Annotated in this window: 52 protein-coding genes and 1 pseudogene (1 of these 53 running past the window's edge); 20 read left to right on the forward strand and 33 right to left on the reverse strand. The window is 45.5% G+C overall.

Going from position 1 to position 57671, the window contains the following annotated elements:
- Positions 1–115 precede the first annotated feature (115 nt).
- Positions 116–1650 (forward strand): IS3 family transposase gene (locus BLQ53_RS19400; RefSeq protein ID WP_425288279.1). Its coding sequence is split into 2 segments (ribosomal slippage): positions 116–755 and positions 755–1650, totalling 1536 coding nucleotides; the frame shifts between segments, so codons are not numbered across the junction.
- A gap of 193 nt (positions 1651–1843) precedes the next feature.
- Here the strand turns inward: BLQ53_RS19400 and BLQ53_RS03295 are convergent.
- On the reverse strand, positions 1844–4051 hold the full coding sequence (locus tag BLQ53_RS03295; RefSeq protein ID WP_093725877.1) for a processed acidic surface protein: 2208 nt from the start codon (positions 4049–4051) through the stop codon (positions 1844–1846).
- Positions 4052–4317: 266 nt separating this feature from the next.
- Between BLQ53_RS03295 and BLQ53_RS03300 the strand changes: the two genes are divergently transcribed.
- Positions 4318–5433 carry a hypothetical protein gene (locus BLQ53_RS03300; protein ID WP_093725878.1) on the forward strand — a complete coding sequence of 372 codons (1116 nt, stop codon included), beginning with the start codon at positions 4318–4320 and terminating at the stop codon, positions 5431–5433.
- A gap of 93 nt (positions 5434–5526) precedes the next feature.
- On the opposite strand, the gene BLQ53_RS03305 is transcribed toward BLQ53_RS03300, so the two are convergent.
- The gene (locus tag BLQ53_RS03305) at positions 5527–7116 is read right to left on the reverse strand and encodes a SulP family inorganic anion transporter (protein ID WP_093725879.1); all 1590 of its coding nucleotides are present in this window, start codon (positions 7114–7116) and stop codon (positions 5527–5529) included.
- Positions 7117–7596: 480 nt separating this feature from the next.
- Here BLQ53_RS03305 and BLQ53_RS03310 point away from each other — a divergent pair, with 480 nt between their 5' ends.
- Both BLQ53_RS03310 and BLQ53_RS03315 read left to right on the forward strand, forming a co-directional pair.
- Complete coding sequence (locus tag BLQ53_RS03310) at positions 7597–7905, forward strand: ArsR/SmtB family transcription factor (protein ID WP_093725880.1); 309 nt, start codon at positions 7597–7599, stop codon at positions 7903–7905.
- 18 nt (positions 7906–7923) lie between these two features.
- Complete coding sequence (locus tag BLQ53_RS03315; RefSeq protein WP_093725881.1) at positions 7924–8889, forward strand: cation diffusion facilitator family transporter; 966 nt, start codon at positions 7924–7926, stop codon at positions 8887–8889.
- A gap of 72 nt (positions 8890–8961) precedes the next feature.
- Here the strand turns inward: BLQ53_RS03315 and BLQ53_RS03320 are convergent, their stop codons facing one another.
- The 4 genes from BLQ53_RS03320 to BLQ53_RS03335 form a co-directional block, all read right to left on the reverse strand.
- Complete coding sequence (locus tag BLQ53_RS03320; protein ID WP_139180838.1) at positions 8962–9318, reverse strand: hypothetical protein; 357 nt, start codon at positions 9316–9318, stop codon at positions 8962–8964.
- A gap of 142 nt (positions 9319–9460) precedes the next feature.
- Complete coding sequence (locus BLQ53_RS03325) at positions 9461–10711, reverse strand: MDR family MFS transporter (RefSeq protein WP_093725883.1); 1251 nt, start codon at positions 10709–10711, stop codon at positions 9461–9463.
- A 100-nt stretch (positions 10712–10811) separates the two neighbouring features.
- Positions 10812–11777 (reverse strand): alpha/beta hydrolase, encoded by a 966-nt coding sequence (locus BLQ53_RS03330; protein ID WP_093725884.1) that lies wholly within the window; start codon positions 11775–11777, stop codon positions 10812–10814.
- A 49-nt stretch (positions 11778–11826) separates the two neighbouring features.
- Positions 11827–12927, reverse strand: a complete 1101-nt coding sequence (locus tag BLQ53_RS03335) for an NAD(P)/FAD-dependent oxidoreductase (protein ID WP_093725885.1) — start codon at positions 12925–12927, stop codon at positions 11827–11829.
- 110 nt (positions 12928–13037) lie between these two features.
- Here BLQ53_RS03335 and pepT point away from each other — a divergent pair, with 110 nt between their 5' ends.
- The 3 genes from pepT to BLQ53_RS03350 all read left to right on the forward strand — a co-directional run bounded on the left by pepT (position 13038) and on the right by BLQ53_RS03350 (position 15444).
- A complete protein-coding gene (pepT, locus tag BLQ53_RS03340; RefSeq protein WP_093725886.1) occupies positions 13038–14273 on the forward strand; it encodes a peptidase T in 1236 nt (411 codons plus the stop codon).
- A gap of 98 nt (positions 14274–14371) precedes the next feature.
- Positions 14372–14824, forward strand: a complete 453-nt coding sequence (locus BLQ53_RS03345) for a MarR family winged helix-turn-helix transcriptional regulator (RefSeq protein WP_093725887.1) — start codon at positions 14372–14374, stop codon at positions 14822–14824.
- Positions 14825–14838: 14 nt separating this feature from the next.
- On the forward strand, positions 14839–15444 hold the full coding sequence (locus tag BLQ53_RS03350; protein WP_093725888.1) for an alpha/beta hydrolase: 606 nt from the start codon (positions 14839–14841) through the stop codon (positions 15442–15444).
- A 584-nt stretch (positions 15445–16028) separates the two neighbouring features.
- On the opposite strand, the gene BLQ53_RS03355 is transcribed toward BLQ53_RS03350, so the two are convergent.
- Together BLQ53_RS03355 and BLQ53_RS03360 are read right to left on the reverse strand one after the other, a co-directional pair.
- Entirely contained in the window at positions 16029–17513 is a 1485-nt protein-coding gene (locus BLQ53_RS03355) for an aldehyde dehydrogenase family protein (RefSeq protein ID WP_093725889.1), read from the reverse strand.
- Between the two features lie 162 nt (positions 17514–17675).
- Positions 17676–18611 (reverse strand): alpha/beta hydrolase, encoded by a 936-nt coding sequence (locus tag BLQ53_RS03360; RefSeq protein ID WP_093725890.1) that lies wholly within the window; start codon positions 18609–18611, stop codon positions 17676–17678.
- 111 nt (positions 18612–18722) lie between these two features.
- On the opposite strand from BLQ53_RS03360, the gene BLQ53_RS03365 reads away from it, so the two are divergent.
- Positions 18723–19331 (forward strand): TetR/AcrR family transcriptional regulator, encoded by a 609-nt coding sequence (locus tag BLQ53_RS03365; protein ID WP_093725891.1) that lies wholly within the window; start codon positions 18723–18725, stop codon positions 19329–19331.
- Between the two features lie 74 nt (positions 19332–19405).
- Positions 19406–21604, forward strand: a complete 2199-nt coding sequence (locus tag BLQ53_RS03370; RefSeq protein ID WP_093725892.1) for an MMPL family transporter — start codon at positions 19406–19408, stop codon at positions 21602–21604.
- 115 nt (positions 21605–21719) lie between these two features.
- Here BLQ53_RS03370 and BLQ53_RS03375 read toward each other — a convergent pair whose 3' ends face one another.
- On the reverse strand, positions 21720–21980 hold the full coding sequence (locus BLQ53_RS03375; protein WP_244499232.1) for a DUF3784 domain-containing protein: 261 nt from the start codon (positions 21978–21980) through the stop codon (positions 21720–21722).
- Positions 21981–22178: 198 nt separating this feature from the next.
- Between BLQ53_RS03375 and BLQ53_RS03380 the strand changes: the two genes are divergently transcribed.
- Entirely contained in the window at positions 22179–23111 is a 933-nt protein-coding gene (locus BLQ53_RS03380; protein WP_093725893.1) for an aldo/keto reductase, read from the forward strand.
- Between the two features lie 31 nt (positions 23112–23142).
- Here BLQ53_RS03380 and BLQ53_RS03385 read toward each other — a convergent pair whose 3' ends face one another.
- The gene (locus BLQ53_RS03385) at positions 23143–24189 is read right to left on the reverse strand and encodes a 2,3-butanediol dehydrogenase (RefSeq protein ID WP_093725894.1); all 1047 of its coding nucleotides are present in this window, start codon (positions 24187–24189) and stop codon (positions 23143–23145) included.
- Positions 24190–24312: 123 nt separating this feature from the next.
- On the opposite strand from BLQ53_RS03385, the gene BLQ53_RS03390 reads away from it, so the two are divergent.
- Complete coding sequence (locus BLQ53_RS03390; RefSeq protein ID WP_170829565.1) at positions 24313–25275, forward strand: LysR family transcriptional regulator; 963 nt, start codon at positions 24313–24315, stop codon at positions 25273–25275.
- 14 nt (positions 25276–25289) lie between these two features.
- Here BLQ53_RS03390 and BLQ53_RS03395 read toward each other — a convergent pair whose 3' ends face one another.
- The 4 genes from BLQ53_RS03395 to BLQ53_RS03410 form a co-directional block, all read right to left on the reverse strand.
- Positions 25290–26057, reverse strand: a complete 768-nt coding sequence (locus BLQ53_RS03395) for an SDR family NAD(P)-dependent oxidoreductase (protein ID WP_093725896.1) — start codon at positions 26055–26057, stop codon at positions 25290–25292.
- A gap of 222 nt (positions 26058–26279) precedes the next feature.
- Entirely contained in the window at positions 26280–27026 is a 747-nt protein-coding gene (locus BLQ53_RS03400; RefSeq protein ID WP_093725897.1) for an amino acid ABC transporter ATP-binding protein, read from the reverse strand.
- 12 nt (positions 27027–27038) lie between these two features.
- On the reverse strand, positions 27039–27737 hold the full coding sequence (locus tag BLQ53_RS03405; RefSeq protein ID WP_093725898.1) for an amino acid ABC transporter permease: 699 nt from the start codon (positions 27735–27737) through the stop codon (positions 27039–27041).
- Complete coding sequence (locus tag BLQ53_RS03410; protein ID WP_093725899.1) at positions 27724–28536, reverse strand: amino acid ABC transporter substrate-binding protein; 813 nt, start codon at positions 28534–28536, stop codon at positions 27724–27726. The genes BLQ53_RS03405 and BLQ53_RS03410 overlap by 14 nt, the downstream gene beginning before the upstream one ends.
- A 334-nt stretch (positions 28537–28870) precedes the next feature.
- Between BLQ53_RS03410 and BLQ53_RS18835 the strand changes: the two genes are divergently transcribed.
- The 3 genes from BLQ53_RS18835 (at position 28871) to garD (ending at position 32041) form a co-directional block, all read left to right on the forward strand.
- Positions 28871–29041: a hypothetical protein gene (locus BLQ53_RS18835; protein ID WP_170829566.1), complete on the forward strand. Its 171-nt coding sequence runs from the start codon at positions 28871–28873 to the stop codon at positions 29039–29041.
- The gene (locus BLQ53_RS03415; RefSeq protein ID WP_093725900.1) at positions 29038–30396 is read left to right on the forward strand and encodes an MFS transporter; all 1359 of its coding nucleotides are present in this window, start codon (positions 29038–29040) and stop codon (positions 30394–30396) included. The genes BLQ53_RS18835 and BLQ53_RS03415 overlap by 4 nt, the downstream gene beginning before the upstream one ends.
- 121 nt (positions 30397–30517) lie before the next feature.
- Positions 30518–32041 carry a galactarate dehydratase gene (gene garD, locus BLQ53_RS03420; protein ID WP_093725901.1) on the forward strand — a complete coding sequence of 508 codons (1524 nt, stop codon included), beginning with the start codon at positions 30518–30520 and terminating at the stop codon, positions 32039–32041.
- 40 nt (positions 32042–32081) lie between these two features.
- On the opposite strand, the gene BLQ53_RS03425 is transcribed toward garD, so the two are convergent.
- Both BLQ53_RS03425 and BLQ53_RS03430 read right to left on the reverse strand, forming a co-directional pair.
- Entirely contained in the window at positions 32082–32405 is a 324-nt protein-coding gene (locus BLQ53_RS03425; protein WP_093725902.1) for an AzlD domain-containing protein, read from the reverse strand.
- Positions 32402–33130 carry an AzlC family ABC transporter permease gene (locus tag BLQ53_RS03430; protein ID WP_093725903.1) on the reverse strand — a complete coding sequence of 243 codons (729 nt, stop codon included), beginning with the start codon at positions 33128–33130 and terminating at the stop codon, positions 32402–32404. Before BLQ53_RS03430 ends, BLQ53_RS03425 begins: the two co-directional genes overlap by 4 nt.
- A 629-nt stretch (positions 33131–33759) precedes the next feature.
- On the opposite strand from BLQ53_RS03430, the gene BLQ53_RS03435 reads away from it, so the two are divergent.
- Complete coding sequence (locus tag BLQ53_RS03435; RefSeq protein WP_093725904.1) at positions 33760–34113, forward strand: hypothetical protein; 354 nt, start codon at positions 33760–33762, stop codon at positions 34111–34113.
- Here BLQ53_RS03435 and BLQ53_RS03440 read toward each other — a convergent pair.
- The 4 genes from BLQ53_RS03440 to purT all read right to left on the reverse strand — a co-directional run bounded on the left by BLQ53_RS03440 (position 34110) and on the right by purT (position 38817).
- Entirely contained in the window at positions 34110–35435 is a 1326-nt protein-coding gene (locus tag BLQ53_RS03440; RefSeq protein ID WP_093725905.1) for an MFS transporter, read from the reverse strand. The two genes, BLQ53_RS03435 and BLQ53_RS03440, sit on opposite strands and share 4 nt — an antisense overlap.
- 419 nt (positions 35436–35854) lie before the next feature.
- Positions 35855–37243, reverse strand: coding sequence for a vWA domain-containing protein (locus BLQ53_RS03445; protein WP_093725906.1), 1389 nt, complete (start codon positions 37241–37243; stop codon positions 35855–35857).
- 66 nt (positions 37244–37309) lie between these two features.
- On the reverse strand, positions 37310–37657 hold the full coding sequence (locus BLQ53_RS03450; protein WP_093725907.1) for an avidin-fold protein: 348 nt from the start codon (positions 37655–37657) through the stop codon (positions 37310–37312).
- On the reverse strand, positions 37654–38817 hold the full coding sequence (purT, locus tag BLQ53_RS03455) for a phosphoribosylglycinamide formyltransferase 2 (protein ID WP_093725908.1): 1164 nt from the start codon (positions 38815–38817) through the stop codon (positions 37654–37656). The genes BLQ53_RS03450 and purT overlap by 4 nt, the downstream gene beginning before the upstream one ends.
- A gap of 256 nt (positions 38818–39073) precedes the next feature.
- Here purT and BLQ53_RS19105 point away from each other — a divergent pair.
- The 3 genes and pseudogenes from BLQ53_RS19105 (at position 39074) to BLQ53_RS03475 (ending at position 42468) form a co-directional block, all read left to right on the forward strand.
- A pseudogene (locus BLQ53_RS19105) lies at positions 39074–39697 on the forward strand (EAL domain-containing protein).
- 69 nt (positions 39698–39766) lie between these two features.
- Positions 39767–41461: a DUF6044 family protein gene (locus BLQ53_RS03470; protein WP_425288280.1), complete on the forward strand. Its 1695-nt coding sequence runs from the start codon at positions 39767–39769 to the stop codon at positions 41459–41461.
- A 14-nt stretch (positions 41462–41475) separates the two neighbouring features.
- The gene (locus tag BLQ53_RS03475; RefSeq protein ID WP_093725912.1) at positions 41476–42468 is read left to right on the forward strand and encodes a glycosyltransferase family 2 protein; all 993 of its coding nucleotides are present in this window, start codon (positions 41476–41478) and stop codon (positions 42466–42468) included.
- 139 nt (positions 42469–42607) lie between these two features.
- On the opposite strand, the gene BLQ53_RS03480 is transcribed toward BLQ53_RS03475, so the two are convergent.
- The 10 genes from BLQ53_RS03480 to msrA all read right to left on the reverse strand — a co-directional run bounded on the left by BLQ53_RS03480 (position 42608) and on the right by msrA (position 53447).
- Entirely contained in the window at positions 42608–44398 is a 1791-nt protein-coding gene (locus BLQ53_RS03480) for a solute:sodium symporter family transporter (RefSeq protein ID WP_093725913.1), read from the reverse strand.
- 93 nt (positions 44399–44491) lie between these two features.
- A complete protein-coding gene (locus BLQ53_RS03485) occupies positions 44492–45670 on the reverse strand; it encodes a hypothetical protein (RefSeq protein ID WP_093725914.1) in 1179 nt (392 codons plus the stop codon).
- A gap of 85 nt (positions 45671–45755) precedes the next feature.
- The gene (locus BLQ53_RS03490) at positions 45756–46610 is read right to left on the reverse strand and encodes a VOC family protein (protein ID WP_093725915.1); all 855 of its coding nucleotides are present in this window, start codon (positions 46608–46610) and stop codon (positions 45756–45758) included.
- Between the two features lie 110 nt (positions 46611–46720).
- On the reverse strand, positions 46721–47905 hold the full coding sequence (locus tag BLQ53_RS03495) for a NupC/NupG family nucleoside CNT transporter (protein WP_093725916.1): 1185 nt from the start codon (positions 47903–47905) through the stop codon (positions 46721–46723).
- Between the two features lie 198 nt (positions 47906–48103).
- Positions 48104–50191: a Na+/H+ antiporter gene (locus BLQ53_RS03500; protein WP_093725917.1), complete on the reverse strand. Its 2088-nt coding sequence runs from the start codon at positions 50189–50191 to the stop codon at positions 48104–48106.
- Positions 50192–50283: 92 nt separating this feature from the next.
- Complete coding sequence (locus BLQ53_RS03505; RefSeq protein WP_093725918.1) at positions 50284–51162, reverse strand: aldose 1-epimerase family protein; 879 nt, start codon at positions 51160–51162, stop codon at positions 50284–50286.
- Positions 51159–51980 (reverse strand): sugar-phosphatase, encoded by an 822-nt coding sequence (yidA, locus tag BLQ53_RS03510; protein ID WP_093725919.1) that lies wholly within the window; start codon positions 51978–51980, stop codon positions 51159–51161. Before yidA ends, BLQ53_RS03505 begins: the two co-directional genes overlap by 4 nt.
- Positions 51981–52054: 74 nt before the next feature.
- Positions 52055–52483, reverse strand: a complete 429-nt coding sequence (locus tag BLQ53_RS03515) for a GNAT family N-acetyltransferase (RefSeq protein WP_093725920.1) — start codon at positions 52481–52483, stop codon at positions 52055–52057.
- 80 nt (positions 52484–52563) lie between these two features.
- Positions 52564–52785 (reverse strand): hypothetical protein, encoded by a 222-nt coding sequence (locus BLQ53_RS03520; protein ID WP_093725921.1) that lies wholly within the window; start codon positions 52783–52785, stop codon positions 52564–52566.
- Entirely contained in the window at positions 52779–53447 is a 669-nt protein-coding gene (msrA, locus tag BLQ53_RS03525; protein WP_093725922.1) for a peptide-methionine (S)-S-oxide reductase MsrA, read from the reverse strand. The genes BLQ53_RS03520 and msrA overlap by 7 nt, the downstream gene beginning before the upstream one ends.
- A gap of 264 nt (positions 53448–53711) precedes the next feature.
- On the opposite strand from msrA, the gene BLQ53_RS03530 reads away from it, so the two are divergent.
- Positions 53712–55229 carry a glycosyltransferase family 2 protein gene (locus tag BLQ53_RS03530; protein ID WP_244499233.1) on the forward strand — a complete coding sequence of 506 codons (1518 nt, stop codon included), beginning with the start codon at positions 53712–53714 and terminating at the stop codon, positions 55227–55229.
- 75 nt (positions 55230–55304) lie between these two features.
- Positions 55305–56060: a phosphoribosylformimino-5-aminoimidazole carboxamide ribotide isomerase gene (gene hisA, locus BLQ53_RS03535; RefSeq protein ID WP_093725923.1), complete on the forward strand. Its 756-nt coding sequence runs from the start codon at positions 55305–55307 to the stop codon at positions 56058–56060.
- Positions 56061–56090: 30 nt separating this feature from the next.
- On the opposite strand, the gene BLQ53_RS03540 is transcribed toward hisA, so the two are convergent.
- From BLQ53_RS03540 to BLQ53_RS03550, 3 genes are all read right to left on the reverse strand, one after another.
- The gene (locus BLQ53_RS03540) at positions 56091–56429 is read right to left on the reverse strand and encodes a hypothetical protein (RefSeq protein ID WP_093725924.1); all 339 of its coding nucleotides are present in this window, start codon (positions 56427–56429) and stop codon (positions 56091–56093) included.
- Positions 56430–56520: 91 nt separating this feature from the next.
- Positions 56521–57414, reverse strand: coding sequence for an NAD-dependent epimerase/dehydratase family protein (locus BLQ53_RS03545; RefSeq protein WP_093725925.1), 894 nt, complete (start codon positions 57412–57414; stop codon positions 56521–56523).
- Between the two features lie 12 nt (positions 57415–57426).
- Positions 57427–57671: the final stretch of a DUF1796 family putative cysteine peptidase gene (locus BLQ53_RS03550; RefSeq protein ID WP_093725926.1), read on the reverse strand. It continues 379 nt past the right edge of the window; 245 of the gene's 624 nt are visible here — the last part of the coding sequence; its start codon lies off the right edge, out of view; the stop codon is at positions 57427–57429.

A 57671-nucleotide genomic window follows, 5' to 3' on the forward strand; every position in this document is an offset into this window, starting at 1 on the left:
TTTTCTGCATAAAAAATACCCTCCAAATTGACACTTAGTTTAAGTGTACCACTTGAAGGGTGTTTTTTTATGTCCCATTTGACTAGGTTAGTCTAACTTGAAGGGGAGTTTTTATTTGCCTAATTATCGTTTCACAAAAGAATTAAAACTAGAAATCATCCATGCTTGCGAATCAGCCAGTATTAAGCAGGTGGCCACAGCTTATAACGTCAATCCATCCACAATAAAGAGGTGGAATCAGCGATATCGCTTGCTTGGTGAAGATGCTTTAGAAAATAAAATTATTTGGAAAACCTACACGAAAGAGATCAAACTGGCTGCCGTAAAAGATTATCTATCCGGTCAATACTCCAAGAACGAGCTACTAATAAAGTATGGAATTTCCACTGATAGCCTTCTGACAAAGTGGATAAACCTTTATACTAGTCATAGAGAATTGAAAGACAGCGGGAAAGGAAGTTTAATCTCTATGACCAAAGGGAGAAGGACGACATTTGAAGAAAGGCTGGCTATCGTAAAGGAATGTCTTGATGCCGGGAAAGATTATCGGAAGACAGCTGAAAAACATCAAGTATCTTATCAACAGGTATATTCCTGGGTGAAGAAGTTTTTGGCCGAGGGTGCAGAGGCTCTTCAGGATAAACGAGGATCAAATAGGGACGAGAAGCTTCTTTCTCCGGAGGAGAAAAAAGCTAAGGAACTGGAACTGGAGAATGAAAGGTTGCGTGCGGAACTTGCCTTTCTAAAAAAGCTGAAGGAATACGAAGGGAGGCGTTTCTAAAGCTGCCGCCAATAGAGAAATATACCCTGCTTCAAGAAGTGATAGCCGAGGGGTTTTCCACTCAACTCGTTTGTGAGATAGCTGGAATCGCAAGGTCGAGTTATTATAAGTGGCTAAAACGGGTTGACACCCCCCTAGATATCGAAAACATGGTCATTGAAGAGGAAATGCGTCGATTGCACACGGAACATAATGGTATCTATGGATACCGTCGCATGAGACTGTACATCCAAAAATTCATGAAGAAACCTATTAATCATAAGCGCATCTATCGCCTGATGAATAAGGCAAAGCTAGTCTGTGTCATACGAAAGAAAAGACCTGCCTTTATTAAATCTACTCCTCTCTATACTGCGGAGAATATCTTAAATCGTGAATTCCAGGCAAGCGCACCAAACAAGAAGTGGGCAACGGATGTAACCGAGATGAAATACGGAAACAAGAAGCTGTACCTCAGTGCCATCTTGGATCTATGTGACGGGTCTATCGTCAACTATGTTTATTCTAAATTGAATAATAATGGTTTAGTCATGAACACCATAGATGGTGCACTGGAGAAAGAACCACAAGCCACTCCCCTTCTACATAGTGATCGTGGCTTCCAATACACTTCGCATGCATTCAAAAGAAGGATAGATACACAAGGTATGACACACAGTATGTCAAGAGTGGGGCGCTGCATTGATAACGGACCAATGGAGTCATTTTGGGGTGCGCTAAAAACTGAAATGTATTATTTAAAGAAGTTTTCTACATATGAAGAACTGGCTTCAGCTATCGATAATTATATTCATTTCTACAATACAAAAAGATTACAAGAAAAAAGAGAAGGCCTTAGCCCCCTCGAATACAGGGCTAAAGCCTTCTAACTATCTTTATTATTTCCACTGTCTACTTGACAGGGGGCAGTTCACGAGGAAGGCCTTTCATCATTTTTTCTTCTTTAGATTTGATTCATTACTGTAGCGGCTGGTAATCTGCTTATCCGAGTTATCTTTAATCCCAAAAAGATTTTTCGGGATCAGCTGTGATGACGGCAGCCGGAAAATTGTCAGCCTTGTCTTACTTGGTTCTATATTTCATGCGTCGGTTCCTTGCATACAGAATGACACCAGCAGCGGTCAAAGCTAGCCCTGCCGCCACTATATTCCCTATTGGAGAAGCAGTATCCGGCAGACGCTGACCTTCTTTATCTGGATGATCTTGATTTTTATCTTTATCTGACTCTTGCCCTACACTTTCTGCAGTCTTATAAGTAAGTGTGATTTCTTCTGCCTCCTTTTCGGGTTCTTCAAGCTTTGGATTCTGTACTCCATCAGTCTTCTTTTCCTCCGGAGAGACTTCCGGCGCATGGAGTAGGTTTTGATCAAATTGCTCGCCATTAACAGAAAGGTCTAACAGAAATTCATCTTTCGTGTCATACAATTCAACTAGAAGTGTCTGTTTGCCAATATCGGTGATCTGGGAAAGCTCCTCGATTGTCACTTCCCTTTCTTCATCACCATCCATTAGATAGAACTTTGCTTTGAGCTGGAATAATTCAATGAAGTCATACCACAAAGACACCAATTCTTCTCTCTGTCCTTCATCCAGATCATTTAGACTCTCAAAATCACCTATAGCCTTTGCACGTTCATTCAGTGACGCAATCTCATCAATAGTGTCATCTGAAATACTGCCCAGCACAGACTCCAGATGATCGTATAGCTTCCTGCCTTCCTCTTTGCTGATACCCATTTCTTGTAAAGCAGAGGATGTTTGATCCCAATATGTGTCAAAATCATTACTGCCCTTTCTGTAGACATAGTCCGTCAGTTCTTCCACGTTTTCAAAGTCGGCCAGTGTCATATCATCAGCTGCCAGCAGCTGGTCAAATTCATCACGGCTTAAGCCCATGTTCTCCAACAGGACATATACAGAAACTTCATTAACATCTTGATACATTATGTCATCGATTTTGCCCATGTTTGTATAGCTGTATAAGTCAAAGCCGCTTGCTGCAAACAAATCAGCTAACTCTTCCAATGCCATATCAAGTTCATCAGCTAGTGCCTGTAATTCCTCTGCCGGCACACTTTCTTCCGCCTCATCCTGTGGGCTATTGCCTTCCGCCGGATCTGATACAAGCTCATCAGTACTTTCCGGAGCAGGGTATTGAATCATTCCATAACCATACAGCCCATCACGGCCCTCCTGGCCAAGATCCGTGCTATATTGCTGCAGACGCTGCCGCAATTGTGCATTTGTATCAGCCGGAAACTGCTGCTTCAAAATAGCAAGCATGGCAGAGACATGGGATGTTGCCTGGGATGTCCCGCTCATCACTCCATAATCAGCGCCAGGTAATGTACTTTGGATATCTGCTCCTGGAGCTGCAAACTCCACTTCATCCCCAACCGAGGAAAACGAGGTGATATTATTGTTCGAGTCGGTGGCGGATACCGCAATGACAGGCTCATAAGCAGCAGGATAATCCACTGGATGGCCAGCTCCTTCATTACCACTTGCAGCCACTAACAAAATACCAGCTTGATAAGCCTTTCCCACTGCATCCTCCAATGTATCGCTTTTATCTGCTGTTCCCATGCTTAGATTAATAATGTCCATGTTTTGCGTAATGGCCCAGTCTATTCCTTTTAACAAATCGGAAAGATATCCTTCACCGGTCTCATCCAGCACTTTGACGGCATAAAGATCAGCATCCGGCGCTATACCATCTATCCCTTTTCCATCGTGCTTTGCTCCGATGATACCAGCTACATGTGTGCCATGGCCCTCATCATCTTCATAAGAAGTAGTATAATCGACGGCCGAAAACCCTCCGGTTATTTCTAAATCCGCATGCGGGTATATGCCGCTGTCCATGATAGCTATCTTCACGCCATTGCCAGTCAGCCCATCTTCCCAAGCCATAGGAGCATGGATGGATGCAAGATTCCACTGTTCCAGGGCTGTGGCTTGCGAAGTTTGACTTTCACCATTATCCGCAATACGGATTTTACTATCAGGTTCCACATATTTAATATCAGGGTCTTGCTTCAATTCATCGATCGTTTCTGTATCTGCAGATATGGCAGCAGCTGATAAGTGGTCATACTGCTCCTCCACTGCAGCACTGCTGTCCTGAATTGCTTTTTCACCCTTTTCGTTTTCATAAACGACGACCATCTGTTTTTCTTCTTCCGCATATACATTCTCCGTCGGTAACTGGAAGATAAAACCAGCCAACAACAAAACAATGATACGCTGCATTACTAAAAGCTTATTCATTTGCCAATATTCCTCTCCACCATAGAATCCTGCTATTTATATCGGTATAAATCAAGCAACATAAAATGCAATGCACCAATTTCTCAGATTACTAGTAAGAGATTAGTATTTTTAACTCATTTTTCAAGAATTCGGCAACTTACGTGATTTATTTCAGTAAAATAGGGTAGGGTTCAACAAATAATTACATAATTTCACAAACGCAGTGGATGCTGGACGGCTATCCTGTTACTAGCATAAGTGGTACTGCAGAAAGGAGCAAAAAAGTGAAAAAAATATGGCTAATGGTTTTACTGTTATCAATCTTGCTTGTATTAGGAGCTTGCAGCCATGGCGGAGCCGCGAGAGAGTCCGCAGAAGTAGAGAAAAAACCAGTACTTATAAATGGAGAATTGGAGCGCAGAACAGGCAGTGATGTGGAAATCATGTATCATAATGAAGATCCGAATATAACCTTCCAGCAAGGAGATGTCACTTTTACTGTTGATAAATATCAAGTATCGTATGCTCCGGACATTATCTTCCCCGCTGACAAAGAAGGTGGGAAAATTTATATAGTGAGCCTGCAGACAATTGTTGAAAATCAATCAGGAGAGACCGCTGTAATCAGGCCTCCTTTCATAGAACATGGAGAAAATATTGATTTTCATTATATTGACAATTCTTATCTTGCCGATGAAAGCATTCTCTTTCCAGATACCTTGGATCTATCGCTTCAGAACGGTGAGAAACGGAGTGGAATTTTAGAATATGTATTGACTCAAGAAGAATTAAAATCAATGGAAAACGCTCATGTTCGCTATTCTGCCCCAGTGGTAACAATAGGTGATAAAGAAGAGACATCATCATTTATCCAAGACGTTCCTCTTGCTTTAAATGAACAGTCAGAAGAAGCCGTGAAGGCCCAAAATGAAATGTATCCTGATCGCAGTATTCAGGACGGATTCGTGACGGATAAGGAATTACTTTCACAATCGTCAATTGAAAAGAAAATAGGAGACGAAATACAACTGAATGTAAGAGGAGCTCAATTCACTCGGATACAGCCCGCACCAGATGCCAATCTTATTGATTTTTACAATGCTTCCAGCCTTACTGCCTTAACGCTGGATATCGACATAAAAAATAATACAGCAGATCCATTCGATCCTGCTTATATAGGTGCCACTCTGCATACCGATGATAATATGTATTTCGATGAGATTTTACTAAGCAATGGCGACCTTGAAATCTCTCCTGATGATTCAGGTAAGTATTATTTGACTGTTCTAATGGAGAACAAAGATTACCAGACAATAGAGCAGTTCGACTTAGATTTGAGCGTATATAAAGAAGATGGACACCCACTGGAAGAAGCAACATTAAAAATACCAAAAGAATAGCCTCATTTGCAGAAAATATAAGAAATATGCAAGCAGCCTACATCATTCATTAATGTTGCTGCTTGCTTTTTTGTTAGTTTTTTTACATCACCCTTATGAGGTACAAATTCGGACAGCTTCCTCCCGTTTGCTCACAGTGTACGCTTCCCCAACCTTGGCAAGCAGGCCGGTTTTATGAAGCAATCGTTCCGGCTGACCATGCACACCGAGAAAGAGCAATTGTTTATCGGCGGCTTCATAATGGTCAACGAGCTTATGCAAAGCTGCTTCGGCGGATGTATCCATATAGGAAACTTTCTGCATATCCAGGATGAGGGAGTCTGGCTCCTCCTCCATCGTCTTTTCCACCACTTCTTCCAAGATGTCGGTCGATCCGAAGAATAGCGGACCTTCGAACTGCCACATCCGCACCCCGTCGGTTTCTTTGACCTGGATTTGTTCGTCTTTAACGAAGAGTACGGTGCTCATACGTTTGACAAAAACGACAAAGGCAAGCAGCAAACCACAGCCAACACCGACTGTCAAATCGGCAAGTACTGTCAACGCAAAGGTGACAATTAAGATGAATGAATCAAACGTCCGCATCCGGATTATATGAGCTACTTCCTTCCGCTCGCTCATATTCCAGGCGACAACCATAAGAATCGGCGCCATGCTGGCGAGTGGGATTGCAGAAGCAAATGGTGCAAACAGAAGCAGGATGATCAAGACAAAAGCACAATGCACCACACCGGAGACAGGAGAGTAAGCGTTGCTCCGTATATTCGTTGCTGTCCGGGCAATCGCTCCCGTGGCTGGAATACCCCCAAAAAGCGGAACAGCAATATTCGCTACCCCTTGTCCGACTAGCTCCCGGTTGCTGTGATGCTTTGTTTTTGCCATATTATCAGCAACTGTTGCAGACAAAAGTGATTCCACACCGCCCAACAAGGCAATCGCAATTGCAGATGGCAACAAGTAAATGATCTTGTCCAACGTGAAAGCGGGTAACTGGAGCTGCGGCAGCTGACTCGGTATATCCCCGTACACACTGCCGATGGTAGCTACCTGCCCATGGAAAAAGAGCACTGCCACAACCGTCGATAAAATCAAACCTATAAGCGCCCCCGGTACTTTCGGCAGGAGTTTTGGCGTAAGGAGGATGGCAGCAAGAGATACAGCCGCAATGATAAGGCTGTAGACATTGATTGTATCCACGGCCGCAAACAGCGCTTGCATCTTCTGAAGGAAGCCTTCTTCTTGCTCTGCTTGTATGCCTGTGAAATTCCCGATTTGCCCAGTAAAGATAATAACAGCGATTCCGGCCGTAAACCCGACTACTACTGGCCGCGGGATGAATTTTATCAAGCTGCCAAGCTTGAGCAGACCGAGTATGACAAGCAATACCCCAGCCATCATGCCTGCCAGCAATAGGTCCTGATAGCCAAATTGAATGACAACCCCTAAAAGAATTGGAACAAATGCACCCGTCGGTCCGCCGATTTGAAATCTCGATCCGCCCAGCAATGAAATAAGCAGACCACCGATGATGACTGTATACAGTCCATATTCGGGATTGACACCCGATGCGATAGCAAAGGACATCCCAAGCGGTATGGCGACGACTCCGACAATGATCCCCGCAATGATATCCCTGCGCAGCGCTTGCATATTATAGCCACTGTATCTTCCAAGTCTTTTCATTTCATCACTACCCCCTTTTTGTTGTCACCTTGCCTTTTTCCATTGCATACATTGCAAGAAGCTTCAGAGCTCCAACCTCCCCCACAGATTCGTTGGCTATAAGTATTCGACAAATGCCGATATTTGTATATCGTACCCATTGGCTATAAATCTTGCCATTCTCATAAAAGAACGCTTGCTTTGTTTAGTTTGTTAATACTAACTATCATCCTGCCTCTATAGAGCCGGATACGTAAAATCCTAGTAAATAACGTCAGATAAAGACCGCTTTGTAAAATGTTTATTGGCATTTTGTTTGGAAGATACTTTTTTCCTAACTCCTTCTGCCTGTTACTTATCGCATAGCTAATACGCAGCCATCATGCTATTCTCCTCTTTTGAGTAATAGAATTCTTATAAATGAAAGAAACATTAGAATTTGCTTAGAATATTTATATATGCTAATATATGCATATAAGCAAATAAGAGGAGCGTCTGCATATGAAGTATGATACACATTCGGAACTGACGGAAGAGCGATTGACACATGTTTCGCAGATCTTCAAAGCACTCGGTGATCCGACACGCATACGAATCCTGCACTTGCTGCTCGATCGGGAATGCAGCGTCAATGAGATTGCTGAGAAGCTGGAGATGAATCAATCCACCGTCTCTCATCAGCTGAGCTCGATGAAAAAGATCCGGCTCGTCAAATCGAGACGGGAAGGCACGACAATCTATTATTCACATGATGACAAACACGTCATCGATTTACTGACTGAAGCTATCAACCACGCCTGCCATAATTAATCTATCGGAGGAATATGTATGGGACACGGACATGCACACGATCATGGACATGGTCATCATCACCACGGACACAATGCGAATAAGAAAGCTTTATTGATCAGTTTTATTCTTACGGCGGGATTCATGCTGGTGGAGGCCATCGGCGGCTTCCTGACGAACAGTCTTGCTTTACTTTCGGATGCAGGACATATGCTTAGTGATGCTGTATCACTTGGCGTCGGCCTGTTTGCTTTCATACTCGGTGAGCGAGTAGCCAATTACAGCAAGACATACGGTTATAAACGATTCGAGATACTGGCTGCGCTTTTCAACGGCGTCACCTTGATCCTCGTCTCCCTTTATATTTTTTACGAGGCCGTCCAGCGTTTCCGTGAGCCTGCCGAAATAGCATCGGGTGGCATGCTGATCATTGCCATTATCGGCTTCCTCGTCAACGTCCTGGTCGCCTGGATCCTGATGCGCGGTGATACGAGTGAGAATTTGAATGTACGCGCAGCCTTCTTGCATGTAATTGGCGATTTGCTCGGTTCAGTCGGTGCGATAGCTGCTGCATTGCTCGTCCTTTTGTTCGGGTGGAATTGGGCTGATCCAGTTGCAAGTGTCATCGTTGCTGCCCTGGTGATCACGAGTGGCTGGCGGGTTACGAATGATGCCATTCATGTACTGATGGAAGGAACACCAAGAAATGTTGAAATGCAAAAAATCATCGATTGTATCGAAAAGGCACCAGGTATAATCTCCATTCATGATTTGCATGTGTGGAGCATCACCAGCGGACAGAATGCCCTTTCCTGTCATGCAGTAGTACAAGGTGACTTGCTGGTCGAACAAAGCCAGGTAATGCTGCGCAAAATCGAGCATGATCTGGAGCATCTGGGAATCGGTCATGTGACCATCCAGATGGAGACTGCTTCCCATACACATGAAGAATCACTCATGTGCCAGCACGATGCGGACGCTCATACACATATTCACGCGCATTGAAAAAGACGAGGATGATACCCTCGTCTTTTTTATGCGGAAGGGACAGAACCAATGTCTAGCTGTGATTACTCATTAATTGCCGAATAAAAGTTCCGCCAAGCGTTTTCCAAATATCACGACTACTCCGGAACCAGCCCCAAGCAGGGAAATGACACTGATGAAGATAGCACCTTTGACACGCAGCTTTTCCTTTTTGAATGTGGAATTCGATTCGAGTTCCTGTATCTTTCTTTCCTGTTCGTACAGTCTCTCCATGATCTGATCCTGCGCATCCATTTGCTTTTCCAGTGTAACAGCCATTCTTCCTGTATGACCGTCAATGTTTTCAAGCCACTTTCCCAACGGCAGCAGCCTCTCATTAATGCTGACCAAGTCTTCCCTGATGCCATCGATATCCCGTTGAAAATCCTCCCGTAGCTTTAGCTGCATTTCCAGGAGCTCCGTACGCAAGATGTGCTCATTATTATTTGCGGGTCCCAAACTTCCCTGCCCCTTTCTGCGCATCCTGCCCCTTCCAGTTTCATACTATGCATGTACTTTCGTGTCCGATTGTGTCCGCACTTGTAGGGCTTTAAACCACCTTTTGTTCCGCTTCAAGTTTCCTGATATCCAGATTAGGCGTAATCATATACAAAATGAAAGTCCCTGCAAGACCAATCATAGTGAGCAAGATACCCATTGTGATGGAGGACAGGAAACCGCTGAGCGTGACTGTCAATGAAACGATCAACATCGATAAATTATACTGAAGCGCCCCGAATGCCATGTACGCACTGCGTTTATCGTCAGGCGGAATCGCCGCCATATAAGACTGTTCTACTGGAACCCGGAACACCTCCCCGATTGTAAGGACTGCCATCATAATGAACAGCACCCAGATATCATTCGAGAATGTCAGGGCTGCATAACCCATCGTAAAAATAAGGCAGCTGGAAACAAGCACCACTCTATCTTTCATTCCGACAATGAGTTTGGCAGCAAACAAGGCAAGCAAGGCTACCAGAATCGTATTCTCGCTCCGCAAAAGCCCCATCATTTTCACGCCATCCACTTCCCAGAACAGGAACTTTTGAGTCGGCATCTCTTCAGCCAGCCGGATACCAATATAGCTTGTCAGCTGGAATTCCATACTTAAGACCAGGATTCCCCCCGCGATGAACCAGACAAACAATCTATCCCGCATAACGGACTGATAAGTGCCAAAAATCTGGGTGATGTGCTGGAATGGTTTGATTTCCACTTTCTCTGGAAAATGTGTCTCCGTAATATAAAAGTAGACAACGAACAACGTCGCTGCCGCTGCGATCGTCAGTGCCATGAATAATTCGAATAGATAGTTCTCAAACATGAAGGCACCGGCGATTCCACCTAAAGCGATGGATAAGTTACTCGCCCAATAGCCGATGGAATAAATCAGCCGTCGCTGATCTGGCGTACTGACGTCAATCAGCATGGCATCATTGGCAGGTCCTGCAAGTCCCCAGCAAATGCTGTTCAGCATGATCATGCTGTATGTAATCTCAGGTGACTCGAACCATGGTGAATTACTTACCATCATCGTGAAAAATGCCACCAGCCTGAGCGCTTCAGCTAGCAGCATAATCTTACGCCGTCCGAACAAATCACTGAAATAACCGCCGATCAAGGACATCCCGATTCCGACGAATACATTGACGAGCAGCAGCAGCCCCGCTACTTTAGCCCCGAAATGCATTGCCAGATAGATAGTCATGAAGGGCGTCACCATACTGCCGATCAAGCTGGAAACGAAGGATTCCACAAGCCTTATCTTTATATTTGGATGAAAATCCCGAAATCGCATCGAATTCCCCCTTTTCAATATTTTCTAATTATATAGATATCTTACAAGAAATTCCATGGGTATCTAAATAAAAAATGACCTCCAGGCTAAAAGCCAGAGGTCATTCCGAATGTGTGCGAAGGAAATCGATCATATGATCGAAGCTGTATTGCGCTTCATCCAAATATAATTTCCGCTGATATTCATGTCCAGCAGCTGGATGGGAAGTGTCGAAGAACATCCTTTCCACCTCTACTCCGATCGAATCCAATGCATCTGCCATCTCTACACTTTGCGGATGCAGTTTATCGGACTCTCCAGATGAAATGAAGGCAGGAGGGTAATCCGGCGTAATCTGGAACACTGGTGACATATCCCGCAGACGCGGATCACTGTTAAAATTCTTATTACCGGTATAAGACCAAAGAAATGTCGTCATATTATTGAAGCCTGTCTGCTGCGCCTGTTCCAGATTCAAGACGCCATTATAAAGCAGAACACCCTTAAGTTGGTCCGACTGGAGCGCCGAGTTCTCGCCAACGACCGATTCAGTAGTTGGATTGGTCGCCATGGCCGCAACCATGCCCGCAAGATTCGCCCCCGCTGAGCCTCCGCCGACAAAGACCTGCTCTGTATCGCCGTGGTAACGCGGTGCTTCCCGCAGCGCAAAACCGATCGCATCATTCAATTGATAGAGCTGAGCCGGAAAAGTATATTCCGGTGCCAGTCCATAATTCACGTTCACAACCAGGTAACCTTTTGAGGCTATCCACATGGTGAAGGGATTCTGAGCATCCTTGTCACCGCCGATCCATCCGCCGCCATGGATATAGATGACGATCGGAAGTGTGCCTTGGTCATCTTCTGGATAATAAAAATCCAATCTGCCATCATAGTTTTCGGTTGGATAGACAATATCTTTCACAGCAACGACATTATCCGGGTAAGGAACATCCGGTTGTTTATCACTTTGATCAATTGCCATAAAAGCTCTAATCTCAGAGGAAAAGAGACTGCCGATAAGGAGCAGGATACCAATTGCCAACAGGATGGCTCCCGGTATCCATACTCTTTTTCTCCGCAACATACTTTCTCTTTCCTCCCCTCTGTCCGCTCATACGCTGTTCCATTTTAGCTTATAACAAATAGGCTGCAATATCCACGCCTTCGGTCTGTCCAAGTATTGCCTCCGCTACCAACTTACCGGAATATGGAGCAAGATTCAGACCAGCAGGGCCAAATCCCGCTGCTAAATGAAGTCCTGTCACATCCTTCACCGGACCAAGGATTGGATAAGGATTTGGACCCGCAGGGCGCAGGCCGACACGGAATTCTGCCACTTCTTCATTCGCAAGGCCTGGTGCGACTTTCAATGCCTCCCGCACTACTTCCTGCATGCCGGCAGCCGTTAGTTTCGTATCATAGCCTGATCCCACTTCCCTCGTTGCGCCTGCGACGACTTTCCCGCCATCGAAACCGAGTAAATAATGGCTGCTTTTCGGCAGAATGACCGGCCAATTGCTTGTATCGGCGTCCACCTGCATATGCATGATCTGGCCTTTCTGTGGTTCGACCGGCAGCTTAAGGCCGATTGGTTCCAACAGGTTATTAATCCAAGCACCTGCTGCTGCAATGATCGCATCCGCTTTGATTGTCTCATCACCGACACGCACACCGGATACTTTGTTGTTTCCTTCATGAAGCAATTCCCCTGCTCCTTGAATATACCGAACGCCGTGTTTTTCTCCTGCATCAAGCAATGCCTGCAGCAGCTGACGCCCGTCCACACGTGCTGCACCTTCCAGATAGAGAGCTGTCATGTCTTCCCGCAATGGCGGGAATTTCTCTCTCGCTTCTTCTGCACTCAATCTCTTGATTTCCCCGATTTCTGGTGTCTCAACCCGCTGTTTATAAGCGAGTTTTTCCAGTTCATCCAGCCGTTTCTCACTGGCACTCACATATAAGGCCCCGACTTGCTTGTAGCTGACATCTGTCTGACCGTCCTCTTTCAGCAGCTCCAGCAGCTTCGGATAATAAAGCGCCCCCGCTTTAGCCAATGTAAAATAAGGCTTGATCCGAACACGTTTGGACAGCCACGGAGAAATGATACCCGCACCGGCTGCCGTAGCCTGCCCTTTCGCTTTTGAATCGATGATCGTCACTTTCTTCCCGGCCCTCGCCAGATGATAGGCTGCGCTTGCTCCAGCTATACCTCCGCCGACTACTGCAATATGCATAACACTTCCCCCAGTTTCGTTTTCTCCCTATTATACACACATGCTGCAACTGTTTCAGGATGGACCTTTCGTGCTACACTAGAAACATAAACTTCAAGGAGATGAAGATAATGAAGCACACATTGATCGACCGTCTTACTACATATGCAAAAGTGGATACACAATCCAATGAAGACATCGAAACGACTCCTTCCACTCCCGGTCAGCTTGAGCTCGCCAATATGCTAGTCGATGAGCTGAAACAAATCGGCATGGAAGAAGTGACGATCGATGAGAATGGCTATGTAATGGCGACACTGCCGGCAACAACCGACAAAGACGTTCCAGTCATCGGGTTCATGGCCCACGTCGATACAGCGACGGATTTCACTGGAAAGAATGTCAACCCGCAAGTTATCGAAAACTTTGATGGAAATGATATCACCCTTAATAAAGAGCTTGATGTCGTCCTTTCGGCAGCTGAGTTTCCTGAATTGCCTGGCTACAAAGGGCATACTTTGATGACGACTGACGGCACAACACTTCTTGGTGCCGATAACAAAGCCGGCATCGCAGAAATCATGACTGCAATGGAATATTTGATTCAGCATCCGGAGATCAAGCACGGCAAAATCCGCGTCGCCTTCACACCCGATGAAGAGATAGGCCGGGGACCGCATAAATTCGATGTCGATGCTTTCGGTGCAACTTACGCTTACACAATGGATGGCGGTCCACTGGGCGAATTGGAGTATGAAAACTTCAATGGTGCCCAAGCGAAAATCACATTCAACGGTAACAACGTGCATCCGGGTACAGCCAAGAACAAAATGGTCAACAGTATGAAAATCGCTATGGAATTCCATGCCAAGATACCTGATGATGAAGCACCGGAATATACGGAAGACCGCGAAGGTTTCTTCCATCTGCTTTCTTTCCAAGGAGATGTCGAGCAGACAAAACTGCAATATATTTTGCGTGATCATGATCGAGACAAATTCGAAGCGAAAAAAGCTTTGTTCGAAGAAATCGCTGCGGAAATAAAAGCAGCATACGGAGACAAAAGCATCGAACTGGATATGCGTGACCAATATTACAACATGCGCGAAAAAATAGAACCAGTCATGGAAATCGTCGATATTGCATCTGACGCAATGAAGCACCTTGATATCGAACCTGTGATCAAGCCCATCCGCGGTGCAACAGACGGCTCCCAGATTTCTTACATGGGATTGCCGACACCGAACGTCTTTACAGGCGGCGAAAACTATCATGGTAAATTTGAATACATCTCCGTCGACAATATGGAAAAAGCGACAAAAGTTATCATCGAAATTGCAAAACTTTTCGAGCAACAGGCCAAGTAAATATGGAGCCGGGGTTTCCGGCTCCTCCATTATTGACATTCTGATGATAATTGCATATAATTATCTCGAATTCGAGACAAAAAGGAAGCGTGAAAGCTATGGCAACAGACAACGTAGGCTTATCGTTAAAGCTATTCATTGTATTGACAAGGGCTCTCCAGTCCATCAAAAAACGGATCGAGGAAGACATCAAGAAGCAAGGGATCAATTTAACGGAATTCGCTGTGCTGGAACTTTTATTCCATAAAGGAGATCAGCCGATCCAAAAAATCGGCAGTAAAGTTTTATTATCCAGCAGCAGTATCTCGTATGTAGTGGATCGCCTAGTCCAAAAAGAGATGATCAGAAGACGTCCCTGCCCAGAGGATCGACGCATTACATTTGCCACTTTGACAGATAAGGGCCGTGCATTCATGGAGGACTACTTCCCGAAACATGAACAAGCGATCCATGGCATTCTGGCAGGCCTTGACGATGATGAAAAAGCGCAAGTCATCGAGCATATCAAAACACTGGGATTATATGCCGAGGGTACTTCTACCAATAAATAAAAGGAGGAATAAATATGATTCATGTATTTAAGGCAGCCAAACAAGCAAACAAACCGACCTTTCTATTGCTGCACGGTACTGGCGGTACAGAAAAAGATCTGATACCGCTGGCTGATATGATTGATCCAGAGGCAGCTGTTTTGAGCGTCCGCGGAAACGTCTCCGAACATGGTATGCCCCGCTTCTTCAAGCGTCTGGCAGAAGGTGTCTTTGATGAAGAGGATTTGATTTTCCGTACCGGAGAGCTGCGTGATTTCCTTGATGAAGCAGCTGAAAAATATGAATTCGATCGTGATAATATTATTGCAATCGGCTATTCCAACGGTGCCAATATTGCAGCAAGCCTGCTCTACCATTTCAGCGATTCGCTAAAAGGAGCGATTCTGCATCATCCGATGGTGCCTAGACGAAATATCACACTTGCCAAGCAGCAAGGAACACCTATCTTCATCACTGCAGGCGACAATGATCCGATTTGCCCGAGATCCGAAGCAATCGAGCTTGAGCAAATGCTGCGTGAAGCTGGTGCTGACGCATCCATTCACTGGGAAAGCAATGGACACAGCCTCACCCATACAGAAGTCCAAGCAGCAGCGGAGTGGTATCGTAAACATTTTTGAGAGGCTTGAACCATAATAATTTGACTAAATAAATGGCCGAACTAAGATGCAAAATGTTCCATGAATAGTTGCACTTGTTCGGCTTTTTCTGACACTGCAGCAAAGCATTCCATCCGGCAGAATACTTCACAATGGAGCCTCTTCCTTCTTACCGAAACACTGAGCCGTAATTTTGTGGCTATTATTACTTTTTTATGTCTTTCCTTCTTTTGTTTAAACAAGTGCTCACCAATGTATATTCACAATATGGTATAATTTATCAAAAATGAAAGAAATTTTTAACCAGATGCAGCAGCTTCGTTTAAGCAGGAAGGGGATTTACATTGAATAGAGCATATAATACATTTACTATAATCTTTAATAGCCTTTTGGTATTATTCTCCTTAGGAGTCATATGTACATCTTTAATAGGATGGAATGAACTAGACAGATCACTACTTTATCTTCTGCTAGGTATAGCTATATTTGTCGGTCGTTTGGCCTCGATTATAAAAACATACAAGCAACAAAGACACACATCACATTGAATCCACTTTTCAAGGTTAGAGAAAACAGAGCCTGCGCACACAATGCGCAGGCTCTGTTTATTCCATCCCGATCCAAACACTCTTCACTTCGGTATAGTTATCCAAAGCATATGAACCCATTTCCCTGCCGATACCGGATTGTTTATATCCTCCGAATGGAGAAGCTGCATCGAATGCATTATAGCAGTTCACCCACACAGTGCCAGCTCGGAGACGGTTTGCAATATAATGTGCCTTTGTAACATCCTGCGTCCATACCCCTGCCGCAAGGCCGTATTCGCTTGCATTTGCGCGGTGAATCAACTCATCCAAATCATCATAAGGCATCGCCGAAATGACCGGGCCGAAGATTTCCTCTTTGGCAATCGTCATTTCATCACGTACATCGGCAAAGATTGTCGGCGAGACGAAATAGCCTTGCTCCTGCGGCTTGCTTCCCCCGGTGATGAGCTCTGCGCCTTCACTTCTTCCCTTCTCGATATAGCCAAGCACTCGATCCTGCTGCTCCAATGACACGAGCGGACCAATCTCTGTATCTGCATGAATACCAGCGCCCTGTTTGATTTTCTCTGCGTGGGATGCCATATCGGCAATCACGTTATCAAATTGCTTTTTCTGGATGAAGACACGTGATCCAGCACAGCAAACTTGTCCTTGGTTGAACATGACACCATTCAATGTACCAGGGATCGCCTTGGACAAGTCCGCATCCGGCAATACGATATTCGGTGACTTACCGCCAAGTTCCAATGTCACCCGCTTCAACGTTTGGGATGCACTTGCCATGATTTGTTTCCCGACACTTGTAGAGCCGGTGAAGGCTATTTTATCAACTTGAGGATGATCGACAAGCGGCTGCCCTGCTGTTTCGCCGAATCCAGGCACGATATTGAGAACGCCAGCCGGGAATCCTGCTTCCTCTGCCAATTCAGCTAAGTATAATGCGGATAATGGCGTCTGCTCAGCCGGCTTCAGTACCACCGTACAGCCAGTGGCCAGCGCCGCGCCTAACTTCCACATCGCCATCAAGAGCGGGAAATTCCACGGAATGATTTGCCCTACCACACCGAGTGCTTCATGTCTTGTATAGTTGAAATACGGACCATTGACAGGTATTGTCTGTCCGACGATTTTTGTCGACCAGCCTGCATAATAGCGCATATGTTCAATCGCCAGCGGAATATCCGCATTTGTCGTTTCCCTGATCGGTTTCCCGTTGTCCAGTGTTTCGAGCTGGGCCAGTGCATCTGCATGTTCTTCCATCAAGTCGGCCAGCTTGTACATGATACGGCTTCGTTCTGCTGCCGTCATGGTCGACCATGGGCCTGCATCAAAAGCTTGGCGGGCTGCTTTCACAGCACGATCGATATCTTCCGCTCCAGCTTCGTAAACCGTTGCCAGCACTTCTCCTGTAGCCGGGTTATACGACTCGAATGTCTTCTCCGTTGCACTTGCCACGAACTCTCCATTGATATACAGTTTCTTCGTTCCATTCAAAAAACGCTCCACTTTCTCATGCACACCTGCTGCTAATTGACTCATAGAAATCCTCCTCAGATTGTATTCTAGTTTTGTCTAAGCGTCGTGATGCAAGATGACAGTCCCAGGAACCGCTTACAACTGCTATGGTAGCACCTTAGCATCTTAGAAAGCAATTGGTAGCATAGAAGAATAGTCCGCTAATTTTCGACATAGAGAAAAGATTCAGCCGACAGGCTGGGCCTCCATTCCGATTTCTTCCAGAAATCGTTTTACCACTTGCTCATACTCCTGCTTGTTCTCAGCCAAAGACATTGCATGATCACCTTTTTCGAATAGGTGCAAGTGCTTGTACCCATTCCGTTTTTGCGCGTATAAATCCTTCGTCATTTGCACTGGAATATACGAATCTGGAAGACTGCTGATAAAGAATACAGGTTTTTCGATGTTGGCAACAGAATGTATCGGGGATACATCCCGGAAACGGTAGCCATCCAATTTCCGGACGATCCATTCAGCTGCCGGCAAAAACACCTGCCGGGGCAAATGGAATTGAACTTTGAGCCGATAAGCCACCTGTTCAGCAAAATCGCTGTAAGGACAGTCAGCGATATAAAAATCAGCACCATCCTCCACCGTTCCTGCATAAAGTAAAGCGGTTGCTGCTCCCATCGATTCGCCATGCACGCCCAATTTCAAGTCGTAATCATATCGTTCTTTCGTCCATTGGATCACCCGGGCAAGATCATGCCTTTCGTGGTAGCCATATGTGATACTGCTGCCATCGGAAAGTCCATGTCTCCGCTGATCATATAACACGACGTTAAAGCCAAGATCCAGGAATACGTTCATATATTTGATGGAATTATATTTATTGACAGCGACTCCATGCGAGATGACCATCACATGCCTGGAGTCTGGATTCCCTACATAATGTGTGCCATATATTTTCCCCTCATCGGAAGGCACATCGAACTCTTCCTTGCGCAGCGCATCATAAGCTGCTTTGTCGTAGCGCCCAGCCTCCACTTCACGTTTGATTGTCTCTTCCTCCGTGAAAGCTTTCATTTGACGCAGCTCCTTATTGACGAGCTGCGTCACAAGCAGCGCATATCCCCCGAATAAGCCCGCAGCTGCAAATAATATACCTTTCTTCCCCATATCACTACCCCCTTATTTGTATTATATTTTACAATAAGTGTATCAATTGTTGCTTTTCAAAATAAAATGAGTTAATTTATCAATTGATAAGTTATAAAAGAGGGCAGAGATATGGCGAGGAAAAAAGAAGTTTCCGCTGAACAGACACAGCGCAATATTATCGAGACAGCTGAGCGGCTTTTCATGACACACGGCTACCGGGCGATTTCCACTCGTCGCATCGCTGAGGAGTGCGGCATTACCCAGCCTGCTTTATATCATCATTTTCCGAATAAGCAGGCCATCTATTTAGAAGTTGTCCGTTCCATCATGATACAGACGGAAGAAGCGATGGCACATGTGCTGCAGGATCACGCTGACAGTAAAGATCGCATACGGCAAATAACCTATTTTATGATCATGAACCATCAAGGAGATATGACGCAGATGTTCCATGATCTGCAATATGAAATTGATGAGGAACACCGGGATACAATTCAAGAATGGTGGATGCGAAGTTATTTTAATCCTGTGATGCAGACGCTGACGGAAGGCATAGCGAAAGGCGACATCCTGTCAATTCCTTCTGCACCGCCGATGGAACTGACTTTTTTTGTCCTTGAAATGATGAAATCCTTCCTGCCTCCTTCCAAGCAGGAACATGAAGCACGTCGCAGTTTCGCAGACAAGAAATCAAAGATGCTTGTAGACATCCTTTTTGACGGAATCCGGAAAAAATAAAAGATTATACACATAATCTTTTATTTTTTGGGTATAACTTATCATCCGATAAATTAAATCAGGAGGAATCATTCATGCACAAATTAGGTACTTTCATAAGCGGCAAAGCCGGGCGGTGGGTCATTTTGGCTGCCTGGATTGTCATTGCACTCGTGTTAAACCTTACCTTGCCGCAGGCAAACTCACAGGAAGAGGAACAAGCCGAAACATTCTTGCATGATACAAACAGTGACGAAGCAGCCCGTATCATTGAGGAGGAATTCTCCGATAACAGCGGTCTGCCTGCTTTGCTGACCTGGTACCAAGAGAGCGGACTCTCGGAAGAAAATCTGCAATCGATTCAGCAGTTCAGCGCAGATTTGCAGGGTGCGGATATAGAAGCTGCCACCGTGACGCCATTCCAGGATATCCCGCTTCCATTGTTGAAGGAGCAGCTCTCGGATGACGGGACAACGCTCGTCATGCCGATTCTTTTTGATAACGGAACAGCTACGGATGCCGTGGAAGACGGCCTTGAAAAGATCCAATCAGCAGCAAGTGATGCCTTTGAACAGAATCCATTCGAACAAAGTCTGGACAGTGGTGACTTACTCGTTCGGACAACGGGTCCTGCCGGTATTTCTGTCGATGCTGTCGGACTCTTTTCGCAGGGTGATACCACACTTCTCTTTGCAACGGTGTTGATCGTGCTTATTTTCCTATTGGTCATCTATCGGTCTCCGATATTGGCATTGGTGCCTCTTATCGGTGTTGGCTTTGCTTATTTGGTCATCAGTCCGATTCTTGGTGCATTAGGAAAAGCCGAATTGATTTCATTTGATTCACAGGGGATCGCAATCATGACGGTATTGCTTTTTGGCGCAGGTACCGATTATTGCCTGTTCCTCATTACTCGCTTCCGGGAAAATCTTTGGGAGATAAAGAGCAAGAAAGCAGCTCTTGTCCGATCCCTCACGTCTGCAAGCGGCGCAATCGCAATGAGCGGGCTAACAGTCATCGTCGCCATGCTCGTCTTGCTCGTTGCGAACTACGGATCTATCAACCGATTCGCGATACCATTCGCGATTGCCATTTTCATCATGCTGCTTGCAAGCCTGACACTCGTACCGGCAATGCTTACGATCATCGGGCGTGTTTCCTTCTTTCCTTTCATTCCTAGAACAGAGGATATGCAGCAGCAGCGCGCGAAAGAAAAAGGAAAGCCTGTGCGCACGAAAAAACCACATAACAAAATTGGTAATGCTGTTGGCAGTCTTGTCACGAAGCACCCATGGAAGATTGCTATCATCACCATCGTCGTACTCGGTGTGCTGGCGGGTATTTCTTCCCGCATTACGTATACGTATGATACGCTGTCGTCTTTCCCGGATAACATGCCGTCTAAGGAAGGCTTCGACATCCTCACAGATCACGTGAATGCCGGTGAGCTTGCCCCGGTGTCTGTCATCACGGAAACGGATGATCCGGAAGCAGTCCGCACCGCTCTGGAGGATTTAGCTTATACAGCTGCTGTAATGGATCCCGAGCAAGCCGAATCGAATGAACAATTGGTCCGTATTCAGCTTGAATTGAATGAAAATCCTTATTCAAATGAAGCAATGGCTCACATTCCTGACATCAAGGAAACCGTAGCAAATACCACTGGTGATGCTGATAATGTCTGGATTGGCGGTCAGACTGCCGAACAATATGATACACAGCAAGTGACAAAGCATGATGAAAAATGGATCATCCCAATTGTCATCGGCTTCATTACCTTGCTATTGCTCACATATTTGCGGTCTGTGACAGCAACGATTTATTTGGTGGCAACCGTTCTGCTCTCCTTCTTCAGCGCATTGGGCCTAGGCTGGCTTATTCTGCACTACGGATTCGGTGTCGACGCAATTCAAGGCTTCATCCCGCTGTACGCATTCGTGTTCATCGTTGCGCTCGGGGAAGATTATAATATCTTCATGATTTCAAGCATTTGGAAACGTAGCAAAACGATGCCCCTTAAACAGGCAATTGCAGACGGTGTTGCCCATACTGGCGGCGTCATCACTTCTGCCGGTCTGATACTAGCAGCGACATTTGCCGTATTGACGACTTTGCCGATTCAAATACTCGTTCATTTCGGAACCATCACTGCTATAGGTGTACTGCTCGACACTTTCTTAGTCCGGCCATTCCTGGTGCCAGCCATAACGGCGATTCTTGGCAAATGGGCATTCTGGCCTTGGAAGAAACGCATTCAACAAACCGAACAAAATGAACAGAAGGCACAAGCTTGACTTGATATAGATGGATAACGAAAAGCGGCGTGTGAAATTGAAATACAATTTCACACGCCATTCTTTTTGAATCTGTTTTTTGTATTTGCGTACACCAATGTAAACAGTATAAGAGCTAACAGTAAATAAGACCGATCGTGGATAACACGTCGCTTTCAAACAGTGCACTCAGTACATATAGCAGCACGCTGAAGCTGAATCCATACATGATTTTCGCCATGAATTTGCACAATGCTACCTCATCGTATTGATCCTTATCACGGTCAGACATTGTGTTATAGCCTGCGAGCAAAAATGCTCCTTTACCTTTTGATAGGAAAATAGCAAAAATCAAAAATAGGATGAACATAACAAAACTAGCAATTGCTCCGCCCATATCAATCATCCCTCTCTATAAGTCCTCTCAGCAGGATACGATTATACATACGCCTTTATGAAGGATACGTTTCACCATACAGCACAGTATGCATGTTTAAATTCTGTTTCTCACCTCAAGTGCAAGCAAATCTTTTCCATATATGCACATGCATTTGCTAAAGTGAAGACAGACTAATAAAAAGGAGCTGAGCAAGAAATGACAGAACGCGTGCAATTAGGCAAGTCAGGATTATTTGTTAATCCAATCGGAGTCGGTACGAATGCGGTCGGAGGCCATAACCTCTATCCGAACCTAGATGAGGAACAAGGCAAAGAGGTTGTCCGCCAAGCGATCGAAAATGGGATGAATTTCTTTGATACAGCTTTTATTTACGGACCCGAACGATCTGAGGAGCTTGTCGGTCAAGTAATCAAGGAAAGCGGAAAACGCGACGACATCGTGATAGCAACGAAAGCTGCTCATAAGATCATCGATGGCGAAACGAAAATGGATAATTCACCAAAGTTCCTGAAAGATTCCGTTGAAAGTGCTTTGAAGCGCCTGCAAACGGATTATATCGACTTGTTCTACATTCATTTCCCGGATGAAGACACACCGAAAGCGGAGGCTGTAGGTGCCCTCAAGGAACTGAAAGACCAAGGCAAAGTCAAGAGCATCGGTGTTTCCAATTTTTCTATTGAACAGCTTAAAGAGGCGAATGTCGATGGCTACGTAGATGTGCTGCAATCGGAATATAATCTATTCAAACGCGGCGCGGAGAACGATTTGCTTCCTTATACAGCAGAAAACAATATCTCTTTCGTACCTTACTTCCCACTTGCCTCCGGCTTACTTGGCGGTAAATACGATGAGAATACGAAGTTCGATGATTTGCGGGCAAACGATCCACTGTTTCAGGGGGAAGCTTTCAAACAGAATCTCCGAAAAGTAGATCAGCTGCGGGATATCGCTGCCAAAAAAGAAGCTGAGGTTGCTCATGTCGTGCTCGCTTGGTACCTGACTCGCGACAGCATCGATGCCATCATCCCAGGAGCGAAACGTCCGGAACAAGTATTGAATAACCTGAAAACATTGGATGTCAAATTGACAGCTGAGGATATCGAAGCTATCGATAAGATTTTCCGATAAAATAAGCGGATGCGCTGGCATCCGCTTTTTCTTATTTTTGCTCGGATTGAACAAGGATTTTCACTTGGTTCTTTTCTTTGATCAAGCTTTCGAAGCCTTCTTCCACTACTTCATCAAGCTTGATTTTCTTCGTTACTAGCTTTTCAGCAGGGAAATAGCCGTTTTCCATCAAGGATAGCACCTGAGGGAAAACATCACGATAGCCTATGATGCCTTTTACAGAACGTTCTTGGATAACGATGTCATTCGGCATAATTTCAGCTGGTTTCTCCCAGATGCTGACGATCATCGTTTCACCGCCGATATCGGTAGACTGGATTGCCTGACGCAAAACAACTGGTACGCCTGTCACCTCAAAGGCGACTTCCACACCGCCATCAGTCAACCTTCTGATTTCCTCCACTGTATCATCCACCTTGCTTGGATCCACAACGATGGCACCCAGCTCTTCTGCTTTTGCCTGACGTTCCGGTGACAGCTCAACTGCGTAAATTTCGGTAGCTCCTGCAGCTTTCAATGCTTCAATGACTAGCAGGCCGATCGGTCCACAACCGAAGACAGCCACTTTATCTCCAGCTTTCACTTTACTGGAACGTACTGCGTATAATGCAACGGCGGACGGTTCCACCAGCGCGCCTTGCTCATAACTTAAAGAATCCGGAAGCTTGAACAGTAGCTCTTCATCGACAGCTACATATTCACTCAGGCCGCCGCCACCTCCGGCAAGGCCGAGGAAGCCCATTTGCTTGTCCAAATTATATGCACCTTGGTGTCCATGTGTCGCAAAGATAGGTTCCACAACTACACGATCGCCAACCTGATAATCTTTCACCTCTGGTCCTACTTCGACTACTTCACCGGAGAATTCATGTCCCATTGTCACTGGCGCTACTTCTCCAGTCAGCGGATGCGGTTCACCGACGGGTATGAAAATCGGACCGCCAAGATACTCGTGCAAGTCACTTCCGCAAATGCCGCACCATTTCACTTTCATCTTCACCTGATTCGATTTGATGACAGGCTCATCGATCTCTTCCAATCTGACATCCTTCTGGTTATGCCAACGCAATGCTTTCATTTCTAACATCCCCTTTTAACAGCATTTCTTTCTTCATTTCTAGTATAATGCCGGTAAATGATATAATAAATTTCGGATTAATTAACTTAAATAAACGTTTGCTTAACTAAACGAGGGATGGACATGACAATTGAGCAATTGAAATATATCGTCGCCATTGCAAGGTCAGGTTCACTGAAAGCAGCCGCAGCCGAGCAGCATGTAACATTGCCGGCTTTGAGCCAGGCATTGACTAACCTGGAAAGGGAACTGAATATCAGCTTGTTCAACCGTTCCCGTACCGGTACGACGCCAACAGAAGAAGGCATGAAGCTTATCCGGCACGCAGAAGCTGTGTTGGAGAAGCTGCAGGAATTCACCGACGAAGCAGAATCATATACCGAATCCTTGAATGGTGAGCTTAAAATTGCCAGCTTTCCTGGACCGATGCAGATTCTCGTAGAATTATTCTCCGACTTTCGCACGCTTCATCCGAATATTAAAGCTTCACTGTTCGAGCACACATCCCAGCACATCATGAGGAAAGTGGCAGCGGAAGCAGTCGACATTGGGCTAGTCATCTATACGGAAAAAGAAGTACAAAAATATCGTAACCTCGTCTTCAAGAAACTGTTGGATGGGCATATGGTTACAGCTGTCAATAAACGACACCCGCTGGCCAAGGAAAAATTCATCACGGAAGATATGCTCATCAAACAGCCGATCGTCCTTTACAATGACGCTTATATCCAAGCATTCATGCGCCAGTTCAAGTCACTTCAATACGATATCTTGTTCACTACCAATAATGTACAAACAATCCGGAACATGGTAGAAAATGAGACAGCTATCAATATTGGATTTGATTACGCCTTCCGCACAGATGCAGAACTATCGAGAAGCAAAGACATCACGCTGCTCCATTTTGCACCGCCGTTTTATCAAACCTACGCCTTCGGCTATGTTTTTCACGGGAACAATACACTCTCCCGTGTTGCCAAAACCTTTTTACGTGCGTTGGAAGAGAAGATTCTCGCAAAAGAAGAATCACACGCTCAATCGGACTCCTCCTTATACACGCATATAAAAAACACGCCTGTCATGTGACGGGCGTGTTTTAATTAAGCGGAAGTTGTACCTTGTCCGCCATCGATCCGGTAATAAGAACCGGTAATGAATGAAGCTTTTTCCGAAGAAAGGAACAGCATCAAATCAGCAATCTCTTCTGCTGTCGCGTAGCGATTCATTGGCACGCTCGCTTCAAAGCCTTTTCTTGCTTCTTCTTCATGTCCTTTTGCTGCATTCGTTTCGATTGAACGCATCATTGCCGTATCTACACCAGATGGTGCAACAGCATTCACACGGACACCATAGTCAGCCACTTCCAATGCAGCTGTCTTGTTGATTCCAATAAGCGCATGCTTCGAGGCGATATAAGCGCTCATACCCGGTGCGCCAAGCAATCCGCCGTTGGAAGCTGTGTTCACGACAGCACCACTTTTCTGTTCTGTCATCACTTTCAATACATGTTTCAAACCGAGGAAAGCACCTACTACATTGACAGCTAGTACCTTCTCCAAGTTTTCCACAGAAGAATCCACAATATTCGCAAATTCTCCATTGATACCAGCGTTATTGACGAACACATCGATACGGCCAAAATGTTCTGTTGTCTTTTGTACATAATTTACTACATCTTCTTCTTTTCCAACGTTGGCCGATAGCAGTAATTTTTCTGCATCGATGGATGCTGCAGCAGTTTCCAATGCTTCTTGAGAAAGATCCACCAAAGCTAGCTTTGCTCCTTCAGCTGCGAATTTCTTAGCAGCCGCAATCCCGATTCCGCCCGCCGCTCCAGTAATAAGTACCACTTTATCTTTGAATTCCATCTCTTAAGTCCCCTCTCAGAATATGTACTATCACACTTAGTATCGGTAACTATATTACTATTTTCAATCAGAAAGCATAAAAAAGAAATAAAGAAACTGGAACGCCTATAGGGAGATGGAAAACGCCCGCAAATAAAAAAACCGAACTTCAGGGTAAAATTGATTTGATTTGCCCTGAAGTTCGGTTTTTCAATTAACTAAATTCCTTTTGTCCCACGCTCTTTACTCTGTTGGATTCAATATTCGATGCAGGAAGCGCTGCGTACGCTCTTCTTTTGGATTCGAAAGCACTTCTGCCGGCGGTCCTTGCTCTACAATGACACCGCCATCGATGAAGATGATCTTATCCGCGATTTCCTGAGCGAATTTGATTTCATGCGTGACGACTACCATTGTCCAGCCTTCATTTGCCAAATCACGCATGACACGGAGCACTTCTCCGATCAGTTCCGGATCAAGCGCGGAAGTAGGTTCATCAAACAGCATGAGCTCCGGCTTGATTGCAAGCGCCCGGGCAATGCCTACCCGCTGCTGCTGTCCGCCTGATAACTGATAAGGATAGAGGTCTTTTTTGTCCTTCAACCCTACTTTATCAAGCAATTCGATTGCTTCTGCACGTACAGTCTGTTTGTCTCGTTTCTGAACCTGTACAGGTCCTTCCATGACATTTTCCAGCACAGTACGATGCGGGAATAGATTATAAGATTGAAACACCATGCCTGATTTGCGGCGCAGTTTAATCAATTCCTGCTGTTTGACCTTTTCGCTGAAATCCACTTGATGATCTTCAAAGCCAACAATACCCTCATCCGGAATCTCCAATGCATTCAAACAGCGCAGCAAGGTGGTCTTTCCGGAACCTGATGGCCCAAGGATCGCAATCACCTTACCTTTATCCACTTGCATATCGATGGATTTCAATACTGTATTGGTACCGAATGTCTTCTTTAAACCTTTCACTGCTAGCATAGCTACCCCTCCTTATCTTGCTGTGTAGCGGTCCAATCTACGTTCGAGCTGGTGCTGAGCCAGCGACAGGACGAAACAGATAATCCAATAAATGAAGGCAGCCAAAATGTAAATATAGACGATTTGATCTAAGTTCGTCGCACCGATTTGCTGTGATTTTCGGAATAGCTCGGTTACGAGAATCTGCGATGCCAATGATGTTTCCTTCACCAAACTGATAAAGCTGTTAGACAAAGGCGGTACAGAAACTCGTAACGCCTGCGGCAAAATGACGCGGAATAGCGTTTTCCGATAAGTCATCCCTATAGTAAAACCTGCTTCCCATTGCCCTTTTGGAACGGATAGGATGGATGCTCGGATGATTTCCGACGCATAGGCCCCAACATTCAAGGAAAAGGCAATGATGGCTGTCGGATACGGATCGATCATGATATTTAATTCCGGCAGCAAGTAAAAAATGATGAACAGCTGAACAAGCAGCGGTGTACCACGGATGGCAGAAACATAAACAGTAAAAATCCATCGCAAAGGCTTGATATTGGAAATCCTCACCAATGCCGTGATGAGTGCGATGATGATACCGAAAAAGAATGAAATAAGAGTCAAGGGGATCGTAACTTTGATCCCCTCGATCAGTATCGGCCAGAATGACTGCTGCAACAGCTCCCAAGGGATGACAATCCCGCCGAGTACCATATTACTTGTTAACATCTTCGCCAAACCATTTCGTGGAGATTTCCGCTAATGTACCATCTTCGCGCATCTCATCAAGTGCTTTGTTGAACTCATCCACGATTTCACCGCTATCCTTACGGAATGTGAAGTATGTCTCAGATGGTTCACCAGTCTCGAAAGCGATTTTCACTGGAGCATTTTTATCTGTATTGTTCAAATAGTCAAGGACGGCAAGTTTATCATTGAATGTAAGATCGACACGACCTTGTTCAATCAGCTGAATGGATTGCGCCAAGCCTTCCACACCTTCGATTTGTGCACCAGCATCTTCTGCAAGTGCATTATAGTTACTTGTCAGGGACTGCGCTGATGTCTTGCCTTCGACATCCTCGACCGATTTGATATCGTTGTTATCTGCAGCTGTTACGACAACAGACTGGGATTTGGTATAAGGATCAGAGAAGTCGTATTGGCCTTCCCGTTCGTTATTCTCCCCTTTACCTACTTGGTTTGCAATGACGTCGAACCGCGCACTGTTCAAACCAGAAAACATCGAGTCCCATTGGGTTTCTTCGAATTTTACATCAAGTCCCAAATGCTTGCCGACTTCCTTCATCACTTCCACATCGTAGCCGGTAAGTTCCCCGCTATCATCGTGGAAGGTGAATGGAGCATAAGTACCTTCCGTTCCCACTGTAATTTCGCCTTTATCTTGAACTTCTTGCCAAAGATCGGAATTATCGCCGGAATCGGAAGCAGAATCATTTCCGTTGCCGCAAGCAGCAAGAACAGCAAATATTGACATAAATAGTAGACCTAATAGTGCTTTTTTCATGTACCAAACCCACTTTTCTATATTTTTTAACTCCAACAGTTTAAGCCCAACATTAGTAAATGTAAAGAAATAAGTCTGAGTGATCTAATCAGGATTAAATCACTTGGCATCGCTTATTATAAACGAAATTACATGGAGTCATTCAATACCTGGGAACACACACCTATTTCTTTGATCTACTATCACCTTACCTACCGCATCGATACATGGACCCTTTTTCATGGAGGCAAATGGAAATCATCAAAGCCATTCTTATTATATGCAGCTTCGTTATGTGTAAAGACTGCGCGGAGTGGTCACATTAACAGCAGAGAGCAATTGGGAGGTAACGGAAATGAGCAATAGAGCAATCGATTTTAAAAAGACAGCATTGGTGCCTATCATTGAACAAGTGGATATCGAGCTATCAGATCATGCAGTGACAAGCATTTTGGAAAAAGTCCATAAAGCCCCCTACAAATTCATCTTCCCTCGGATCGGCTGGATCCTCGGTATGACAGGATGAACAAAAAACAACGCGGCCTTTTTCTGACAGCCATCGCAACAGGGACAATGCTGAATCCACTGAATTCCTCCATGATTTCATTGGCTCTACATGCCATCCAGCATGAATTTTCGCTTAGTTTTGCTACGGTTTCCTGGCTTATCTCCACCTACTATTTAGCCAGTGCCATCGTCGTTCCGATTGCCGGTAAAGTCGGGGATTTGATCGGGCGGCGTAAAATGCTGTTAGTCGGCCTGCTGCTTGTAGCAGTTTCCGCTATCGGCGCGCCATTCGCTGGCACATTTCTGGTTTTACTGGGGATGCGGCTTTTTCAGGCTGTTGGCAGCAGCTCCATTTATCCCGCTGGTATGGCACTTGTGCGGACACATATCCATGAAAAACAAGCATCGGCACTTGCTATACTTTCGATTTTCACTTCTTCCATGTCTGCATTCGGCCCGACCGCAGGTGGATTTTTGATTGACTTTTCGGGATGGCCAGCCATCTTTACAGTGAATGCACCATTCATCGTGCTAAGTTTTTTGCTGACATGGTTCGCAGTCCCTAAAGATCCAAAAACCAACCATTATACTTTTCGGGAGTTCTGGAAGCAGCTCGACAGCATTGGCATAGTGTTGTTTGCTGTCGGCATGAGCTTTCTATTGTATTTCCTTTTGTCTTTCGAGCACGGCATCCACTATATCCAATTAGGAATAGGAATCATTTTTTTGGCGGCTTTCATCTACCGCGAACTGCATGCGGATCACCCTTTCATCGATGTGCGCCTATTGCAGAGCAACAAAAGACTGACACTTGTCTACATCCAGTTCATCTTATTGAATATTTTTAACTACAGCCTCTTCTTCGGTTTGCCGAGCTTCTTTCAGGACGCTTTGCATTACAGTTTAAAAACAAGCGGCCTGATGATGATTTTCCTTTCCGGAGCAAGTACACTTATATCGTTTCTGATGGGACGCTGGATCGACCGTTCTGGTACAAGTACCCCTACGATAGTCGGAGCTGTACTTATGATTGGCGGTACTTGGGCCCTAGCAATCTTATCGGATCATCTGACGCTCGCCAATATCGGTGTCATCCTCATTTTTCTGGGAATCAGTTACGGCATCGGCAATGTTACCCTGCAAGCATCGATGCTGAATGTATCTCCTGAAAATATCGTCGGAACAAGTTCGGGTCTTTTTCAGACTTGCAGATATCTTGGGTCCATCTTATCGTCTGTTGTCCTGGCGATTGTCTTCGGTGCTGACCTTTCACTTCTTGGTTTCCGGACATTGATGATTGTCCTTTCCATCACCGGTTTGGCTTTCTTGCTGACAGCGTTCTATTCAAAACGATTGGAAAAAGCAGCGGTATGATTTTCCGCTGCTTCTTCTTATTGACAACACTCTCAATTGGTCATACAATTAAACAAAATAACAATTGACTTATTCTTTTTTATTGCTTTCAATTGAAATCGCTTACAAAGGAGGAGTATAAATGAAATCTACGACGAACCCTTATTTTGTCAAGGTACATGAGCAGGACAACGTAGCAATTGCTGTGACTGATGGCGGTCTTGCCGCCGGCACTGTCTTAACAGATGGCATTGTTGCCCAAGAACCTATTCCTCAAGGTCATAAACTTTCCCTTCATCCCATTCAGACAGGCGAACCTATTATCCGTTATGGTGAAGTGATCGGTCATGCTACAACTGACATCCCTACCGGAAGCTGGGTCCAGGAACGTCATTTGCTCATGCCGACACCACCGCCGCTTGACGAACTCTCTCTATCACCGTCTCCCGCTGCCCCTATGCCGCCGTTGGATGGTTATACGTTCGAAGGCTTCCGCAATCCAGATGGTTCAGCCGGAACCAAAAACATACTCGGAATCATCACCAGTGTCCAATGTGTCGTCGGCGTAATGGACCATGCAGTCAAGCGTTTAAAGCAAGAAATCCTGCCAAACTATCCAAATGTGGATGATATCATCGGACTTCACCATACCTACGGCTGCGGTGTTGCCATCCAAGCACCGGAAGCTATCATTCCCATTCGCACTGTTGAAAATTTGGCCCGCCATCCCAACTTCGGCGGGGAGACGTTGATCATCGGCCTTGGCTGTGAAAAACTCGTTCCTTCACGCGTAAACCCAAGCGGGAACGACAGCGATATCATCATGCTGCAGGATCAGCAAGGATTTCATGCGATGGTTAATAAAATCATCGAAAAAGCGGAAGCAAAGCTTGCCAAACTGAATGAAAGGAAACGAGAAACCTGCCCCGTCTCGGAACTTGTCATTGGCACGCAATGCGGCGGAAGTGATGCGTTTTCAGGTGTCACCGCGAACCCCGCCGTCGGTTACGCATCGGACTTGCTTGTCCGTGCTGGGGCTACTGTGATGTTTTCCGAAGTGACCGAAGTCCGGGATAGCATCCATTTGCTTACACCGCGTGCAGCCAGCAAGGAAATCGCTGAGAAGTTAGTACGGGAAATGGATTGGTATGATCGCTACTTAGCTTCCGGTCAGGCAGACCGGAGTGCCAATCCATCACCGGGTAACAAGAAGGGCGGCTTATCCAATGTAGTAGAAAAGGCATTGGGCTCTGTCGCCAAGTCGGGACAAAGCACAATCATGGATGTGCTTTCTCCGGGAGAACGCGCCGAAACAAAAGGACTTCTATTCGCCGCAACTCCTGCCAGTGACTTTGTCTGCGGTACACTGCAGCTTGCTTCCGGTATTCATCTGCAGTTGTTCACAACCGGACGCGGCACCCCATACAGTCTGGCAATGGCACCGGTTATCAAAGTATCGACGCGCACCGCCCTGCAGCAGCAATGGAAAGACTTGATCGATATCAATGCTGGTACAATCGCTACTGGAGAAGCGACATTGGAAGAGGTCGGCTGGGAAATATTCCATTTCATACTCGATGTAGCAAGTGGCAGGAAGAAGACCTGGGCCGACCACTGGGGTACCCATAACGATATTGCCCTCTTTAACCCGGCTCCTGTTACTTAAAAGTACGAAATCCCGATGCAGATAGCATCGGGATTTTTAGTCAGCCCGTGAAAAATCGCAATGCAGCCATCAGCACAACACCGACTACGACCGTAAACAGCAGACTCTTTGTCCAAAATGCAAATAAGATGGTAGGAATCAGAATCATGATGGCTTGCCAATCAAAAGATAACGGTCCGTTCTCGCCCAGCACACTGGAGACGACAAGCGCAGTCAGGATGCATATAGGGATATAAGATAGCCATTTCATAATGACCACCGGTAATTTTAAATTCCTTATTATTAAAAATGGCAAGATTCGCGGCAGGATTGTCACCGCCGAACAAGCAGCAATAAGCAGCAGCATGGATAAAGAAACGCTCATTTCTCTGTCACCACCCCGATCGTCGCTCCTATGATCGTCGCCAGCAGCACTGCTATATGAGAACTGACAACGAAAGAAAAGCCGATCATCAATAAGACAACACATACGATCAATCGAAGATAATGCTTTATCTTTGCCGATTCAATCGCATCGAGCTGCAACACGAGCAGCGCAATGAACATGGCAGGCAGTGCAAAATCCAGCCCGAATACTTCTGGATCGGATAACCAGTTCCCGAATATTGCACCTGCAGCACAGGAGGCGATCCAGCATAAGTAAGCGGTGATGTTCAATCCATTCATCCAGCTTGCACTCATCTGTTGCTTTTGCTGAAGCTTGCCAGAGGCAACACCAAAAGTTTCATCTGTCAGCAGAATACCGATGCCGATGTTCCGCCAGACAGAAAACTGTGTAAAATGCGGTGCCAAGGTCGCACTCATTAAAAAATGACGTAGATTCACAATGAAAGTCGTCAAAATGATTGCAGCAGCCGGGCTCCCATCCAAGACCAACGCAGCAAAAATAAACTGGGCTGATCCAGCATATACCAGCACTGCCAGCAGCACTACCTCCAATGCGCTGATTCCCGCTGCAACTCCGACCACGCCGGCAGCAACCCCGATGCTGATATAACCAAGCAATGTGGGGATACAATCCTTTACACCCTGCCTAAAAGACTTATCGCTTTTTTCCTCTGCTTCAATCGATTCATGCACATTCGCCATTCTACTCCCACCCTCAAACATCACTTCTTTTGGTAGCTAGTATAGCAGAGACCAGGGCATATCGGGAGCAGCACAAGGTGAAGGAGTGAATTTATATCGGTAAGTCTCTTTCTGTTGGATAAATGATTACTATCTCCAACTCTAAAAAAGATCTTACTTGTAATGAAGGGGATTTTATATCTAAATGATATCGAAGTTATAGTTTTTAAAGGCTAAAGGGATTTCACCAGCAAAAACAGTCCTTAAAGGAAGCGTTGCCACGGGGGTTTCATCGCCAATACGATAATTTAATTCAGGGGATCGGCTGCGTAACGCTCCTCTTCAAAACAACAGCTGAGTATAAATGAAAAAGCTCGGGTACAGTAGGCTATAGAAGAACTTTATACCCTTGTACGAACAACCCATAATTTGGGTAAATAAGCAAATGAACCTTGTTTTATGAATTAAAGAATAGCATGACAGCAGGCTTTATATTATGAGAAAAAAAGGTCTAGTATAATACTCACACGTGTCTATCATTTGAATTAAACTGAACAAGCGCAAAGAGGTAAAATGGTTAATTGACATAAATCGGCAAAGCTAGTACGCTTAAGTCCCGATAAGGAATGAAGTTTGGGGAGTAATTCAGTATGTACAAATTTGAAGTTGATGACAAAGAGAAAGTGCTTCGCATCACGGCCGAAGGGTTCTTCAAAAATAAGGAATCCACAGCATTCATGGAGACACTTTATGAAACATTCGGGTCTATCCAGGCCACTGAATATGACCTCATTGTTGATCTCATCCACTTGAATGTGATAAAGCAAGATTTGGTTTATCTAATCGCTGATGCTTTAAAGTTATATGACGAGCTCCAATTCCGTAACACCGTCATCGTCAATCCAATATCCATTTTAGCGAAAATACAGCTATTCAATATCGCAAGAAGTGTGCACTTCTCCGGCACCTTCGTAGATTCACTGGAAGAATGGCAGGCGCGTTAACGCACTGCCATCCTGTCCGGCGTCTTCTTTTTAGCCACATGTACGAGCAGACCAATGATTGTAAGTACAATCAGCGAGGTCAAGGCAACTCTGCTCGCCAAATCCCCAAAGTCTTTCAACATTAGTGTTATACTTCCATAAATCATCGGACCAATGATAGATGACACCTTTCCAGAGAACGCAAACAAACCGAAGAACTGCCCGCGCTTGTCAGCTGGAGATAAATCCACGATCAAAATCCTCGATGTGACCCATATTGATCCCAAAGCTATTCCAAAAAGACTCCCTGCAATCCAGAACATCCACTGGGCAGCAGCCAGCGCTCCAATCGTCAAAGCAATCACCATGATTAAGGCCACAAAAGAAAACGACCGATGCGCTCCTATTCTATTGGCTATCTGACCGAAGCAGAACGAACCTATGATTGCCGTAACCGTGGATACAAGATAGAGAATGATGAACTGCCCGGAACTGAACCCGACTACGGTGACGGCGTAGACACTCATGACGGCAATCGTTGTTGCGATTGCATCATTGACAAAGAAATAAGCGACCATAAACCGGAAAATGGATTGATGTTTCCGAATCTCCTTGAAGGTGCCGATGATTTCTTTATATCCTGATAAGAGACCAATACCCGACCGCTTCTGCATTGTTTTCTTTTCTCTCAAGAAAAAGAGGAGCGGAAGTGTAAACACAAGATAAAGAGCCGCGGTTGCGAGGAAGACATATTCATAGCCGTCATCCAGCAAGAAGTAGACCACCAATCCGACTAATGTCCCCATATAGCCTACGGCCACTCCGAAACCCGATAATGTCGACAAACGATCCCGCGGCACCAAGTCACTGATTTTCGCGTCATAGAATATGAGGCTGCTGTTATAGAAAAATTTCGCCAGGACAAACATCAGGACAGTCGCTACAAAAGGCACTGGAAGCCCCCACAGTATCCCATCTGTTTGCCACCCTGCAAACAGCCCCATCAAAATTGTACACAAAATAGAAATGGCAGCGAAACGGATGACGTAACGCTGTTTATAACCCGTTTGATCGATCCAGACCCCAAATAGAGGCGAGAAGATGACAAGAAAAAAACTAGCCAGTGCATTTGCATAAGAAATCAGTGCATTTCCAATCTGTTCCAATTCCGCGGTGGCACCGATTGTATCAGTTACATAGAATGGGAAAAAGACAGTTGTAATATTGGAAGAAAAGATTGTATTGGCAAAGTCATATAAAGCCCATGACAAAATCGGCAGGGAAAAAAGAAAGCCGTATCCTCTGCTTTGATCAGATGCCTGCTTCAAACGTTTGCTTTCCATAGGAAACCTCCTTTTTCTTCCACTATACCTTATGCGCATGTTTATGGACGTACCTTTACAAAAAAATTACAGTTATACATTTTTTGTCGAAAATCATTTTACACAAGCCAAGCCACTTTAAATGGCTTTATGCTGTTTTCCGTATTTCTTTTGTTAACATTGATAGCTGGAACTATCTCGATCATTGTCCAAAGACGTCGACGTTTATTCTCACTCCTTGCTATCCTGCTAATGCCTGTTTTATTTCTCAACAGCATCTATAACGCTCTTGTAACGATCAACCCGAACAACGGAATTAGAATACTATTTCATAAGTTGATCACACGTTCAGATCCCATTGCCATGCCGCATTGTACGTTTTGGTCAGCGCGATAAAAAAGACACGGTAACAACAGTTTCGTTGTTTCCCGTGTCTTGTATCAGGAAGCTTTCTCTTTCAGCTTCTTCATTTCTTCCACCCAAGCCTTCACTTCGGCTCTTATTTCTTCATCACGTTCATTTACGATATCTATTTTTTCTTTTTCCAAGTTGCTAAGCTCTTCTTTAGCTGCGGCAAAACGTTCTTGGATAAGCTGTGATACGGTCTCCTTCTTTTCTTCTGTGATGATTTGCTCCTCTACCAGTCTGGAAAGCGCGGCTTCATACCGTTCTTCTTCACTGTTCATGACATTCCCTACCTTATCAAGCACTTCCCGCTGCCGTTCATATTCATCGACTACTTCCCATGGATTCGGGGGTAAATTTACCGGTGCCCACGCCAGATCCAGGTCTGATGGGAGCCATTCATACTCCATTGTGGTTTGCAGATCTTCAGCACTATCAGCTGCGAAATATTCTCCTCTGCCTGCTTCCGCTACATCAGCAAGTTGACTTTCCGACTCCTCATCAACATCAAATCCAATAACGTTAACAATACCCGACTCATCCGATGCTGCTTGCTCGGCTGCTTTAACAGGATCACCGCCGCATGTATCTTTCCCATCGCTGACAATATAAATTGCGGTTTTACCCTCCAACGAACTGCTTTTTTCGGCTGCTGCTTCAATTGCCCCTGCCAGCGGTGTCCAGCCTTTCGCTTCGACAAGGTCTGCTGCTTCACTGAATTTCTGATTATCATAAGCACCAGAGGCATATATCTCTTCAATACCTGAACATGATACATTCTTATCTGCATCTGATTCAGATCCTTCATGACCATAGACAAACAAGGAAATATCACTTGAACTGCCTAATGTTTTTGCGAAACGCTTGACTGCGTCTTTGGCCACTTTCATTTTCTGCCTGCCATCCACATCAAGAAGCATACTGGAGCTTGCATCCAGCAAAATAATGGCGTTTTCAGCTTCAGATACGGCATCAGCATCTTGATCCGCTTTCGGTTGCGGCAGATACGGATCCTCGAAAGAAGGTTCCAAGTCTTCCGCTTCCTGAATTGTTTCTCCATAATGTGGACTCCCCAAAATGGCTATCAAAGCCTTATGCAGCGTTTCGGGATTATCGTCAGCCTCGACTGCTTCTCTCAAGGATGGAAGTGCTCTATCTACAATTTCGTCCGATACGTTACCCTCTGTTCCTTCTGTTTCAGCTTCTTTCGAAATATCAGCAGCCTCTTTTCCACCCTGCTGTTCTTTAAGCGTTAACAGGGATCCTTCCGTACTGACATTCTGTATCGTACTTCTATCCGCTGTTCCATCTGCTTCTTCCGTCGCCTCTTTCGCATCAGACTCTTTATCAACAACACTATTCGGACTGCATGCTGCCAATAGGATAAGCGAAACCAGAAGCAGGAAAATTGAAGTGTTTTTCAACCGAACTTCAACTCCATCCCTTTATTGCTATTCGTTTGAAAACCATCACCAGCTAAGTTTCCGTTTTCAAGGAGATTCTATCACTTGTTCGACAATGGACTGTCCAGCAGAATCATCATCGAACATCCATTGCCACTGCTCATGCAGCCGTATTCGCCCGTCAGCCAATATTTCCGGGACAGAAATACACTGCCCGCTCCGCAGCTCATACTGGTCATTGATATGATGATAACGGAAACGCAGCTTGCCGTCTGCTTCAACCAAACCGATCAGCCTTCCTTCCAGAATGGTACCGCCAGCATACTCTGCGGTGAGAATCTGTCCTTCCTGACGGTAATGGAAGATGGTTTCACTAGAGGTTTCTCCGTTGTCTGTATTCGTGATAGCGCGAAAAGTCAGGTTATCGTAATTCATCCCTGCCCCTCCACTGTGAGCCTATTTCTTGCCCGTTCCGCACGTTCTCTCGCTTCATTTACCGTATCAGCAGCAGATAAGGCTACAGCCACTCTGCGTCCTGCTGTTGTCACAGGTTTACGGAAGATACGAATTTGCGTTTGGGGCTCCTGGAATGCTTCCCGCATACCTGAAATACGGTAGGAATCGTAAGCATCGTCTGCCTTTAGTGGACTGGTTGCACCAGGTTGGACAAGCTTGATTTCCGTAATCGGCAATCCCAGGATCGCTCGCACGTGCAAGGCGAATTGTGACAGTTGCTGTGTCACCATCGTCACCATGCCGGTGTCATGCGGACGCGGTGATACTTCACTGAAATATACTTGATCCCCAGCAAGGAAAAGCTCTACTCCGAACAAACCGTAGCCGCCCAGCCCTGTTGTAATTCGTTCTGCTATTTCCTGTGCTTGCTCCAGCTGTGCCGCTGTTAGCTGGTGCGGCTGCCATGAAGCGACATAATCGCCGTTTTCCTGTTCATGCCCAATCGGTTCGCAGAAGAAAGTACCGTTTACCGCTCGGACTGTCAACAACGTGATTTCCGCATCGAATCGAATGAATTCCTCGACGATTACACGCGGTTTTTGAACCCTTCCGCCTTCCATGGCAATTTGCCAGCTCCGTTCCATATCCTCCTGGCTCCGGCAGATACTTTGTCCTTTTCCTGAAGAACTCATCAATGGTTTGATGACACACGGAAACCCAATTTTCTCCACTGCCTCCTGAAACGCTTCATATGTATCTGCAAAATGATAACTTGCAGTCGGGATATCCAATGTTTCCGCGGCAAATCGGCGGATCCCTTCACGATCCATCGTCAGCTGTGCCGCTTTTGCAGTCGGTACGACAAGATAGCCTTCCTTCTCCAGTTCAATTAATGCATCTGTAGCTATTGCTTCAATCTCGGGCACCAGAAAATCAGGTTTCTCCCATTCCACAATCTGTCTGAGCTTTTCATGATCAAGCATATCGATAACATAGCTGCGGTCGGCAACAGACATGGCCGGAGCGCCGTCATACCGATCTACTGCAATCGTCTCCACACCCAGTCGCTGGGCTTCGATGATAACCTCTTTACCAAGTTCTCCAGATCCGAGCAGCAGCAGTTTTTTCGTTTGAAACATCCAATCGCCTCCTAGGGTACAGTCAGTACATGGTTTTGCGCCATGATTCGGGTTTATCTGATAAACTTATGTTACCATGCCTGTCCAATTCAGGTAATCCTTACTTTAGTCGCAGGAGGAAAGACGTTGCAGAGAAACAGGTACTTCGTTTCGAAATCGAACATGAACTGCAAAAAGCGATTGATGTTAGAGGCCCCATCTATATTTCCAACCAAAATTCCATAGCTTCTCCCGCCAAATCATCGAAGCCGAAGTATTGCTGCGCTGGTATCATCCCGGACACGGCTTCATCCCGCCGAATGTATTCATATCTATTGCCGAAGAGAGCGGTTTGATAGTCGCGATTGAACGCAGCGTAATTGAGCGGGTGATGGCATGCCTTTCCAGATGGCGGGAGCAAGTCGATAGCTGCTAAATCCCTTGTATATCCAACAACGTATCCGTCATTACGTTCCTGCAAGATGATTTCTCCAGTTTCTTTTGAGAGTGACTGGAGCATTTTTAGCTGGAATGGCAGCATGCTCAAGATGGAGACGTTGTAATGCAGAATGAAACAAAGATAAATACAATCCTGCAGAAATTACGCGAAACAGGTGTCAGAATCAGTATGGATGATTTCGGTACTGGTTATCGTTCCTTAAACTATCTGGAGAAGTTGCAAGTCGACATTCTTAAAATTGATCAAACGTTCATTCAAAATATCGTCAAACCATCGTTGCCACCATGCAGCCGCTCGCTGAAAGTCTGCAGCTGCATACAATTGCCGAAGGAGTGGAAACTGAGGCTTTGCTGCAAGGAAGTGCAAGGTTATCTGTTCTCCAAGCCCTGCCTCAAGTCGATTTCGAATCAGCATATATTGTGCAAGCCCGCGGATGCATAGCATCCCGGGTATTTTTTTGCATAGAGCTTCGTCTGATGCCGCATACTAACAGCATTACTTTGGGAGGATGTGGGAATAGTGCGGTCATATGCAAACAGAAAAGCAATCATACTTTGTGTGGCAGCAATACTTATTTTCGTCTCTCCCCTATTCCTGCTAGGTAACGACGCTCATATCCGAGTACATGATAATCTCGACTCCAATCTTGCGTGGTATAAAGTACTCGCCGAAAGTGGTCAAATGTTTGGCGGTGTCCATGCGGTCATTCCCCAGATCATCAACGGACTGCCTCGGGATGCACTAGGTACGGAATGGACGCTCATCGTTTGGCTCCATGCTTGGTTTTCGACAATGACTGCGTATGCAATCAGCCAGCTGCTCACCCGATTGATTGCATTTCTTGGTATGTATTTGCTGCTTCGTACACACATCATCCGCAACATCAAAGCACATTGGATTGTGGCTCTTGTTTCTCTGGCATTCGCACTGACACCCTTTTGGCCATCCGGGATGCTTAGCACAATGGGGCATCCATTGGCACTATGGGCTTTCTTATCCATTCGCTCAAATAAAGCAAATTGGAAACATTGGCTTGCCATTTCATTATTACCGCTGTACGCGAGTTTCGTTTTGGGATTCTTTTTCTTTCTCGTGCTAATGGGAGTGGTTTGGCTAGTTGATTTGATTCGCTATCGTAGACTCAATCTGCGTTTCTTGGGAAGTATCATCTGGATGACGGCTTTGTTCCTAGCTACAGATTATCGGCTTGTCTACACAATGATAGCTGGTTCAGAGACAATGCATCGCGTTGAATTCGTATCTTCCAGACAGGAGTTTGGTCAAACACTCCGTTTGTTTTGGAAAAACTTCCTGCTGGGACATAATCATGTGATGACTTTGCACACTTTCATCATCCTTCCTGTATTGGCAATTACTTTGCTTCCGGTTCTCTTTAGCCGTAGAAGAACGAGGCCAATGAACGTATATCTTGGTCTGACAGCTCTGAATCTGCTGCTATCCTTTTGGTACGCCCTCTGGTTCAATAAGCTATGGAAAGTGCCGAAGGAGCATATCGATCTGCTTTCTGCTTTCAATTTTGCCCGCTTTCATTTCCTCCGTCCGCTTGTCATCTATGCGAGTTTCGGGTTGGCTTGTTATTTGCTTTGGCAGTTAGGTAGGCGGAGCATAAGGATTTTTGTCTATATTTGCCTATGCTTGCAGCTTGTCGTATTGGCATTATCTAATGAAGAAATCGTGTATGGCCTATATAAAAACGCACCTAGCGTCGAGGCTTTTTATGCAGCGGAACAATTCAAGGAAATCCGCGAGTATATCGGATTGCCTCCAGATACTTATAAAGTGGCCAGCATCGGCTTGCATCCTGCTATCGCTCAATACAACGGTTTTTACACTGTCGATACATATAACAACATCATCCCGTTGGACTACAAGCACCGTTTCCGTGAGGTCATTGCAGATGAACTGGCAAAGAGCAAAGACTTGAAACGTTATTTCGATGAGTGGGGCAGCCGATTGTATATTTTTTCGGCTGAGCTAGGAAAGCATTATGACTTCCGTAAAGATACCGACCGCACGATCAAGAACCTTGATTTGGATACAGAAGCCTTACGCAATTTAGGCGGAGCATATGTACTGTCATCGGTCAGGATCGAGAATGCTGCTGCCAATGATTTGCTATATGAACGGAGCTTCGATCATCCCGACTCCGCTTGGAAAGTCCACCTATACCGAGTGCGTTCCTGAAAGGAGGGGGAAAAATGACTGTTTCACTGCCTATACTGACACTGGTGATCCCTTGTTACAACGAAGAAGAAATTTTGACAGATACATGTTCAAAACTCACATCGACCTTGGCAGCGCTGATACAGGAGCAGCTTATATCATCTTCAAGTACGATCTTGTTTGTGGATGATGGTAGTAAGGATGATACCTGGCAGCTGATCAAGATAGAGCATCTGGCCAATCGATTTGTCACTGGCATCAAACTGGCAGCCAATGCAGGTCATCAGCGTGCCTTGCTTGCTGGTATGCTCCATGCCAAGGATTACTCCGATTGTGTCATTACCTTGGATGCAGATTTACAGGACGATATCTCTGTCATCCGGACTTTTGTGCTCCGGTACCTTGAAGGCTATGAAATTGTTTATGGCGTGCGGAATGATCGTACATCCGATACCGGTTTTAAGCGAAATACCGCAGCACTCTTCTATCGGGTGATGGAGATGCTCGGAATCCGACTGATTTCCAATCATGCCGATTATCGGCTGCTGAATCGCAGGGCCCTAACAGAATTAAGTCGTTACAACGAATCAAAGCTCTTCCTCAGAGGAATCATTCCGCAAATCGGGTTTCGATCAGACATCGTAACTTATGAGCGGAAACCCCGGCTTGCCGGGGAAACAAAATATCCCTTGAAGAAAATGCTCAATTTTGCCTTTGAAGGCATCACTTCCTTCAGCGTAGCTCCTATCCGTCTCATTACTGTGGTCGGCTTCGTTCTGTTTCTTATCAGCATGCTGGCAGCTGGTTATGCAGCTATACAGAAAGTATTCGGCGACCCGGATGCAGGCTGGACTTCCCTTATCATCTCCATCTGGCTGCTCGGTGGATTGCAGCTAATGGCAATCGGCATCATCGGGGAATATATTGGTACAATTTTTGCAGAAGTAAAAAAGCGTCCTTTATATACGGTCGATAGCATCCTAGGGCAAATACAGGCACGAGACGGCACTAACTTTACGAAAACTTAACAAATATTTTGCACATCAGCATTATTTCTGTTAGAATGTCTTACAAACAGGATACCCCCAAAATATTTCTGTTTTGTTTGCTGCTGTGTGCTCAGTAGCAATGAAAAAGCCACTCTCTTGAGTGGCTTTTTTGCTTTCGTCAATCTCCGCTGAGGCGTGTTTTACGAGCGCTCTCCGTTTGTCTTTCAACATACTTGCGATACTTGTTATGCCATACTTTTATGGAAACGAGATAAAGTAAGCTATTTGATATGACAAGTAGTGCAATCACCGGCCAGAACCAGTTCGATACTGCTGCGCCTTCGTAAGCTAATCCTATCGGCGAGAAGATGACATAAAAAACGACAATGGAAAAGATCAATGTGATAGATACAGGTATGGCGTGCTTCCATGGGACAAGATGACCCTCCCCATTCTCCGCATAGAAGATAGGTTTGATTGATCTTAACGGCTTTACTTTGGCCATTATAAGCATGAATGCGACCTCGATCACCAACAAAATCCCATATACATGGATATAGTTGATACCAGGATCCCAATCGAATATCTGCCGGAATCCCCACACCATCATATAGTAAGCGATAACGTGGAATATGATCACTACTTTAGCAGCTGAAGCTGGTACACGCTTGAAGATCATCCCTATCAGTACGATGACAAGGATTGGAATATTGAAAAAGCCTGTAAACTGCCTGATGAGATTCCATAACCCATCGGGTGCATACATAAGAAATGGTGCCACAAAGAAGGAAACTAGTGCAATGATGATTCCAAGAATCTTGCTGACTTTGATCAATTTATCGTCCGAAGCATCCGGTTCGAATACAGGTTGGTAGATATCCAGTACCAGTAAAGTAGCGACGCTATTCAAGATGGAGTTGAAGCTGCTCAGCACGGCCCCGAATAATACAGCAAGGAAAAAGCCTAGCAGCCATATCGGCAATACATCACTGACAAGTGCCGGATAGCTCAAATCCCCATTCCGGATCGAATCACCATACAAATGAAATGCGATAATTCCGGGTATCAACATGAATATGGGAACCAAGAGCTTCAAGTATCCTGTGTAAAGGACACCTTTTTGTCCTTCCGCCAGGTTCTTCGCTCCTAATGCTCGCTGAATGACATATTGGTTCAGCGCCCAATAAAACAAATTGGCAAATAGGATACCCGTAAAGATGGAAAAGAACGGCACATTGTCTGTACTGCTCCCAATGGCGTTCAGCTTCTCCGGGCTATGCTGCACAATATGCTTCATCCCCTCCACCATGTTTCCGTTTCCTAGCAGGATAAAGCCAAGTATCGGGACAAGAAAACCAATGATGACCAAACCTATACCGTTCAGTGTATCAGATACTGCTACTGCTCTCAGCCCGCCAAATATCGCATAAATGGCACCAATTATACCGACGAACCAAACCGTCAGCCACAACGACTGTGTATATGAAATGTTCAATAGCTCCGGTAGGTCGAATAATTGGAGGACGGATACACCGCCTGAGTAGAGCATGGAGGGGATTGTCACACACATATACCCAAGCAGGAACAACATGACGGTCAATCGTCGCACTGTCTCATCATACCGTTTGCTCAAGAATTCCGGTATGGTGGAAATTCCGATGCCAAGGAACTTCGGCAGCAAGAAGATCGCCATGATGATCGCTGCAAGACCAGCTGTCACTTCCCACGCCATACCCGACATATTGTTGGTAAAGCTTTGTCCATTCAGGCCGATCAGCTGCTCTGCTGATAAATTCGTCAACAGCAAGGATCCTGCCATGAATACACCCGTCAATCCGCGACCGGCAAGGAAATACTCATCTGTCGTGCTGACATGCCCTTTCGTCATATAGTAAGATACGACTGCCACCAGCGCCATGAAGAAGGCACAAGACAGCAAGATAAAAATGATTTCACCAATACTGAACATGCGATCACCCTTTATATAAGATAGCCTGGGAATTTGTCAGGCATCTATTACGTAACCGTTATCATGCTGGAGGAAACCTGTTTCTATCTTTTTTTACGTCCGTACATATACTAGTTCATATTGATCTTCTTCCCGCAAAGCAACCCAGGCTAATTGTAGCTGCAATAATTCGGCAATCTGCTGTTTCGCTTGCTCGACAGAAACCTGTTTTTCATTTTGGATGCTATCCGGCAATCTGTCGACGATGCATTCCCTGATGAATCCGGAATGGATACCGACATGGATGCTCGCTTCGACTCCTTCCACAGGAATACCAGACCTTGTATAAGCGAAAAGGAAAATGCAGGTTGGCTCGAGCTCATCCTCGATCGTAGCATCCGCGGACAGTTGCGATCCTGCATGCTTCCATTCCTCCAAAGGCTGCTCAACGACTTCGGAAAGAAAGTGAACAGCTTGCCGCTTTAGCTCTTCCTCCGTCCATCTCCTGTCTTTATTCCATGGCGTAGCACCAGAATAAAACAGCACATCTTCATTCTTCCTGATGGCAATTTGATCTGGTATATCCTCAATCGGATGCTGATCCACAATAACTTTCTCTGCCCAAAGCTGCACATCGTTTTCATTATAATAATTGATGAAATCATCAGTCATACCCATCATGCTTGCCCAATCCCCTGGCTCGAGTTCATCCTCGATATCCGATAGTAGCGGCGGTAATTCGGTGTATAAAACCGTACCGTCTGTGTGCACGCCAATAACCTGATCCGACAGCTTATAAACCGCCTTGTCGCCTTCAGCTGCAAGAATGACAGATGCTTCGGCAAGCAATTTCCCTTTTGCTTCTTCCATATCCATCACTGCTTCCCTGTCGATCAGCTTATACGGAATACGAGAAAGCTGCGCTGCCGTTATCACCCCCGAATCATGGACCTCCACAGTCAATCCTGCTCCAGGTATCGGCAATTGGTGAACCGGATCCGTTTCGGCTAACACAATCACCATGCTATGCTCGGCTGGTTCTGCTTGCATTACTTCAACTTCCTCCGGATAAAAAACAGCAGCAAATCGCTCTGCAATCAGCCGTGTATCAGTTCCTGCCTTTGCTGGCAGCGCCACCTCTAAGTCAAATCCAATAAGATCCCCATTGTCATCTACATCCACCACTCCACATGACTCACCTTCGTCTGTCAAAAGACGCAGCAAACTGTCTTCTGCCGAAATCTGCACCTCCTCAGGAATGAATTGCTTGAGTTTCTGTATCAATTCTCTCATTCATAAACCCCTTTTCACTTGAGTTCTATCATTATGGCATATAAATAAAAAGCGACACAACAGCAGCTGCTGTTGTGTCGCTATATCACTGTTCATGCAGGACCAATCTTACATTCGAACCTACCGGATCTTTTAGGATATATATATTATTTTCCTGTTTGACCGATAATCCGACCGCCTCTGCCCTCGCTGCTGCGGCCAGGAGTGCCTGTTCATCTGGAAAGACGATACTGAACCACTCCATGCCAGCTTCATCTGGATTAACAGAAGGGGCATTGGCTCCATGCCATGTGTTCAGCCCAATATGATGATGATAGCTTCCCGTGGAGACAAATAAGGCACCTGGATAACCGGAAACGACTGTTTCAAAGCCGAGAACATCATTATAAAAAGCAGCTGCATCACCTAAATGACGCATGTATAAATGGATATGCCCCATAATAGTTCCGTCCGGAAGACCATGCCACTCCGTATCGGATGCTTCTTTCAACAAACTATCTCCATCGAGCGGATCAGTGGTCATCTGGATTTCTCCATTTATCCATTTCCAGCCAGTGTCGGGTTTGTCCGCATATACTTCTATGCCATTCCCATCGGGATCGTTCAAATAAATCGCTTCACTCACACCATGATCTGATGCTCCGAATGGTACTCGATTCAGCACATAAAATTTCACCACATCCGCCAAATCTGCTCGGGATGGCAGCAGCAAGGCAAAATGGTACAGACCAGCATGGCGATCGGGGTGTCTTTTAAGTCCTTGCCCTTCCTCGAGGTAAAGCAGGATCTTGCCTCCGGTACCCAGTGATACTTTTCCTTGGCTTTCTTCTATGATTTTTAATCCGATAACTTTTGTATAATAAGCAACAGATTCTTCCAGATCTGCTACACGTAGTTTCACTTGACCAATATAAGTCTGCGGCGGTTGTTGATAGTGCACACAAGCTCCTCCTCTTAACTTACTTTATGTAAGTAAGTATATTTAATATATCTATTTACGTCAAGTAACAAAAAAAAAGAACACCACGCTTTGCGTGATGTTCTTCTTGTTTATGGCATCAATAGACCAACAATCGTTGCAGATAGGAAGCTGACAAGTGTAGCACCGTAAAGCAGCTTCAAACCGAATTTCGCTACAACATTTCCTTGTTTTTCGTTCAATCCTTTCACCGCACCGGCAATGATACCGATAGAAGAGAAGTTCGCAAAAGAAACAAGGAATACAGATACGATGGCAACAACGCGATCACTGAAAACAAAGTCTCCGCCAGATAGAGTTTGCATCGCAACGAATTCATTTGATACCATCTTCGTAGCCATGATGCTTCCTGCATCAACTGCTTCTGTCCAAGGCACACCCATAAGGAATGCGAATGGTGAAAATACATAACCAAGCAGGTCTTGGAAACTGATGCCGAAAATACCCAGGAAGATATTATTGATCATGGCGATCAATGCAACAAAACCGATCAGCATCGCAGCAACAACAATCGCAACTTTGAAACCATCCAGGATATATTCCCCGAGCATTTCGAAGAAGGATTGCTTCTCGCCTTTTTCTTCCTCGATCATATCTTCCTCAGGATCCACATCATATGGATTGATAATGGAGGCGATGATAAAACCGCCAAATAGATTCAACACAAGTGCCGTAACGACATAACGCGGATCAAGCATTGTCATATACGATCCAACGATAGACATGGAAACAGTCGACATTGCAGATGCACAAAGCGTATACAAACGATGGCGCGGCAGCAAGGCCAGCTGTTTTTTCAAGGAAATGAATACTTCTGACTGACCCAGAATCGCTGATGCAACTGCATTAAAGGATTCCAGTTTCCCCAGACCGTTCACTTTGCTTAGTGCCAGACCGATATATTTAATGATGAACGGCAGGATCTTCCAGTACTGAAGGATACCAATCAAAGCAGAAATAAATACGATCGGCAGCAGGACATTCATAAAGAATACGGATCCTTCCACATTCACCAATCCGCCGAAGACGAAGGTGATTCCTTCAGCTGCATAGCCAAGTAAGAGGTTAAAACCGTCCGAAATTCCTTTCACCAAGAAGTTGCCTACTTCTGTATTCAATAGAATGAATCCAAGTACAAGCTGCAGGACGATCATGATGATGATCGGGCGAATCTTGATCATTTTTTTATTCGAACTAGCAATCCAAGCTAATCCCAGAAACACGAATAAACCGATGATGCCGATAATATAACTCATGTTGTTCCCCTTTCGCATATATAGCCAAAACTGCGACGATATTAGTCATCAAAGTAAAACATATTTTTCACAACGAGTCCTATTATGCCATATTAATTCATCAATACGTAGAACCATATCAAAAGTAATTATATTAAGAATAATCAAACTACTAATCTTGAGTTTACAGCCTTGCCCAAGGGAGGACAAGGCTGCTGATCAGTGAGTTGGATCCACACTTAAAACGACCATTTCATCATAAGTGACAGCTTCCCTTAGTTTAGCAGCAGTCGCCAAGGATATACGTTCTTCTTGGACATATTCATGAATCGCATCCCGCTCCATCCGGATTGCGCGCATCCGGAACTTATGATGCTGAACTTGATATGCTTCGTCGCTTTCGAAAGAACGATAGCGCCCAACTAATTTTTTGTTGTATATCTGTGTCACAATCAAGGATTCATGTCGGTTTGAGGAATTGGTCTTCTCCCGTATCGCATCAATAGCTGCTTGTGCCCCGGCAGCTCGCAAATGTTTCAACTCATTCCCGACATCCGGATTTTTGCTGAGAATCTGTTCTGCATGCAGATCCCAATTCTCATTCCATCGCTTACGGAACTTGCGTCGGATCCTGGCTATTTGGAATGCTCGTCTGACCCTGCTGAAGGTAGTATTGACAATGTATTGCTCTGGCTGGGTGATAAGCACCTGATACAATTGATAAGCTTCTTCAGAAACCGCATTTTTTGCTGCCATGTCTTCAATGCGTCTTTGCTCTGCTTCCCTGCCTACTTTGATCAAGGATTCAATCGTTTGCTTATTCGGATCTTGCAATATCCCTTTCTCCAAATCAACAAGCTGTTCTTCCAAGTCACGCACAACCAAGTTAACCGATAGCTGTGTTTCCCTGACAGCGTCCGCCTGCAGCTGATTGATCGTCTGTTTCAGGATCAGACGGTATGCTTCCTTGAATGATAGCATTCCATCATCTTTCTTCACTGGTTTGGGAATCATGATCGGCAACGCTACCGCTGCGAATATCAGACTGAGCAGGATCACTCCTGTTGCTACGAACAATACTGTATTCCGCATTGGAAATAGCGACCCGTCATCAAGATAAAAAGGGATGGACAATGCCGTTGCCAGTGTAATTGTCCCATGGATTCCGCTCGTAGCCATGATGAGGGCATAAAAGGCTCGTCCCACATTTTCGGTTTCCTCTGCCTTTTGTTCAACAGGATATTTTCTGGATACAAAGCGTTCCATCCGGCTCTTTGGAGGTGTTGTAAAAGGCTTATACAAACTGTACACCCATAGGAAACGGATGCAGAATAAAGCAAGGAAAACGATGATGATAACCCCGAATAAACGGCTCATGGTAATTTCATTCGTATCCTGAATTCCCTGATACACTTCGGGCAATAAGAACCCTAACAAGACAAAAACAAGACCATTCAATACATATTCAACAATTGTCCACGTATTATTGGACAGGATTTGCAGCTTGGTAGTCGTCTGCTGCAGGCGATCACGTTCGATTCCGTGAATGATACTGGCGGCTACGACTGCCAAAATGCCTGAAACATGTACTTCTTCCGCGAGTACATAAAGGAAGAATGGCGTCATTACCTGCAGGACGATAAGCATCGAATCGTCCTGGAAGCCGTATTTCATCAATTGCAGCCTGATGGTGACAATCAAATATCCAGCCACCGCTCCAATGAGCAGTCCGCCTATGGAGACGAACAGGAATTCACCCGAAGCTCCCCCGAATGAAAAGACACCAGTCAGCGCCGCGGCAAGTGCCACCTTGAAAGATACGATGCCAGCCGCATCATTCAACAGTGACTCTCCTTCCAAGATCGGCATGACATTCGATGGCAGCTTCAATCCACGTGTTATTGATTTCACTGCCACATTATCTGTTGGGGATATCGTAGCAGCTAAAGCAAAAGCAACCGCAAGCGGCATGGACGGAATCAGCCAGTGAATCAAATATCCACCAAGCCCGACTGTAAGGAATACTAATCCAAAAGCAAGCAATATAATCGGGGTCCTAAGCTGCCACAATTCTTTACGGGAGGCTTTTTGTCCCTCACTGAACAGAAGCGGAGCGATGACACAGATCATGAATAACTCAGGCTCGAACTCCAATGACAAGTGAAGCGGAAGTAAAGATGCCCCCAATCCCAGAACAATTTGGATCAGAGCTAGCGGCAGAGGCAATATCTTGCTTACCGCGGTTGAAAGGATGACCGCTAACAATAAAACGAACAATGCTGTAAAAAAACTCATGCTGTTTGTCATACCTACCTTCTGATAATATTAGCTAGTTTACCATGATTGGCTCTTTTCAAACCTAAAAAGACCGCTGCCTCAAAAGGAGCGGTCTGCTTTTTTTAGAAAAAAGTGATGTGATAAGAAGTCGTGAATGCAGCTTCAGGCGCCAGCTGCTGGATCCCTGCCTTTTGCGATAGAACACTTGTGGAATCTGTCGTATCAGCGATTCCGAACCATGGCTCGATACATACGAAAGGCGCGATTGTACCTGCTTTGGCATCATACTTGGACCAGATTCCGACATACGGGAAACCTGGCAGTGAGACCGCTACCCCATTCCCCTTACTGGATTCAAGACGCACCTCTTCGATTTTATCGTACACAAGCGCATCATTCTCGAATAGCGCCGACTGAATCGATACAGCAGGCAATACAGCCGGCTGATCTTTCATTCGGATCAATCCATCAACAAGCTCATAAGCCATGACTTGCTCCTCTTTTACAGGCTTCAGATACAGCTTATAATCAGCCGCTTCCTCACCAGTCTTAAGCGGGACACGGAAGGCTGGATGAGCACCAATGGAAAAGTACATCTGTTTATCCTTTTCGAGATTATTCACATTCCACTCTACATACAGCCGATCTTCTTCCAGACGGTAACCTATTTCCACGCGGAATTCATACGGGTAAACATCCTGGTATTTTCCGTTGGATTCAAATGTAAATGTAACGGAATCGGCTTGTGTCTCAGACACTTTGAAAACAGTATCCCGCAGGAAACCATGCTGGGAAAGTTCGTATGTCTTATCCTCAGCGATATAACGTCCATCCTTCAAACGTCCGACAATCGGGAAAAGTACCGGGGAAACCCGACCCCAATAAGCAGGGTCACCGCTCCACATATAGGAGAGCTCGGTACCCTTATGCAGCACACTTCTCACTTCTGCTCCCAATTCCGCAATCTCCACGCTCAATGATTCATTCTCGATGCGGATCATGCTTGTCCCACCTTCAGAATCATCTTCCGAATTGCTTCTGCGACACCATGTGCATTATTGGATGTGGTAATAAAATCAGCCGCATCTTTCACAGCAGGAATGGCATTTTCCATAGCCACACCACAGCCGGCATACTGAATCATGGATATATCATTGCCATTATCCCCGATTGCCATTACCTCTTCCCGCTTGATACCAAGCTGTTCAGCGAGTTGCTTCACTGCACGTCCTTTGCTGGCTTCAGGATGTAAAATTTCATAGAAATATGGCGCACTCTGCACCATCGTAAAGCGTGTTTTCCACTCATCCGGTATATTGGCGATCGTTTCATTCAAGCGCTCTGGCTCATCGATGAACATCACTTTTGGTACGAGTACTTCTCTGGAGATCTCGTCAACAGCCCGGTAGTGGAGAGGCATCTTCGTCATGAATGATTCCAAAATTGTATAATTGCTGATATCCCGATTCGATGTATATAAGTATTCCGAGTCAAAGTAATGCATTGGTGTGCCGAGCTTCAAACTGAGTTGATGCAAATCGACGAAGTCATCGTAGGATAGGGATAACTGTGACACGACTTCATTTGTATGGGCATTCTGGACAAGTGCACCATTGAAGGCAATGACAAAATCTCCGTCTTCATTCAAGATTAGTTCTTCCAAATAGCGATAAACACCATGAATCGGCCGCCCCGTACATAAAACAATCTTTACACCCAGCTTTTTGGCTTCCTGAAGCGCCTCATGCACTTCCATCGTCACTTCGTGCTGATCATTCAATAATGTCCCATCCATATCTATTGCCACAAGCTTGTACATACTATATCCCCCTCTATTTATTGGTTGCTATGTATCCTCTACACCAGTATATCGAAAGTGGACACAAATCGGTGCTATAAACCTTTATAGTAGGTTGCGATTTTACCCATTACTGTACAGCCATTCTTCTCGAACACACGCTGCATGTGTACATTCTCCCCATGGGTGCTTCCCTCATATACGGCAGCACCCATTTCATTCAACATCTTTAGGCTGGCAGCATGTACGATTTGACCGAGCCCCTTCCCCGTGACTGATGGCAAGATGCCCATATAATAGATGCGACCTTCCTTCTCTCTTCCTGGTTCCAAATGAGGGATCGTCATGGCAACCGGTGTTGCATCCTGATAAACGATACGGCAGCTTAAACGCCAGTTTCCACCAAGAAGTGCTCTGACATCATACAGCTGCTCCTCCATCGAACGAGTAGATGTTCGGTTCGCCGACTGCGACATGCAGGATTTCCCAATAGATAAAAATCTTTTCTCATCTGTTTCTCCCATTCCGATATTCTCCCAACGATAATGACGGGAAGCTGCAATTCGTCTGCCAGCTGTTTGCGAAATAGATACTTCCTGGCAAATTAATCATACCCATAATCGATCAAAAGCGGATGTAAGGTGTCATAACCATTGTCATCCAGACATACAGTTACTCGAGTATGCACAGAGGAACTTTTCCCCATGACTTTCTTCGCTTCTTCCAGTAGATGACACAGTTCTTCCCTGGAAGCTGGGCCGATTTGCTCGATATCGACTTGGTTTGGGAATTGCGTCCGACGAAAACCAATGCGTGTCTCTACCATTTCAAGTCATCCAGCAGCTGCTGCAGTTGATTCATCTCTTCTAAAGGAATATTCCATTGAGATATTTCCTGCTTAATGGAAGCCAATGTGCCGTATTCCCTGACAAACCCATTCAGACGAGCTGTAATGGTGGAGGAGTGAAATGCCGCTTCATCCGGAAAATGACTCAATAACCGTTCTGTCGCCCTTTTGAAACGTTTTATGTAATACTTCTGATGATGCTGTTCTGCCTCGGTAAAGTCATGCAAGGGTGAGATTTCTGTATAAATCTGACCATCCATTTCACCTTCCAGCTGCCGTTTCACGGTTTCCATCATTTTTTTCTGTTCTGCATTCCGATACAGGAGGAGACTGATATACTGTCTTTCCTTGTAGGCGGGTCTGTTCGGATTATGGTCACTCCAGAATTTACGAAGCAGCTGTTCAAGCGAGATTGAATCCGCATGGAAGGTCACTTCCACCGTTTCTGTGTGATCTCCCATCTGCCGATACGTCGGGTTGGTTTTCGTTCCGCCAGCAAAACCGACTCTTGTCCGTAAAACACCTGGCAGCTGACCGAAATTTGCCTCCGGGCTCCAGAAACACCCCATTCCGAATACAAGCGTATCCGTCTGTTTGTTTTCTGCCATATGTTGTTCAATTTCTTGTATGTTTATGTCCATTTACCCATTCATCCTTCCTGTAATAGAGAATAAGAACTGTTATTATTTTCCTCATCATTCGGCAACAGTTGACGTATCCATTGCGAATATTCCCCTTATTTGACTAACGATTCATCATTCCATCCAGGTTTTGCTGTGCTATTATGTGACTTATGAACCAGTTTTTTTAAAAGCAAGAGCAGATTTAAATTCTGACAATCTCCACAACACGTGTTAACTTCCTGTAAGCCTGCTCGTTATAAAAAGAAGGAGGAAAGAAGAAAGATGATGACAGTACCAAGCAGCATGGAAACACGTGCTTTGCCACGCATAAAACGTACCTACATGCGTCCGAGAATTGTAGCCTTCATTCCCGCCCATAATGAAGAGAAAGCAATCAATGATTGCTTGACTGGTTTGAAAGAGCAGGTATTGCCGAGCGGAGTCGAGCTTGACATCTTCGTTGTAGCAGACAATTGCACGGATCGCACCGAAGAGGTGGCAAAAGAAACTGCTGAAGAACTCGGATTATCTATTGAGCTTATCGTAACAGAAAATAATAAGCAGCGAAAAGTTGGTGCCCTTAACGCCGTTTGGAAAGCCATTTATGGCGACAACATGGATATCTATGAAATGGAACGTACCGACTACGAGATTGCATATCAGCGATCTGTCAAGGCCATTCTTGGAATGGATGCTGACAGTCGGTTGGCTCCGCGTGCATTACAGCATTTATGGGATGGACTGATGAGCGCTCGTAATATCGGCGGCGTAATGGCGAAATACACAATGCGTATGCCGAAAAAGAAAAGCATGCTGTCCAAGGATGATCCTTATTATGAGGAAAAACTGGCAAGCGGTGAGTATGGCGGTGCAATGTCGAGATGGTGGACACACCAGCAAAAGCAAGATATGGCCAGCTGGCTGCTCAGCTTGCAATATCGCGGCGGCAGCACGTATGTACTAGGCGGCCAGGCTACGCTTTTTCGACCCGAGGCCCTGTACGAGGTGATGCAAAGCAATAAACTGGACGGACCATGGCAAAACGACACGGATGTAGAAGATATGCTGTTGACTTGGCAGCTGCAAAAAAATGGCTGGAAGACGCTGATTAGTCCGAAGGCCCGCTGCTTCGTTGATGCCATGCGCTCTTATCACACATTCCGCAAGCAGCGTTTGAAATGGAGTTCCGGCACAGTGAATCTGCTTACCGATCGCGATTTGTTGATGAAAACAAGACATACTGGACATTTGTGGCGATCTCAGCTGAAAACCATGATGGATCTGCTGGTACGAGTCTTTTTCATTCTTCTATTGGGTGCTGCCATTGCAACAGATCAATTTGTATGGTCATGGGTCTGGGTGATTCCAATAGTCCTCGCCTCCATTCTCAATACAATCCTGGCCTTGAAGACACCGATGTATCGACCCGTTGACGTGATCCTCGCCTTCCTGCTGATCAGTCCGGAGTTATACTTATGGGTCAATCTCATTACTTTTGCACAAGTCTGGGCCGAAAAAATGTCCAACGATAAAAAAGACGGCTGGGCCAATCAATATCAAGCTGAAGCCGGTAAAACGAAAAGCAAGCTTGTCCAAGGAATCCTCGCGTTTCTTTTGATCATTAGCATTGCCGTTTTCGCTTGCTATTATTTCCGTGACTACCTGACAAGCGAGGCTGTCCAGCAAGCAACAAACCCTTACTTGATGGCAGGCTGGATCGTACTGACTGGACTGACCATTCTTATGTCCCTCATTATGATCTATCAACTCTGGACTTTGCGCGGCCGACACAGCGCATGAATTCGATAGACCGCCCTTCCTATGGCGGTCTGTTTCCTTTATACTTGGAGCAATAGATAGAAAGAAGGGATTCATTTGTTGTTCCGCCCATGCATCGATTTACATAATGGACAGGTAAAACAGATTGTCGGCTCCTCGATTACAGCTGGGAATGATCATGTCATCGAGAATTTCGTATCCGCGCATGATTCTGCTTACTACGCTGACCTCTTCAAGCAAAAACAAATTGCTGGAGGACATGTCATCATGCTCGGCCCGGGAAATGAACAGGCAGCGAAGGAAGCACTGCAAGCTTATCCTGGAGGGTTGCAAGTCGGCGGAGGCATCCGCCCTGATAATGCGGCAGACTTTCTTGATGCTGGTGCAAGCCACGTCATCGTTACATCTTATATATTCCATGACGGCATACTCGATGAAGAACGGCTTCGTAAAATCACTTCGGCTGTAGGCAAGGAACGACTCGTCATCGACTTAAGCTGCACGCAACATGACGGTAAATGGTATGTAGCCACCGACCGTTGGACGAAGCGCAGCAACTTTGAAGTCAATGCGGAGAATTTAGAGAAACTAGCAGCGTTCTGCGATGAGTTCCTCATCCATGCAGTTGACGTAGAAGGAAAACGGAATGGAATCCAAGAAGAACTCGTATCCCATTTGGCAGCACATATGCCCATCACGGCAACATATGCAGGAGGTATTCGTTCCCTTGACGATATCGACCTTTTCCGGAAGCTGACAGATAATCGGATGTGCTACACCATTGGCAGTGCTTTGGATTTATTCGGTGGCGATATTCCATTGGAAGCTGTAATGAATAAGGAAATGAACTAAAGACCCTCCCGAAACCGGAAGGGTCTTTTTTCATTTCAATTTATCTGTAAAATTCGACAGGAGATCCTGTGCTTTCTCCGTAAGGTTCCCAACAGCGTCATTAGCCTGATCTGCCAGGCCTTGTGCAGCCTCTGTCCCTTGTTCAGCTGCTTCCTGTCCTAATGCTGTCCCTTGTTCAGTAAGCTCCGCAGCTTGATCTGCCAACTCATCCACGCCTGTTGCTTCCGTTACTTGATCGACAGCTTGCTGCGCCTGCTCGGTCACTTGCTCTCCGTTCAACAGCTCACCTGCTTTATTTACAAGCTCTTCTGGTGCTATATCACTTATCTTGTTGCCGATAAGCTCTTTAAAGGAATCAAAAATACCCATATATACACCTCCTATGGGTTCACTATATGGCAAGTGGGTACTACATACAACTCCCACACATAGATTTTCGTGTAAAGAATCTGTGAACACTCTACAACTGTGTCGTATATTGCCAAACATCTGCCAAAGATGCTTCCAAGGAACGGGTTGGCTGCCAATGGAGGGCCCTTATTTTTTCCGCCATCATCGGCAGCTTCGCTTCCATTGCCTCTTCCGTTTCTGACAGAATGGTAAAGTCAAATTTACTCACTTTACGGAAAACAGACAGTACCTCTCCCAAAGATACCCAACGCCCGGAAGTGATTTCATACGTTTCTCCTGATTCTCCATTAAGAAATAATGTCTCATACGCTTCCACCAAATCCCTGACATCGATGAAATCACGTGTCACAGCGGCATTACCAACCTGAATTTGAGTTATTCCGGATTCTTGGTGCTCTCTTAATTGTTTCGCAAATAGTGTACAGACGCCATTGGAAACTCCGGGACCTATTATATTGGAAGGCTTGGCAACCATCACATCGACTTGGAATAGATTATGCCATGCCAGCCCAACCGTCGTTTGCATCGTTTTGGTAAGACTGTACGGGTGAGTCGGCGATACCGCCCTGCCCAGTTCATCCTGCAGTACGCTTCCAGCAATCACTATGCGCGCTGAAAGCTCCAGAGCCCGAATCGCTTCAACAAGATGAAGTGTCGATCCTACATTTGCCTGCCAGCTTTTGAAAGGTGTTTTCCAAGATTCCGGCACGCTGCTCTCTCCTGCAAGGTGGAGGATATAGTCCGGCTTCGTATCCTCCAGCAGTTTATGCACAGCTTCCTTGTCACTCAGATCAAGTGAGTGAATATACAATGCTTCCCGATCCAAGTCCAGCTTTGTACGTCGAATGACAGCATGGACGGTATAGCCCTTATCCAGGAAGTGCCGAACTGCATGCTGACCAGTGAATCCGCTGGCTCCCGTAATCAAGATCCGTTTACTCATACGTACCTCCTGTCAAATAAGGTAGACGTCCTGAAACAACTGAGCCCATAAGGCATTATTCCCTTCCCATATCTCCTCGTCCGGAAGCTCGACACTATAGACATTATCAATTGGCCAATGCTTTTCCACGATGCCGGAGACAGGGCCATGATTGACAACTAAAATTCGAAAATCATTTGCAATGATCGATCGCAGAACACGCTGAAGCTCTGCTGTATCCTCAAGAGTCGCATTCGTCCTGATGAACAAAATGCGTT

Origin of the sequence: Terribacillus halophilus (genome assembly GCF_900101385.1) — a bacterium.
Classification (GTDB): Bacteria; Bacillota; Bacilli; order Bacillales; family Amphibacillaceae; genus Terribacillus; species Terribacillus halophilus.

Coding starts and splice junctions, on each gene's coding strand:
- BLQ53_RS03530 (WP_244499233.1), top strand. CDS start 53,712: ATGATGACAGTACCAAGCAGCATGGAAACACGTGCTTTGCCACGCATA.
- BLQ53_RS03545 (WP_093725925.1), bottom strand. CDS start 57,414: ATGAGTAAACGGATCTTGATTACGGGAGCCAGCGGATTCACTGGTCAG.
- BLQ53_RS03295 (WP_093725877.1), bottom strand. CDS start 4,051: ATGAATAAGCTTTTAGTAATGCAGCGTATCATTGTTTTGTTGTTGGCT.
- BLQ53_RS03350 (WP_093725888.1), top strand. CDS start 14,839: ATGATTCATGTATTTAAGGCAGCCAAACAAGCAAACAAACCGACCTTT.
- garD (WP_093725901.1), top strand. CDS start 30,518: ATGAAATCTACGACGAACCCTTATTTTGTCAAGGTACATGAGCAGGAC.
- BLQ53_RS03425 (WP_093725902.1), bottom strand. CDS start 32,405: ATGAGCGTTTCTTTATCCATGCTGCTGCTTATTGCTGCTTGTTCGGCG.
- BLQ53_RS03515 (WP_093725920.1), bottom strand. CDS start 52,483: ATGGGAGAAACAGATGAGAAAAGATTTTTATCTATTGGGAAATCCTGC.
- BLQ53_RS03345 (WP_093725887.1), top strand. CDS start 14,372: ATGGCAACAGACAACGTAGGCTTATCGTTAAAGCTATTCATTGTATTG.
- BLQ53_RS03435 (WP_093725904.1), top strand. CDS start 33,760: ATGTACAAATTTGAAGTTGATGACAAAGAGAAAGTGCTTCGCATCACG.
- BLQ53_RS03335 (WP_093725885.1), bottom strand. CDS start 12,927: ATGCATATTGCAGTAGTCGGCGGAGGTATAGCTGGAGCAAGCGCAGCC.
- BLQ53_RS03320 (WP_139180838.1), bottom strand. CDS start 9,318: ATGCAGCTAAAGCTACGGGAGGATTTTCAACGGGATATCGATGGCATC.
- BLQ53_RS03325 (WP_093725883.1), bottom strand. CDS start 10,711: ATGCGATTTCGGGATTTTCATCCAAATATAAAGATAAGGCTTGTGGAA.
- BLQ53_RS03540 (WP_093725924.1), bottom strand. CDS start 56,429: ATGGGTATTTTTGATTCCTTTAAAGAGCTTATCGGCAACAAGATAAGT.
- BLQ53_RS03495 (WP_093725916.1), bottom strand. CDS start 47,905: ATGAGTTATATTATCGGCATCATCGGTTTATTCGTGTTTCTGGGATTA.
- BLQ53_RS03480 (WP_093725913.1), bottom strand. CDS start 44,398: ATGTTCAGTATTGGTGAAATCATTTTTATCTTGCTGTCTTGTGCCTTC.
- yidA (WP_093725919.1), bottom strand. CDS start 51,980: ATGTACAAGCTTGTGGCAATAGATATGGATGGGACATTATTGAATGAT.
- BLQ53_RS03310 (WP_093725880.1), top strand. CDS start 7,597: ATGAAGTATGATACACATTCGGAACTGACGGAAGAGCGATTGACACAT.
- BLQ53_RS03395 (WP_093725896.1), bottom strand. CDS start 26,057: ATGGAATTCAAAGATAAAGTGGTACTTATTACTGGAGCGGCGGGCGGA.
- BLQ53_RS03365 (WP_093725891.1), top strand. CDS start 18,723: ATGGCGAGGAAAAAAGAAGTTTCCGCTGAACAGACACAGCGCAATATT.
- BLQ53_RS03505 (WP_093725918.1), bottom strand. CDS start 51,162: ATGATCCGCATCGAGAATGAATCATTGAGCGTGGAGATTGCGGAATTG.
- BLQ53_RS03400 (WP_093725897.1), bottom strand. CDS start 27,026: ATGCTAGCAGTGAAAGGTTTAAAGAAGACATTCGGTACCAATACAGTA.
- BLQ53_RS03415 (WP_093725900.1), top strand. CDS start 29,038: ATGAACAAAAAACAACGCGGCCTTTTTCTGACAGCCATCGCAACAGGG.
- BLQ53_RS03305 (WP_093725879.1), bottom strand. CDS start 7,116: ATGAAAAGACTTGGAAGATACAGTGGCTATAATATGCAAGCGCTGCGC.
- BLQ53_RS03315 (WP_093725881.1), top strand. CDS start 7,924: ATGGGACACGGACATGCACACGATCATGGACATGGTCATCATCACCAC.
- BLQ53_RS03520 (WP_093725921.1), bottom strand. CDS start 52,785: ATGGTAGAGACACGCATTGGTTTTCGTCGGACGCAATTCCCAAACCAA.
- BLQ53_RS03385 (WP_093725894.1), bottom strand. CDS start 24,189: ATGAAAGCATTGCGTTGGCATAACCAGAAGGATGTCAGATTGGAAGAG.
- BLQ53_RS03485 (WP_093725914.1), bottom strand. CDS start 45,670: ATGAGAGAATTGATACAGAAACTCAAGCAATTCATTCCTGAGGAGGTG.
- BLQ53_RS03380 (WP_093725893.1), top strand. CDS start 22,179: ATGACAGAACGCGTGCAATTAGGCAAGTCAGGATTATTTGTTAATCCA.
- BLQ53_RS03475 (WP_093725912.1), top strand. CDS start 41,476: ATGACTGTTTCACTGCCTATACTGACACTGGTGATCCCTTGTTACAAC.
- BLQ53_RS03500 (WP_093725917.1), bottom strand. CDS start 50,191: ATGACAAACAGCATGAGTTTTTTTACAGCATTGTTCGTTTTATTGTTA.
- BLQ53_RS18835 (WP_170829566.1), top strand. CDS start 28,871: ATGAGCAATAGAGCAATCGATTTTAAAAAGACAGCATTGGTGCCTATC.
- BLQ53_RS03390 (WP_170829565.1), top strand. CDS start 24,313: ATGACAATTGAGCAATTGAAATATATCGTCGCCATTGCAAGGTCAGGT.
- BLQ53_RS03440 (WP_093725905.1), bottom strand. CDS start 35,435: ATGGAAAGCAAACGTTTGAAGCAGGCATCTGATCAAAGCAGAGGATAC.
- BLQ53_RS03370 (WP_093725892.1), top strand. CDS start 19,406: ATGCACAAATTAGGTACTTTCATAAGCGGCAAAGCCGGGCGGTGGGTC.
- purT (WP_093725908.1), bottom strand. CDS start 38,817: ATGTTTCAAACGAAAAAACTGCTGCTGCTCGGATCTGGAGAACTTGGT.
- pepT (WP_093725886.1), top strand. CDS start 13,038: ATGAAGCACACATTGATCGACCGTCTTACTACATATGCAAAAGTGGAT.
- BLQ53_RS03450 (WP_093725907.1), bottom strand. CDS start 37,657: ATGAATTACGATAACCTGACTTTTCGCGCTATCACGAATACAGACAAC.
- msrA (WP_093725922.1), bottom strand. CDS start 53,447: ATGGACATAAACATACAAGAAATTGAACAACATATGGCAGAAAACAAA.
- BLQ53_RS03430 (WP_093725903.1), bottom strand. CDS start 33,130: ATGGCGAATGTGCATGAATCGATTGAAGCAGAGGAAAAAAGCGATAAG.
- BLQ53_RS03405 (WP_093725898.1), bottom strand. CDS start 27,737: ATGTTAACAAGTAATATGGTACTCGGCGGGATTGTCATCCCTTGGGAG.
- BLQ53_RS03355 (WP_093725889.1), bottom strand. CDS start 17,513: ATGAGTCAATTAGCAGCAGGTGTGCATGAGAAAGTGGAGCGTTTTTTG.
- BLQ53_RS03375 (WP_244499232.1), bottom strand. CDS start 21,980: ATGGGCGGAGCAATTGCTAGTTTTGTTATGTTCATCCTATTTTTGATT.
- BLQ53_RS03410 (WP_093725899.1), bottom strand. CDS start 28,536: ATGAAAAAAGCACTATTAGGTCTACTATTTATGTCAATATTTGCTGTT.
- BLQ53_RS03330 (WP_093725884.1), bottom strand. CDS start 11,777: ATGTTGCGGAGAAAAAGAGTATGGATACCGGGAGCCATCCTGTTGGCA.
- BLQ53_RS03360 (WP_093725890.1), bottom strand. CDS start 18,611: ATGGGGAAGAAAGGTATATTATTTGCAGCTGCGGGCTTATTCGGGGGA.